This window comes from Pseudomonas sp. GW822-FHT05A08, assembly GCF_058800485.1.
Genome location: NZ_CM179511.1, coordinates 4,832,623 through 4,889,112, shown reverse-complemented (window position 1 = coordinate 4,889,112; position 56,490 = coordinate 4,832,623). Strand labels below are relative to the sequence as shown.

Here is a 56,490-nt window from a genome sequence, read left to right as displayed (position 1 = left end):
CATCTTTGCCTGGATGGTCGCCCATACCGACCTGCCGCGCGCGGAGCTGGACCGGGCGGTGACGCTGTTCAAGGCCGAGTTCGACAGTGCGCTGGTGAACACGGTGTTCAACGACCTGCGTCGTCTGTTTGCCGCCTATAGCTACCGACCGCTGCGGGTCAGCCCGCATCTGTGGTGGTCCGCGGACTACAGCGAGGCCCGGGTCATGCGGCTGGAGGAGGCCATCAGTGCCCTGGCGGGAGGTCAGCGTCCAGGCAGTTCGTTCAGGGTCGAGTCTTGCCATGAAGACATGATCGGGTCGCCTGCCTTGCTCGACAGCCTCAGGGAGCGCTTTCTGGCTCAGCGTTAAGTGCCACGCCAAAGGCCCGGATCAGCGATGATCCGGGCCTTTTTCATTGCGTTCTGCTGAGTTTGCGGCCGCCCCGCGGGTGCAGATGACTTCCGGCACCCGGGGTGGGCTCGGCGATAGGCGCACAGGCATTCGGCGGCCGCTGCAACAGCGGATGAGGTGTGGCTCGGTCGAGCGGGAAGGGGAGCGAGGCGGGGAGGGAAGCCCAGGATGAGCGCGGTCATCCTGGGGGGAGCCCTGGGTCAGCCGGTGGGCCGGGCAGGGCGGGCAGCGGGGTTCAAGCGGGGCTCAAAGCGACCAGCGTACCGTCACCATGGCATTGCGCGGATCGCCATACTGGTTGATGCCATAGACCGTGTTGGTGCCGATGCTCTGATAGTACTTCTTGTCGAAAACGTTATTGATGTTCAGGCGGATATCGACATGCTCCGAGGCTTTGTAGCTGGTCATCAGGTCGACCAGGGTGTAGGCCTCTTGTTCGATGCGGAATTTGCTCGTCGTGTCATAGAAGTTGGTGCCCTGGTTGTAGATGGTGTTCTGCCGATACACGCCGCCCCCGATGGTCCAGCGATTGAGATCGCCGGGCAGCTGGTAGGTGGTGAAGGCCTTGAACACATGGCGCGGGATATCGGTGTCGTACAGGCGACCCTTGTTGTCCGGGTTGGAGTCCTTGGTGTATTTGACGGAGGCGTAGGTGTAGCCGGCCCCCAGTTCCCAGCCCGGGGCCAGGGATCCGTTGATTTCCAGCTCGATACCTTGGCTGCGGACTTCGCCCGCGGCTTCATAGCAGGTGGTGCCTGCCGGGGTGCACTGGTTGGGGCTCACTTCCTTGGCGCGGTTTTCCTGGTCGATGCGGAAGATCGCCGCGCTGGCATTCAGGCTGCCGTCGAAGTACTCGCCCTTGATACCCAGTTCGTAGTTCTTGCCTTCGATGGGCTTGAGGGCGTTGTTGGAGGTGTCGAGTTCGGTCTGCGGCTTGAAGATGTCGGTGTAGCTGACATAGACCGAGTGATGTTCGTCCAGGTCATAGATCGCCCCGGCGTAGCGGGTCAGGTGCCGCGTTACCTTGTTGGGCAGGCTGGAGGCATACGGCCTGCCGTTCCAGGCGGTGGTGACGTCGTATTTGTACCAGTCCAGGCGGCCGCCGAGGATCAGCTTGAGGTCATCGGTGAGGTTCAGGCGCGTGGTGACATAGGTGCCTTCCAGCTCGCTGGTGCGGTGCTGCGTCCAGGGGTTGGCGCTCATGTCCGGCTTGGGAATGCCGCTGGGGTTGTTCAGGTCGGTATGGGTCTCCAGGTCGATGGGCAAGCCCTTGCCGTTGAACGTCAGTTCGCGCTTGCTGGCGCCCACCACCAGTTCATGGGTACGGCCGAACAGCGAGAACGGCCCGGTGACATAACCGTCGTAGCTGCTTTGCTTGTCCTTGTAGTCGTACCGGCCGATGTTCTGGCCGAACTCATTGTAGTCGGAGCCCATGCGCTCCGGGATGGAGCCGAGCATGCTCAGGTCGGACCAGCTCCTGCTGGCGGCCAGGAGCATTTTCCAGTTGTTGGCGAAGCGGTACTCCAGGCGGGTGAACGCGGTGGTGTTGTCCTGGTCCCAGTACTCCCAGTCGCTGCCCAGGTAAGTGGAGCGCTTGAGGTGCAGGTCGCTGCCGTCCTTGGCCACGGGCAGGCCGCCCCAGGCAGTATTGTTATTGGCGTTCTGGTTGGAGATGCCGAAGGTGAAGGTGGTGTCTTCGTTCAGGTCGGCCTCGGTGATGCCATAGAACACCGAGCGCTCGGAGCTGGTGAAATCCTGGAAGCTGTCCTTGGTCTGGTAGGCGGTGACTATCCGGCCACGCAGGGTGCCACTGTCGTTCAAGGCATTGGAGGCGTCGAATTCGGTGCGGTAGTTGTCCCAGCTGCCGGCGCTGCCGGTGACGGTGACCCGCGGGGTGGCGGTCGGGCGCTTGCGCACCATGTTGACCGCCGCCGAAGGGCTGCCGGCCCCCTGCATCATGCCGGTGGCGCCACGCACCACTTCCACCCGGTCGAAGATCGCCATGTCGGGGGTGGAGTTCATATCCCGGCTGAGGTAGTGGGTCAGGTCATTGGGCAGGCCATCGGTCATCAGGTTTTCGATGGTAAAGCCGCGGGAGTAGAAGGTCGGCCGCTGCGGACCGTCCTTGGTCACGGAAATCCCCGGGGTGCTCTTGAGCACGTCCTCCAGGGTTTTCATGTTCTGGTCATCCATGCGCTGGCGGGTGATGACCGTGACCGATTGCGGCGTTTCCCGGGCCGTCAGGGCCAGCTTGCTGGCGGTCTGCATGGCCCCGGTGGTGTAGGAGCCGGTGTCCTCGGTGGTCATGCCCAGGCCCTGGGCGGTGATGGTGCTGGCCCCCAGTTCCAGCGAGCCTGTGGAAGCACGGTTGAGAATGGTCACCGAGTTGCCCTTGAGGGAATAGGCGACCCCCGTGCCATTGAGCAGCACCGCGATGGCCCGCTCCGCCGAATAGCTGCCGGTGAGCGCGTTGCTGCGCTTGCCTTGCACATCGTCAGGGCTGTACAGCACTTGCAGGTTGGCCTGGCGCCCGAACTCCTGCAGGGCCGACGCCATGGATTGCGAAGCGATGTTGAAATGGACTTCCTGGGCCTGGACCTGCGCCATCAAGGGCAGGGTCAGGGCCAGGCCCAGGGTGCGCGAAGCCATTCTCGGCGAGAACGCCTGGCAAAGGAGGGCTTTGGCCAGAGGAGTCAGTCGATGTTGTGCGGGCATGCTCATGTGCTCTTAGAAGTCCGGCAGATGTAATGATTGTTAATGCTAGTAATTCTCAGTTCTGTCTGTATGACGCACCAGTGGCCATAAACCGGAAACAATCACGCCGGTTGCAGATCAGTCATCACTTTGCCGGCCTTCATGCGCACCAGCTGGTCGGCGATATCGAAGTAACGATCGTCGTGACTGATGACGATGATGGTCTTGCCCAGGCGCTTGAGGTCCGGCAGCAGCTCGGTGTAGAAAATCCGCCGGAAGGCCGGGTCCTGGTCCGCCGCCCATTCGTCGAACACCAGCACCGGGCGCCCTTCGAGCCAGGCATTGACCAGGGCCAGGCGCTTGCGCTGGCCGGTGGAGAGGTCGGTGGTGGTGAAGGCGCCATCCTTGACGCTGACCTTGTGCGCGATTTCCAGGCGGTCCAGGTATTGGCTGGCGCTGTCCAGTGACTGCTGGCCGCCGCCCTGGACCAGGTCGTCGAACAGGTAGTAGTCGGCGAACACGGTGGTGAACAGCTGGCGGTAGTCGTCCCGGGTCGGGTCGGTCACGGCCTCGCCGTTCAGGCGTATTTCCCCGGCCTGGGGTGGGTAGAGTCCCAGCAGCAGCTTGATCAGGGTGGTCTTGCCACAGCCGTTCTCGCCGACGATGAACACGATGTCGCCCTGCTTGATGTCCAGGTTGATCGGCCCCAGGTGGAACGGCTCGCTGCCTTCCACCGCGGGCGGGCTGTAGCTCACGCCACGCAGTTCGAGGCTGTGCACCACGGGTTTCGGCGCTTCGGTAGCGTCCAGCAGCAGGTGGGGTTCGGGGGAAGAGAAGCGCTGGGACAGCTCGCTGATGCGGCCGAAGGCGATCTTCGCCTTGCCCACCACCGGCAGGTAGGACACCAGGTTTTCCAGCGGGCCTTTCATGTACAGCAGCACCAGCACGAAGCCGGTGATCACGGTCGGGTCCGGGTTCGGGTTGTAGGCCTGCATGGCCAGGGCCAGGCCGATGACCACGAAGAACAGCATCGAGCCGAAGGTCTTGGCCAGGATGTAGATGTTCACCGAACGCACCTGGATCGAGGCGATGCGGTCCGCGGTTTCCCGGATCCGGTGGGTGTTCATCCGGTAGCGGCGCGGGCGGTGCATGCGCAGTTCCTTGGCGCCCGAGGCAATGGCGTTGTAGTAGCGCTGCAGTTCGTCTTCCTGGTCGCGGGCCAGGTCGAAGCCGCGGATCCCCTTGCCGCCGGCCACGTACTGCACGCTGATGCCGATGATGATGGCGACCACCATCATCAGGAACATCGGCACCGACAGGTACGCCAGGTAGCCCAGGCAACCCAGGGTGACGGTGGCGGCGATGGCCAGCGGGGTGAAGGCGAAGGAGAAGTCGCTGATGGTGTCGACGTCGTGGGTCAGCACCGGGATCAGGCGGTGGGAGCGGTAGCGCTCGATCTGGGTGATGGGCGCCGAGAGCACTTTTTCCCCCAGGTCCTTGCGCAGAGCGGCGATGATCCGCTGGCCCACGTAGTTGGTGCCGATATCCGAGACGATCGAGCTGGTCAGGGCCAGCAGGCACAGGGCGGCGAAGGTCAGCACCACGCCCTGGGTCATGCCGGTCGCCGAGTGCAGGGCGTTATTGATGGTGGCCAGCAGCAGGGTGATGGCCAGGCCGCCTACCATGCCCAGGGCCACGGAAATCACCACAGTGGTACGAAAGGGTCTGAGCAGGGCGAGCAGTCCGTGAAAGGCTCCGCGCTTGGGGTCGGTCATAAGGGGTTCCCGGCAGTGAATGAAGGGTCGAGGCACAAAGACCCGTACTCATGACAGACGAACCGTTGGCGGGAGTATTTAGCGCGGCCGCGGGCGTGGATAAATTGCCTGGCGCCTGATTCGTTCTTGTTTTGCAGGTGCACGCGTAACGACGTCGTGCCTGGCCCATTCAGCGAGAGCGAGCAAATGACGAAAAAGAATCTGGTGTATGTCTGGTCCCTGAGGAACGCGGCGGCCGACAAGGCCGGGCAGCCGGTGGCCTACAAGGATCACGAGCGCTACATGAAGTCGGTGCTGGAGTTCCTGGTGGAGACGCTGAACCAGACGCCCCTGGGCGACGCTTATAACCTGGTCGGGGTGGTGTATGACGACGACGAGCAGTCGCCACGGGACCGGCAACTGGTGAGCGACTACGGCTTCGCCTATCAGCCCGGCCGGCAATGGCTGTACCCGGCGGACCTGCGCGTGCAGGGGCGCCTGGTCAATGAGCTGCTGCTCAGCGTGCCGTCCACCTATCGCCGCCATCCGCGCGGCTCGGCCGAGCACATCGCCGGCAAGCAGGATTTCGAGCGTCGCCTGCACGACACCTTGGTGGAACTGAAAGCCGACATCGTGGTGCTCGACGGCCTGCTGGTGATCCTCGACGAGTTGGTGCGTCCGGGCGCGCCTTTCGCGCGGCGGATCATGAACATCCATCCGGGCATCACCCGCCTCGAGTCGCCCTACGAGCGCCGCGGTGCCTATGCCACCTGGAATGCGCTGTACGGCGCCCGTGGGCAGAAGGTGGTGGACTGGACCACCCGGGAAACCGAGCCGGTCGAGCCGCTGTACATGACCGGTGCCTCGTTCCACTACGTGGACAACGGCATCGATTCCGGCGAGGTGTTCCACGACGTGCTCAACACCGAGATCGCGCCCGAGGACACCATCCTCGAACTGCGCTGGAACAACTTCAACAACAGCCTGTTCCCGGCCTTGCATGAGGGCCTGGCGCTGCTGGCCGAGACGCTGCGCGAGCAGCCGGTTGGCGAGTCCCGCGCCGGCGCCTGAGGCTCGCGGCGGTCAAGCGCGGCATCGCGCTTGACCGCCGTCGATCGGCCTCTTATTTGTGGCCGGTGCCAGGCTGTTCCAGCTCACGGGCTACGCGAAAGCCCAGGAAGTCGCCGCGAACCTCGCGCTTGCGGCTGTTGCGGTTGCCCGAGCGGGAGAACACCGGGGCCTCGCCCCAGTCGTTGCCGCGAATCTGCGCGTCGAGACACACGCCGCCCGAGTCTTCCATCCAGGCGCTGCCATCGGTGGGCGCGCCGACATAGTCGGGGTGCCAGCAGTCGGCGACCCACTCATAGACATTGCCGTGCATGTCATACATGCCGAAGGCGTTGGGCGGATAGCTGCCCACCGGGGAGCTGTAGCTGTAGCCGTCCTTGGGGCCGTAGGTGTTGGCGTGCTTGCTGATCTGGTACTGGCCTTCTTCATCGAACGGGAAGGGGAAGGAGCCGGTGCTGCCGGCGCGCGCGGCGTACTCGCGCTCGGCCTCGCTGATCATCCGGTAGTGCTGGCCGGTCTTCTTCGACAACCACTGGGCATAGGCCTGGACCTCGGCATAGTCGACGCAGACCGCGGGCTGGCGCGGGCCTTGTTGATAACGCGGCTTGCTGGCCTGGCACAGGCGGCCGGGCCGGTCGTCGCCGTCCTTGATCACCGTGCCGGTCTCGCGGATGTAGGCATCCAGCTCGCCGGCGGTCACGTGGAAACGGCTGATGGCGAAGGGCTTGCTGAAGGTCACCTTGTGCTGCGGGCCTTCGTCGGGTTCCCTGCCGACCTCGCCTTCGGGGGAGCCCATGACGAAGCTGCCGGCGGGCAGCACCACCATTTCCGGGCAGTTCTTGCAGTCCTTGAACACGCTGCCGGGCTTGGCGGGTTCGGCGGCCTGGGCAGTGAGGCTGACCAGGCAGCCGAGCAGTGCGGCGAGTGAGGAGCAGGCGATAGGTTTCATCATCAATAACCTTGTGCGATGTAGAGAAAAGAGGTGGACGAGGGCTCAGGCGGTCTTGCCGCCACGCAGTCGCTTGCCCAGCAGGTCCATGGCGCGGTCGATATCCGCCTCGCTGTTGAGCAGGCCAGGCGCCATGCGCACTACGGGTCCCGCGTCGCGGTCCACTGCATCCACCAGGACGCGGTTCTCGATCAGCCAGGCGGAGGTGGCGTCGGTGTCCAGGTTCGGGCCACGGAAGAAGGTGAAGCCGGCGGACAGCTGCGGGCTCAGGGGCGTCACCAGCTCGATGCCTGGCAGTTCCTGCAGGCGCTGCTTGAGGTAGCTGTTGAGTTGGTGGATGCGCGCCTGGACGTTGGCCTTGCCCAGTTGCATGTGCAGTTCGAACGCCTGGTCCACGGCCCAGCGGTGTTCGAAGCTGTGGTAGCCGCCAGGGGTCATGGTGGTGGCGAAGTCCTGGTTCTCGGAGAAGGTCGCCACCATCGGCGTCAGGTGCTCGAGCTTTGCCGAACGCGAGCAGAAGATCCCGGTGCCCCGCGGGCCGAACATCCATTTGTGGGTGCCGGCGACGAAGAAGTCGCAATTGAGGTCGGCAAAGGTGACGTCCTCCACCCCCAGGCCGTGGACGCCGTCGACGCAGTAGAGAATCCGCTCGCCCTCGTCGCGATTGCGGTTGTGCTGGTCCACCAGCTTGCCGATCTCGCCGATCGGCAGCTTCACGCTGCTGCCCGATTGCACCCAGGTCATCCCCAGGACGCGGGTGTTGGGGCGGATGCTGCGGTCGATATTGCCCAGCACTTCGTCGATGGAGACCTGGTGGGGCGACTTGAACAGCTCGATGGTGCGCACCTGGGTGCCGTCGCGCTGGGAGCGGTACTTGAGTGCGTTGCGGGTCGAGTAGTGTTCATGCACCGTGGTCAGTATTTCCTGCCCGGGGCGCACGTGGATGCCGCCATACATCATGGCCAGGCCTTCGGTGGTGCTGCCGGTCAGGGCCACCTGGGCGGGCTTGATCTGCAGGTAGCGGCCGACGCTCTCGCGCACCTGGGCCTCGTGCTTCCAGGTGTACTGGGTGTCGTAGTCCATGGCCATGGCCGGGTTGCGATCCAGCACCGCGCGGTACTGTTCGATGGCCTCGCGCACGGGCCTGGGGTGCGAGGTGATAAGGAAGTTGGCCAGGTGCACATAGTCCGGGTCGAGGTCGAACAGCTGGCGCAATTGGGCCCATTGCTGGGGGCTGGTGGCGGGCGTGGCGGCGGCCCGGGCCTGGCCGATGGCGAAGCTGCCCAGGGGCAGGGCGGCGGCCAGCAGGCCCGCGTGCTTGAGGAAGGTCCGGCGATTGGTCACGGGAGGGTTCTCGTTCAGGGTTCGGTCGGTCATGGTTCAGTCGGCGACGACGGCGTGTTCGGTTAAGGCATGCTCGACGGCACGATCGACGGCATGTGCGACAGGTTGCGCGGTGGGTTGCGCCGGTTTGGCGAGTTTGCGCACCTGTTCCCAGACGCGCAGGTAGTTCTCGCCCCAGAGCTTGGCGATCTCGATGTCGGTGTAGCCGCGCTGGATCAGCTCGGCGGTGACGTTGCGGTTGTCCGCCACGCTCATCCAGCCGTTGACGCCGCCGCCCTCGTTGAAGTCCGAGCTGATGCCGACGTGATCGATGCCGATCTTTTTCACCGTGTAGTCGATGGCGTCGACATAGTCCTTGAGGCTGGCTTTGGGCTCTTCTTCAAGGATGCCGTACAGGGCGCTGGCGTACTCGCCGAAGCGCTGTTCCGGCCAGATGGTGATGACCGAGTCGCCCGGCATCAGGGCGTTTTCCAGGCCTGGCAGCGGGGCCAGGTCGAAGCGCTTGCGCAGGGCGTTGAGCTTGTCCAGGGTCGGCTGGCTGAGGGGGCGCAGGTAGGTGGAGAAACCCACGACCTGGACCACCCCGCCGGTGGCCTTGATGACCTGCAGCTCCTTGTCGCTGAGGTTGCGCGGGATGTCCACCAGGGCCCGGGGCGCGGAGTGCGAGGCCACCAGCGGCGCGCGGGTCAGGGCCGCGACATCGTCCAGGGCCTTGCTGGACATCTGCGAGACGTCGATCACCACCCCCAGGTCATTGAGCCGGTGCACGGCCTGCTTGCCGATCGGCGAGAGGCCGCCGAGGGCGTCCCGGGTGTCGTTGAAGAACGGCAGCGGGCGCGAGGAGTCGGCCCAGTCGTTGTTGCCCACATAGCTGAAGCCGAACAGGCGCATGCCGCGGGCGGCCCACTTGTCCAACTGGTCGAGGTCGTCGCCCATGGCATAGGCATTGAGCAGGCTGACCACCACCGCCAGCTTGCCTTCGGAGGCGATGCGGCGCAGGTCGGCGGGGGTATAGGCGATGGCTACCTGGTTGGGGAAGTCGCGCACCAGGCCCTGGATGATCCGGTAGCGGGTCTCGCGCTGGTGCCGGGCTTCTTCGACGAAGCCGGCGGTGGGGCGGTGCGGGGCGTTGGGGCCGTTCCACATTTCCGGCCAGGCGAGAATGCTCAGGGCCACGCCGGACATCCTGCCGCGACCGGCCTTGACCAGGTCGAACTGACGATGGGTGTCCTTGTCCGCCTCGGTGCCTTCGGTGCCGAAGTCCAGGGGCACGGTGACATGGCTGTCGAAGGAGATGATGCGCTCCTGCAGGTCGTTGGCGCGCTTGACGATGTCGCTGGGGTAAGACACCCGGCCTTTCCAGTAGTAGTGCCAGGCGGCTCCGGTACCGACACCGAGTACGGCGACAATAAGTACCAGCAGGCTCAGGTAGAGGGTTTTCTTACCAGGTAATTTGATCATTGCTATCCCAGTCGCAGGCGGGCTGATGACGGGGTCGGGGCTGCAAGCGCAGGGCTTCCAGGTCCGACCTTTTGTGTACATCTATCCGCGATAAACGAGCTGGCCGGCGGCAAATTTAGCGGCCCGGGAGTGGCTCGCCGGTAAATTTCCGTGCAAATCCAACGTTCTAGCTAGATGCGTGACGCGCCACTGGATATAGGTAGAGCGATGAGGTTTTCGAGACGAGGATTTTTGACCGGTCTGGCGGTGACGGGGGCGGCTATTCCTGTGGCGCTCTACACCCGCAAGGAGTTGCAGCGCCAGGACGTGCGCCGTCAGGAAGAGCTGGAAATCACCCCGGGGGAAGCCAAGCTGGAAGTCGCCCTCGATCCGGGCGTGCGTCTCGCCGATCACCTGCGGGGCATCTGGGATATCGAGTTTTTGGACGCCCAGGCACCGCTACCGCGTCGCGGCTGTGAGCTGGTGCTCGATGTCGGTCCGACCGGGCGCGGCCTGCGCGGCTTTCTGGGGCATCCGCAAAGCCTGCGCGGTGACGGTCCGGTGGAGTTTCGGGTGCAGGGCGAGCTGGCGGCGGTGGACGCCGCGAAGTTGTGCTGGCGGCTGTTCGCCGCAGGCCAGATCGGCGGCGCGCCCAGCCATGAGTGCCAGGTGGCGCTCGACGAGGTCTGGGCGAGCTGGGGCAATGCCGGCAGCGGCACCCTCAGCGGCAGCCTGCAGTCGTTGCAGGTCTCGCCCCTGGCGCCGGTGTCCGCGGTGCGCTTCGTGGCGCGCAAGCGGGCCTTTCCCGCGGCCCGGGAGCAGAACGGCCTGAGCCCTGAGTTGCTGGCCTGGCTGGTGTCGCCGCAGCATCGCCTGTTCCACCAGCTCTGGCATGCCTCCCGGGATCGCTGGCATTCCTTGCCCAAGGACAAGCAAAACAGCCTGCGGGGGCTTGGCTGGCAGCCGGGACCGCTCAAGCACGAGCGCGATGCCCGTGGACGACGCAAGCATCGCAACGCCTCGGGAGTCGACTTCCTCTTCATGCACCGGCACATGCTGTTGCAGGCCCGTTCGCTACAGCCGGACCTGGTGTCCTGGCAGCATCTGCCCTTGCCGTCGCCGCGCCTGGAGCAGGATCGCCAGGGCTTTATCCGCTACTACGAAAACCACGACGGCTGCTCGGTGCCGCCGGCCTGGATCGCCGACGACGATGAAGAGTTCACCCGATGGCTGCATGGCTTGAAGAGCGACGCGGCCTTCTATGGCAATTTCCAGGTCTGGGAGTCGCAGTACCAGGACCCCGAATACCTCAGCCGTCTGACCCTGGGGCAGTTCGGTTCGGAGGTCGAGCTGGGCCTGCATGACTGGTTGCACATGCGCTGGGCCGATGTCGCCCGGGACCCTGCCAACGGCATGCCGGTCATGGAGGCCCGGGTTTCCTCGGACTTCGCCGGACGCTGGTACCTGGTGCAGAACGACTTTCTCGGCGACCCGTTCTCGTCCCATGTGCATCCGATGTTCTGGAAGTTCCATGGCTGGATCGACGACCGCATCGACGATTGGTTCCGCGCCCATGAGCGCTTCCATCCCGGCGAAGTGCTGCGCCGCGAGGTCAACGGTGTGCCGTGGTTCGCGCCCGGGCGCTGGGTCGAGATCGACGACCCCTGGCTGGGGGCCTCGACCCATGGCTGCGGCCCTTTGGGCAACGCGCCTGGCGAGATGTCGCTGGAGATGGACCAGGAGGTCATGAAGCTGGCCCTGCGTATCGCCCTGAGCCGTGACGAGGAGGTGCCACAGCTGCTCAAGCGGGCACCGCGGCGTCCCTGGTACGCCCAGCACCTGAAGTTGTGAGCCGGTAAGGCCGCGGCGCGGGTCCTGTCGCAGGGCCCGCGCCGTTGTGTTTTCTGGAGCGCTTTATTGGGAGACTCTGTTATTGAGAGGCTCTTTATTTACAGGCTCTGGGTTCAGAGACTCTTGGTTTCGAGCGTCTTCCAGCCACCGCCCAGGGCTTTGTACAGGGCAATGCTCGACTGCACCCGGGACAGTCGCAGTTGCACGTTCTGGTCCTGGGCGGCGTACAGGGTGCGCTGGGTTTCCAGCACGGTGAGCAGGTCTTCGGCGCCAGCCTGGTAACGGCTCTGGGCGATTTCGAAGGCCCGCTGCGCCTGATTCAGTTCTTCGCCTTGCCATTGCCGCTGCTGGTCCAGGCCGCGAATGCTGTTGAGGGCCTTTTCCACATCGGCGAAGCCATTGATGATCGCCCCGCGGTAGCTTTCCAGCAGTTCCTGCTGGCGTGCCGTGGCCCTGTCGCGCTCGGCGCCCAGGCGGCCGTTGTTGAAGATCGGTGCCACCAGCGCGGCGGTCAGGTTGTAGAAGGGGCTGCGTAGCACGTCATCGAATGTGTTGGCGCCGGAGCCGAGGTTGGCGGTCAGGGTCACGTTGGGCAGCATCGCCGCCCGTGCCACCCTGACATCCGCCCTGGCCGCCGCCAGCCGGGCTTCGGCGCTGGCGATATCAGGGCGGCGGGCCAGCAGGTCGCTGGGCACTCCGGCATCGATGTCCGGCCAGTTCAGTTGGGCGAAAGGCTGGTCGCTCAGGGTCAGGCTCTGCACTGGCCGGCCGAGGAGGGCGGCGAGGGCGATCAGGGCTTCTTCGGCCTGTTGCCGGACCTGCGGCACCTGGCGCTGCTGGGCCGCCACCAGGCTTTTCTGCTGGGCCAGCTCGAGGGCGGTGGCCGAGCCCGCGTCGTAGCGGGTCTGCACCAGCCTGAGCACGCTCTGCGCATTGGCCAGGTTGAGCTCGGCAATCCGGCCCTGTTCCCGCAGCGACAGTACCTGGGCGTAACTGTTGGCCACGCCGCTGAGCAGGGTCAGTTCCACGGTGGCCCGGTCGAACTCGCTGGCCTGCAGGCCCAGCAGGGCGCTGTCCCGGGCGGCGCGTTTGCCGCCCCAGAAATCGATTTCATAGGTGGCGCTCAGGCCGGCATTGAAATAGTCCACGGCCTTGTTGTTGCTGTTGGTATCCAGCTGGCTGTAGCCGCTGCCCCGCAGGAGCTTCTGCCGGTTGGCGTTGAAGGTGCCGTTGACGGCGGGCAGCAAGGGCGCGCCGGCAATGACGGCGCTGGCCTGGGCTTGCTGGACCCGGGCCATGGCTGCCGCCAGGTCGTGGCTGCCGGCGCGGGCTTCGGTGATCAGGCGGTCGAGTTCCGGGCTGCCGAATTGCAGCCACCAGCGTGGATCTTGCTGGCGCGGCGCGAGGCTGGCGGCGGAGTGCCAGGCGGCGGGGGCTTGCAGGCCGCTGTCCGGGCGCGGCGCCGGGCTGCTGCAGGCGGCCAGCGCCAGGCTGGCGGCCAGGAGGGTCAGGTGCACTTTCATAGGTCGATCATTCACTGGTAAGGGCCTTGACCGGATCGAGCCGGGCAGCTTTACGGGCTGGCATGAAGCCGAAGGTGACGCCGGTGATCAGGGCGCAGCCGAAGGCCCCCAGTATCGCGGCCAGGGAGAAGGCCACGGCCACCTCGCTGAGGATCAGGATGCCGCCGATGATCAGCGCCACGCCGATGCCGGCCAGGCCGCCGACCACCGAGAGCATCACCGCCTCGGTGAGGAACTGGCGCAGGATGTCGCGCTGGCGGGCGCCGGTGGCCATGCGGATGCCGATCTCCCGGGTGCGTTCGCGCACGGTCATGAGCATGATGTTCATCACCCCGATGCCGCCCACCAGCAGCGAGATCGCGGCGATGGCGCCGAGCATCAGCGACAGGGTGTTCTGGGTCCGCGCCTCGGCCTGGATCATGGCGGCGTTGTTGGTCAGTTCGAAGTCGCGTTTGCCGCCGTGCATGCGCAGCATCAGTTCGTCGATTTCGCGTTCGGTCTGCTTGACCTGGCTGGCATCGGCGGCGGCAATCGCCACGTACTGCGGGTTGTGGTCGCCGAACAGACGGATGCTGGCGGCGGAGTAGGGCACGGCGATGCGGTCGTCGCTGTCGCTGTCGCCGGAACTGGCGCCCTTTTCCGAGAGCACGCCGACCACCTGGAACGGCACGTTCTCTATCAGGATGTATTGGCCGATGGGGTTGGCCACGTCCTTGAGGAGTTTTTCCCGGACCTTGTGGCCGATCACCGCCACCGCCGCCGCCGAGCGTTCGTCGGCGTCGCTGAAGTAGCTGCCCTGGGCCACGGGCCAGTTGAAGATCTCCGGGAAGTTGGTGTCGTTGCCACCCACATAGCTCATGTAGTCGGCGTTGCCGAAGCGGACCCCGGCCTGCGCGCCATTGACCGGCATGATGCGTTTTACCTGGGGCAGGTTGGCCAGGGCCGCGACGTCGTCCAGGGTGACGATGCCCTCGGGCGTGCGCGGGTTGGGCGAGTAGCCGCTCAAGTAGATGATGTTCGAGCCGAAGGCGCCCATCTGCGCCATGACCTGGCGTTTGCTGCCTTCGCCCACCGCCAGCATCACCACCACCGAGGCCACGCCGATGACGATTCCCAAGAGGGTCAGGGCGGTGCGGAAACGGTTGATCCACATCACCCGCCAGGCCGCCTGCACGGCATCCACCAGCTCGCCTTTCCAGGCGCCGTTGGGTTCGCTGCCGTCGGCCAGGCGCTGGCGCAGGTCCACTGCCTGCAGGGCGCCGCTGTTGGCGCTGACCTGGACCTCGGGGTGCTCGTCGGCGGTGTCGCTGATGATCTCGCCGTCGCGGATTTCAATGATGCGCTTGGCCCGCGCCGCGACTTCGCGGTCGTGGGTGATGAGGATCACCACGTGGCCCTGGCTGGCCAGTTCGTCGAGCAGGCTCATGACCTCGGCGCCGCTGTGGCTGTCGAGGGCGCCGGTGGGTTCGTCGGCGAGGATGATATGGCCGCCGTTCATCAGCGCGCGGGCGATCGACACCCGCTGCTGCTGGCCGCCGGACAACTGGTGCGGGCGGTTGCCGGTGCGGCTGGCCAGGCCCAGGCGGTCGAGCAGGGCGGCGGCGCGGGCGTGGCGCTCGGCCGCCGGGGTGCCGGCATAGATCGCCGGCATCTCGACGTTTTCCTGGGCCGAGCCAGAGGGAATCAGGTGGTAGCCCTGGAACACGAAGCCGAAGGCCTCGCGACGCAGCCAGGCCAGTTCGTCGCTGTCCAGTCGGGCGACGTTTTCCCCGGCGAACAGGTACTCGCCCGAGGTCGGGCGGTCGAGGCAGCCGAGGATGTTCATCAGCGTCGATTTGCCGGAGCCGGAGGCGCCGACGATGGCGACGAACTCGCCGGCGTGGATCGACAGGTCGATGCCACGCAGCACGTCCACTTGCGGCGTGTCGCCGCCGCCATAGGATTTGCGGATGCCCTTGAGGTCGATCAGCGGGGTTTGCATTCAGCCTCCGCTGCTTTGCGCGGGACCGATCAGCAAGTGATCGCCTTCGGCGAGGCCGTCCAGGACCTGGATGCGCAAGCGGTCGCTGATGCCGACCCGTACCTTGCGCTCCTCGATCGAGCCGTTTTTCGCCACCACCCGGGCCAGCTGGACGCCGCTCTCGGTGCTGCCCTGCAGGGCGGCGATCGGCGCGGTGAGAACGTCCTGCGCGCGCTCGGCGACAAAAAACACCTGGGTGGTCATCTCGGCCATCAGCGCGTTGTCGGCGTTATCCACATCCAGCAGCACGGTGTAGAGCACCACCCGGCCGCTGCCGCTCTTGCTCGAACTGTTGGGGCTGCCGCTGCCCTGGCTGCTTTCGTTCAGCGGCTTGGGCGGGATCGGCAGGATCTGCCGCACGGTGCTGGTCCAGCGCCGGGCGCCGCCGCTCAAGGTGGTGAAGTAGGCGGTCATGCCCGGCTTGACGTGGCCGATATCGGCTTCGGAGACCTCGGCCCAGACGGTCATCGGCGACAGCCGGGCGATGCGCAGGATCAACGGCGTCTGTTGCTGGGCGTTGAGGGTCTGGCCTTCGCGGGCGTCCACCGCGACCACGGTGCCGGACATCGGCGCGTAGATCCGCGTATAGCCCAGCTCGGCCTGGTCGCTGCGCAGGCTGGCCTGGGCCTGGCGGATCTGCGCCTGGATCATGTCGATCCGCGCCTGGGTGGCCTTGAGTTCGGCGCGGGCGGTCTGCACGTCTTCGTCGCGGGTCGCGCCGCCGGCGGCGAGGTTCTGCTGGCGCTGGTACTTCTGCCGGGCCAGTTCGTTCTGTGCCCGCTGCTCTTGCAATTGGGCCTGCAGGTTCTCGATGGAGAAACGGCTGGCATCGAGCTTGGCTTGCTGGGTGGCGGGGTCGATCTCCACCAGCAGCTGGCCTTCCTTGACCGGGTCGCCGGCCTCGACGTGGATCTTGCGGATCTGCCCGGACGCCTGGGCACCGACATCCACGTAACGCCGCGGTTGCAGGGTGCCCAGGGCGGTCACGCTGCTTTCGATGGTGCCGCGGCTGACTTGTACGGTGGCGAGCTGGTCGCGCCCCGGCGGCAGGAACTGCCAGGTGGCGAAGGCAACGACAGGAATCAGACACAGGGTGACAAGCAGGGCGCGTCGGGTATGACGGGGACGTTTCATGCAGGGTTCCGGCCAATGGAAGTCGGCCCGTCGTCCGGCCTGGCCCAGGGGGTGGGCAGGGCTGGAGGCTGCCGCCAGAGCGACAGATACGGGGAGCTGTCAGGTAGACGAGAAGCGCCGGAGGGAATTTAAGTCATGACACATGGCGTTACAGGTGCGGGGTTACAGGTTAGGCGACGAAAATAAAACCGGCGAATCGACACAGCACTTTAAATCTATATGAGAATTACTATAAATTACGCCACTTCTAAACTGCCATCATCGAATCGCCTGCCCAGGGGCGGAGTGCCAGTTGTGCTCAAGGACAAAAGCCGCGTATCGCGGTCGGGAGTCATGTTGGAAAACTACTATCGCGAGCTGGTGTGTTTCCTCAACGCCAAGCTGGGCAACCTGCAGGTGGCCGAAGATGTGGTGCATGACGCTTATGTGCGGGTGCTGGAGCGTTCCAGCGACACGCCGATCGAGCAACCGCGGGCCTTCCTCTACCGCACGGCGCTGAACCTGGTGATCGACGGCCATCGGCGCAATGCCTTGCGCCAGGTCGAATCCCTGGATGTGCTCGACAACGAAGAGCGCTTTTTCAGCCCCTCGCCACACACCTGCATCGACCATGGCCAGCGCCTGGACATGCTGCAACGGGCGCTGGCGGAGCTGCCGGCGCTGTGCCGGGAAAGTTTCCTGCTGCGCAAGCTCGAAGGCCTGTCCCACCCCGAGATCGCCGAGCGCCTGGGGATTTCCCGCAGCCTGGTGGAGAAGCACATCGTCAATGCGATGAAACATTGCCGGGTGCGGGTCCGGCAGTGGGACGCCCATTGATCCTTCTTTGTTAAATTTTTTTTCACTGTCCTCGTTCCTACTCAACAGACGACCTGCTGCCTCGCCATGGGCCGATCAGGTCACCGTCGATTTCTCCCCGCGTTGAGGGATTTATCCAGAGGACACTGGAAATGACACAGGCAATTGCATCGACCATCGTTCACGACCTGATCGGTATCGGTTTCGGCCCCTCGAACCTGGCGCTGGCTATCGCGCTGGAAGAACGTGGCCAGATTCAGGGTCCGCTGGACGCGCTGTTTCTCGACAAGCAGGCCGACTACCGCTGGCACGGCAACACGCTGGTGGCCCAGAGCGACCTGCAGATTTCCTTTCTCAAGGACCTGGTGACCCTGCGCAACCCGACCAGCCCGTACTCCTTCGTCAACTACCTCAAGCACCACGGCCGCCTGGTGGACTTCATCAACCTGGGCACCTTCTATCCGTGCCGCATGGAGTTCAACGATTACCTGCGCTGGGTCGCCGGGCACTTCCAGGAGCAGAGCCGCTACGGCGAAGAAGTGCTGGCCATCGAACCGGTGCTGCACAACCAGCAGGTCGAGGCACTGCGGGTGATTTCCCGCGACAGCCAGGGCCAGGAATTCGTCCGCACCAGCCGTTCGGTGGTGGTCAGCCCTGGCGGCACGCCACTGATCCCGGACACCTTCAAGGCGCTCAAGGACGACGGCCGGGTGTTCCACCACGCGCACTACCTGGAGCGCATGGCCAGCCAGCCGTGCGCCAGCGGCCAGCCGATGAACGTGGCGATCATCGGGGGCGGGCAGAGCGCCGCCGAGGCCTTTATCGACCTCAACGACAGCTTCCCTTCGGTGCAGGTGGACATGCTGGTCCGCGGTTCGGCACTGAAGCCGGCGGACGACAGCCCGTTCGTCAACGAAGTGTTCTCGCCGGCCTTCACCGACCTGGTGTTCCAGCAGCCGAGCGGCGAGCGCGAGCGCCTGGTCCACGAGTATCAGAACACCAACTACTCGGTGGTGGATGTCGACCTGATCGAACGCATCTACGGGATTCTCTACCGGCAGAAAGTCTCTGGCATCGCGCGCCATGCCTTCCGCACCCTGACCACCGTGGAGAAAGCCACCGCCACCGCCCAGGGCGTCGAACTGGTGCTGCGCAACACCTCCACCGGCGAGCTGAGCACCCGCCACTACGACGCGGTGATCCTGGCCACCGGCTACGAGCGCCAGACTCACCGTGCGTTGCTGGCGCCGCTGGAAGCCTACCTGGGCGACTTCGAAGTGGACCGCAACTACCGGCTCATCACCGACGAGCGCTGCAAGGCCGGCATCTACACCCAGGGCTTCAGCCAGGCCAGCCACGGCCTGAGCGACACCTTGCTGTCGGTGCTGCCGATCCGCGCCGAGGAAATCGCCGCCTCGCTGTACGAGCACGACAAAGGCCGCCACAGCCGTTCGGTGCGCGACCTGCTGCTGGCCACCGCCAGCTGACAGAGGTCGCCGGGCCCGATAGTTCAGTGTTGAACGTTCGGGCCTCATCGCGGGCAAGCCTCGCTCCTACACAAGCATGCACATTCTCTGTAGGAGCGAGCGGGCGGCGATCCGACTTGCCCGCGCTGGACGGCGCAGCCGTCCCCATTCCTGACCGCTCTACACCCCGCAAATTCCCGCTGTTATCTCCCCCGGTCGAGCGCCCGCCGACGACCCTTCCTGAACCATCGCTGAAGAACTTTTCGATTCCCCCGCCAGCGCCTTGCCGTCGATTTACTCTGCAAAAACCGCGGCGTAAGCTGCGCGCGTTTTCCATCAAGCGGAGACCCACAGTGGGTACTTGTTCGAGTGACAGTAGTCGGCCGGTTTCGCTAACCGGCACCTTCCCGGCAAGATAACGCGCCCGCCTTGTGTGCCGTTGTCTCGCCATGACAGCGAGCGGCGGCTTCCCGATCGTGGCCTTCAGGGCCCGTTCCCGATATCCTTCTCATCGACACTGCAACAGCGGGTGATGCCTGGCACATCGCCGCGCTACGGCTGCGCCTGTTTGCGCGGCCGGCGAACCAGACCTGGCTGTGAGTCTCCCGGCGCCGACCGTTAGGGGACACACCATGAACCTCACCCTGCTCAAAGAGTTTTTTGCCGGCTTCCTGCGGACCCGGCACTTCGCCCGGCACTTTCGCCGCCTGGCCTTGCTGGAGAGCTTCAGCGACGCCAGCGTCAGCCGCGACCTGCCGCCGAGCCTCGCGCACACCCTGGTGGCCGCGGCCAACGACGATGCCACGGACCTGCTGCAACGCCTCGGCAGCCACACCGATGGCCTGAGCGAGGCCGAGGCCCAGGCCCTGCGCGAGCAGCATGGCCTCAACGAGGTCGAGCACGAGCAGCCGCTGCCCTGGTGGACGCACCTATGGCATTGCTACAAGAACCCCTTCAACCTGCTGCTGACCCTGCTGGCGGTGATCTCCTGGCTGACCGAAGACATGAAGGCGGCCACGGTGATTTTTTCCATGGTGGTGCTCTCCACGCTGCTGCGCTTCTGGCAGGAGGCCAAGTCGAACAAGGCCGCCGATGCCCTCAAGGCAATGGTCAGCAACACCGCCACGGTGCTGCGGCGCAACGTGGTCGACGCCGCGCCGTCGGTGTTCGCCCGGCTGCATGGCGCGGCGGTGGCCAGCCAGGGCCAGCAACGCCTGGAACTGCCGATCCGGCAACTGGTGCCGGGCGATCTGATCCAGCTCTCGGCCGGCGACATGATCCCCGCCGATTGCCGGGTGCTCAGCGCCAAGGACCTGTTCGTCAGCCAGGCGGCGATGACCGGCGAATCGATGCCGGTGGAGAAATTCCCGCGCCAGCAGGACGCCGCCACCCTCAATCCGCTGGAGCTGGACAACATCCTGTTCATGGGCACCAACGTGGTGTCCGGTGCGGCCACCGCGCTGGTCCTGAGCACTGGCAACGCCACCTATTTCGGCGCCCTGGCGCAGCGGGTCGGGGCTACCGACCGGGCGCCGACTTCGTTCCAGAACGGGGTGAACAAGGTCAGCTGGCTGCTGATCCGCTTCATGTTCGTCATGGCGCCGCTGGTGCTGTTCATCAACGGCTTCACCAAGGGCGACTGGATGGAAGCGCTGCTGTTCGCGCTGTCGATCGCCGTGGGCCTGACCCCGGAAATGCTGCCGATGATCGTCACCTCGACCCTGGCCAAGGGCGCGGTGTTCCTGTCGCGCAAGAAAGTCATCGTCAAGCGCCTGGACGCGATCCAGAACTTCGGCGCCATGGACGTGCTGTGCACCGACAAGACCGGCACCCTGACCCAGGACAAGATCTTCCTCGCCCGGCATGTGGATGTCTGGGGCGAGGAGTCCGATGACGTGCTGGAAATGGCCTACCTGAACAGCTACTACCAGACCGGCCTGAAGAACCTGCTGGACGTGGCCGTGCTGGAGCACGTCGAAGTGCACCGCGAGCTGAGGGTCGGCACGGCGTTCCAGAAGGTCGACGAGATTCCCTTCGACTTCAACCGGCGGCGCATGTCGGTGGTGGTGGCCGAGAAGGCGCGTGCGCACCTGCTGATCTGCAAGGGCGCGGTGGAGGAGGTGCTGGCGGTGTGCACCCGGGTGCGCCATGGCGCCGCCGAGGAAATGCTCAGCGACGAGCTGTTGGCGCGGATCCGCCAGGTCACCGCCCAATTCAATGGCGAAGGCCTGCGGGTGGTGGCCGTGGCTGCCCGGCCGATGCCCCGGGGCCGCGACAGCTACAGCCTGGCGGATGAGCAGGGGCTGACCCTGATCGGTTACGTGGCCTTCCTCGACCCGCCCAAGGAAAGCACCGCGCCGGCCCTTGAGGCCCTGGCCGCCCATGGCGTGGCGGTGAAGGTGCTGACCGGCGACAACGAGCTGGTGACGGCGAAGATCTGCCGCGAAGTAGGCCTGGAACAACAGGGCCTGCTGCTGGGCAACGACATCGAGCGCATGAGCGACACGCAGCTGGCCAAGGCCGTGGAAACCACCAATGTCTTCGCCCGGCTCACGCCCTCGCACAAGGAACGCATCGTCCGCCTGCTCAAGGGCAACGGCCATGTGGTCGGCTTCATGGGCGACGGCATCAACGACGCGCCGGCGCTGCGCACCGCGGATATTGGCATCTCGGTGGACAGCGCCGTGGACATCGCCAAGGAGGCGGCGGACATCATCCTCCTGGAGAAAAGCCTGATGGTGCTGGAGGAGGGCGTGCTGGAAGGCCGGCGGACCTTCGCCAACATGCTCAAGTACATCAAGATGACCGCCAGCTCGAACTTCGGCAACGTGTTCTCGGTGCTGGTGGCCAGCGCGTTCATTCCGTTCCTGCCGATGCTGCCGATGCATCTGCTGGTGCAGAACCTGCTGTACGACATTTCCCAGATCGCCATTCCGTTCGACAACGTCGATGACGAAATGCTGGCCCGTCCGCAGCGCTGGCAGCCGGCGGACGTCGGGCGTTTCATGCTGTTTTTCGGGCCGATCAGTTCGATCTTCGACATCAGTACCTTTGCCCTGATGTGGTACGTGTTCGATGCCAATACCCCGGACCACCAGACCCTGTTCCAGTCCGGCTGGTTCGTGGTCGGGCTGCTGACCCAGACCCTGATCGTGCACATGATCCGCACGCCGAAGATCCCGTTCCTGCAAAGCCGCGCGGCCATGCCGCTGCTGGTGATGACCGGGTTGATCATGGCCATCGGCATCTTCCTGCCCATGGGCCCGCTGGCGCACTACTTCAAGCTGCAGGCGCTGCCGTCGCTGTACTTCGTGTTCCTGCCGGTGATCCTGCTGGCGTACATGGCGCTGACCCAGGCGGTGAAGGGCTTTTATATCCGTCGGTTCGGCTGGCAATAAGCTGCGGCTCGCGGCCGACGTTGCACAACATCCTGTAGCCGCTGCCGCAGGCTGCGATGGTCCGGGCCACGCTGTTCGCAGGGCTTTCAGCGATAGCACCGGCGTCGCGGCCGTGCCGGCCGATCGCAGCCTGCGGCAGCGGCTACATTGTCGAGCCATCCGGCTGCTGGTGCGGCGATCCGGGGCTGGGCGGGCCAACATCTCTTGGTAACAGCGGCGCCGCAAAATGGCCGGCAGCCCCGGCCCGGCCTGGTCGCGGGCAGTTGGAATGCCGACTGCTCGTTCGCTCCTGCCAAGTGCACCTATCCTTTAACAGCAGCCGACCGCCGCGTACTCAAGGACTCCCTTCATGCAAGCACTCCAGAACATCAACCTGACCTCCCTGGTGGACACCCTGGTCAGCCTCAGCGCGGCCTTTATCCTCGGTGGCCTGATCGGCTTCGAGCGCCAGTACCGGCAACGCACCGCCGGCCTGCGCACCAACGTGCTGGTGGCGGTGGGCGCGGCGATTTTCGTCGACATGGCCAACCGCCTCGGCGGCGCCGAGGGCGCGGTGCGGGTGGTGGCCTATGTGGTGTCCGGCATCGGTTTTCTCGGCGCCGGGGTGATCATGCGCGAGGAGGGCAATGTCCGTGGCCTGAACACCGCGGCCACCCTCTGGGCCTCGGCGGCGGTGGGCGCCTGCGCCGGCGCCGACCTGATTCTCGAAGCCTTTCTCGGCACTTTGTTCGTGCTGGCGGCCAACACCCTGCTGCGACCGATCGTCAACAACATCAACCGCCAGCCGCTGGATGTGATCTCCGCCGAGGTCACCAACATCGTCTATGTCATCGCCCATCGCTCCAAGCAGAAGGCCGTGTTCGCCCTGCTCGAAGCGGAACTGGAACGCAGCAACTACCCGGCCAGCGACATCGATGTCCATGCCTTCGGCAACGACGACGTGGAGATCGAAGCCACCCTGGCCACCACTTCGGTGGACGGCGACGAGCTCGACGCCCTGGTGGCGCGTCTGTCCACCTCGGCCCTGGTGGAGCAGGCGTTCTGGAGCCCCAGCACCACCGAATAAAGCGCCCGTGCAGGGGGCTTTCCTGGGAGAAATTTCTTGTGCGCGGTAATTTTTGGGAATTGTCTTAAAGAGTCGGCCTGGGGCCATCGGATAGTCTGTCGGGCCTCTGTGTTCAACCGATAGTTGCCACGCCGATGCCCAACAAACGCCTGAGAATACTGATTGCCGATGCGTCCCGGGAGCAGTGTGGGCGCATCCAGCGTTTGTTGAATGGGCTGGGGTATTTCCGCGTCGCGGCGGTGGAGTCTTTCCGCGAACTGGTGACCCTGACTCACTATTCCTGCGACCCCTTCGAGAACTTCGATCTGTTGCTGCTCAGCGGCGAGCTGGCGTTCGCCGCCGGGGTGGACGCCGGCGCGTTCTGCCAGGGCAACCCGCAGATCCGCCATGCGATGATCTATGGCGGTCGCACCGAACAGGCATTGCCGGTGGTCCTCGGTGCCTCTGCGCTACAGGAGATTCTCTGGGTGCAGGGCGCCACGCAAGAGATCCTCCAGCGCTTCATTGCCCATATCAATCCTCCCGCCTCCTCGGGCAAAGACCGAACCTTCTGAATGCTGAATAGCCCTCCGCAGTTGCTGGGAACAGGGCTTGCGTCGCGCTACTGGAGGTGGACCGCCACCTGGCCAGCGGATCTCCGATGGCCGCTACCGGGGCCGGGCGGGGTCTTTTGTCTCCATCCGGAGCGGGCAAAAAGCAGGATTCATGGCCGCCCATGGATAGCCGATGAGTGCCGCCGGTGTGGGCGGAAATACCAGGGAAACGAGCATTTCGGGCTCGAAAAGTAGGGGAAAGCCGCATTTTAGTAATTCGGAGTAGGGCTTTTCAGAAAACCCTTAGAGAAAACTATCGGCTGCTCCCCTAGCCTTTATTCATAGGCTTGGAGCCTGTCATCTCAGACTTTTTTCATGGTCGCGAACAAATGCCGAATAAAACGTTACGAATCCTGATCGCCGATGAACAGCATTTTCATCGAATGAAGATCGAGCGGGTGCTGAACCAGCTGGGCTATTACCGGATTGCACCGATGTATCGACTCGTCGAGGTGTTGAACGTCGTGGAATATGGCAGTGAGCCAATGGACCTGCTGATCATCAACGCTTCGCTGGGGTTGCAGGCCCGGCTCGATATCGTGGCGTTCTGCATGGATAACCCGCAGATCCGTCATGTGCTGGTCTATGACTCCGAGCTTCTCGGCGTGCCTTCGATTCCACTCGGTCCGCAGCGCAAGCTGTATATCAGCAGCCTGCCGCTGCCGGACCACGAGACCCTCAGCCGCTTGATGGCGGCCATCGACACCGGCCACCGGAGCAAGATCCCGGCGGCCGGAAAGTTTCCCAGCAGTTCCAATGAGGAAGAGATCGCCCCCGATGGCATTCGGTTGAATGCCGTGGTGCGTTAAGGCCTCAGTCCCACGCCGGTGCAATGCCGGCGGGGCTGGTCAGACGATGGCCGCGTTCCAGACTGGCAATGCGTTGCATGTCTGCCTCGCTCAGGGTCAGGGCACAGGCCTTGAGGTTGCTTTCCAGGTTCGCGCGCCGGGTCGAGGAGGGAATCACCGCATGACCCGATTGCATGGCCCAGGCCAGGGTCACTTGGGCCGGCGTTGCCCGATGCTGCTGGGCGATCTGCTGGATGACCGGGTCCTCGAGCACTTCACCGTAGGCCAGCGTCATGTACGAGGTGATGTGAATCCCCTGGTTTTGCGCGAACTCCACGACCTTGCGGTTCTGCAGGTAAGGATGCAGTTCGATCTGGTTAGTGGCGATGTGCTCGGCACCGACCGCGGCGATGGCCTGCCGCATCAGGTCGATGGTGAAGTTGGAAACACCGATCTGCCGGGTCAACCCCAGTTGCCTGGCCTCCAGCAGCGCCGCCATGAACTCTTCGACCGGTACCTGGTTGTCCGGTGACGGCCAGTGGATCAGGGTCAGGTCCAGGTAGTCGGTCCGCAGCTTGCGCAGGCTGTCCTTGAGGCTGGGGATCAGCTTGTCGCGGGCGAAATGGGCGACCCAGATCTTGCTGGTGACGAACAGCTCGTCGCGGGGGATGCCGCTGTCGGCGATGGCCTGGCCGACCTCGGCTTCGTTCTCGTAGATCTGTGCGGTGTCGATCGCCCGGTAGCCCAGCTCGAGCGCGGTGCTGACCGAGTCGATGACCACCTGGCCTTGCAGGCGAAAGGTGCCGAGGCCGAAAGCAGGTACAGACATGGATGACTCCAGATGGCAGTGGAAAGGCCACGAGTATCCCGGTCCGCACCCTTGAGAAAAACCGCCGGACAGGCAAAGCAATCTTTACCGCGAATCACGAATGCGCGGGCAGGCACGATCCCTGGTAGGCGCGAGCTTGCTCGCGAGACCTCCTCCCGGCCACCGCTGAGCGCAAGCCGTAGTTTTTTTCGCGAACGAGCTCGCTTCTAAAGACGCAGAGGCGGTTTCAGCCACGCGCTTGAAGAATCATGCAGGTGGTGGAGCCGGTGGCGTACAGGCGGCCATCGACGTCGTAGATCCGCCCTTCGGCCAGGGCGGTGGAGCGGCCCAGGTGGACGATCTTGCCTTCGGCGCGGATCGGCCCGCTGCTGCCGGTCAGGGCCCGCACATAGCTGATGCGCAGGTCCAGGGTGGTGTAGCCCTGGCCCTTGTTCAGGCGGGTGTGGATCGCGCAACCCATGCAGGAGTCCAGCAGGGTTGCGGCATAACCGCCGTGCACGCTGCCCAGCGGGTTGTAATGGCGGGCATCCGGGGTGCCCTGGAACACGAAGTGCCCGGCGGACCATTCGATGGGGATGAAATCCAGCAACGTGCCGATGGGCGGCGAGGGCAATTCGCCGTTGCCGATGCCGTCGAAGAACTCGGCGGGCGAGAGGGCGCTGACCTCGGCCAGGGACAGGCTGCCCGGACCGGCCAGGCGCGCGCGCATGGCCTGTTCCTGGGCAATCCACTGGGCCAGGGTGGCCTCGCGGGATGGGCTTTGCATGGGCGTTTCCTCGCTGGGTGGAACAAGATGACGAGAAAAATATTATGTTCGAAATATTATTTCGGCCAGTGTCAAAAACGCCACAGGTCGGAAGATTCGGCCAGGCTTCACCTTGCGCGCATCCTCAGGTGATATCGCTGCGGCTGAACTCCTCGCCGAGAAAGTCGATCAGGGTGCGTACCGACGGCAGCAGGCCACGGCGCGACGGGAAGATCGCATGGACGATCCCGCACTTGGGCGCCCAGTCCGGTACCAGCTGCACCAGGCGTCCGGCGGCCACATCGTCACGCACCACCACGCTGGGCAGGTGGACGATGCCGATTCCCGCCAGCGCCGCCTGGCGCAGGGCAATCAGGTCGTCGGTGACCATCCGCGGCTTGTGGCGAATCTGCGCGAGCGCCTCGTCCGGGCCGAACAGCTCCCACTGGTATTCGCGTTGCGCCGCGCCCCAATGCAGGCTCGGCAGGCCGCTGAGGTCGGCGGGCGAGGCGGGGCTCGACAGGCGCGCAAGAAAGTCCGGGTGGCCGACCAGGCACTGGGTGCTGTTGCCCAGCACCTTCATCACCAGGTCGCTGCTTTCCAATGGCGGGAAGCGCACCCGCAGGGCGATGTCGAAACCTTCGTGGATCAGGTCGACCCGGCGGTTGGTGCTCTCGATGAACAGCTCCACCAGCGGGTACTTGAGCATGTAGCGGGTCAGCATCGGCCCGACCCAGGAGTTGAGCAGCGCGGTCGGGCAACTGATGCGCACCAGGCCCTGGGGCTCGGAACGGTTGCGCTCGATGACTTCCGCGGCGCTTTCCGCTTCCACGCGCATGGCCAGGCACCGCTGGTAGTACTCATGGCCGATCTCGGTGAGCGAGCAGTGGCGGCTGGTGCGGTGAATCAGGCGCACGCCGAGGCGTTCCTCGAGCTGGGCAATGCGCCGGCTGAGCTTGGACTTGGGCATGTCCAGGGCGCGTCCGGCAGCGGCGAAACCACGGTGTTCGACGACCTGGGTGAAGTAATAGAGGGTATTGAGGTCTTCCACCATCGTTCTCCAGATAGAACGCTAAGAGTGATTTTTGCAGTCTAGTGCATCAAAGGTATGGGTTTTAAGGTGTATCCAACGAAATAACTCACCCATTTCGGAGGCACCCCCATGAAAAACATCATCGGTATCTACACCAGCCCACGGGCCCATTGGGTGGGCGACGGCTTCCCGGTGCGCACGCTGTTTTCCTACGACAACCTGGGCAAGCACATCAGCCCGTTCCTGCTGCTCGACCACGCCGGCCCGGCTGAATTCACCCCGACCCAGGGGCGGCGCGGCGTGGGCCAGCACCCCCACCGCGGCTTCGAAACCGTGACCATCGTCTACAAGGGCGAGGTGGAGCACCGCGACTCCACCGGCAGCGGCGGCAAGATCGGCCCTGGCGACGTGCAATGGATGACGGCGGCCTCGGGGATTCTCCATGAGGAGTTTCACTCCGCAGCGTTCGCCCGGTCCGGCGGCACCCTGGACATGGTCCAGCTGTGGGTCAACCTGCCGGCGCGGGACAAGATGGCCGCGCCCGGTTACCAGACGATTCTCGATGGCGACATCCCGGCCATCGCCCTGAAGGACAAGGCCGGCACCCTGCGGTTGATCGCTGGCGAGTACGACGGCGTCAAGGGCCCGGCCCGCACCTTCACGCCCATCGACGTCTGGGACATCCGCCTGAATGCCGGCAAGCCCCTGACCCTCGACCTGCACGAGGGGCGCAACACCGCCCTGGTGCTGCTGCGCGGCACGCTCCAGGTCAATGGCCAGGAAGTAGTGCGTGAAGGCCAACTGGTGCTGTTCGAGCGCGACGGCGACCAGCTCAGCCTGGAGGCCAACAACGACGCGGTGGTGCTGCTGCTCAGCGGCGAACCGATCGACGAGCCCATCGTCGGTCATGGTCCGTTCGTGATGAACAGCGAGGCCGAGATCCACCAGGCTTTCGTCGACTTCCAGTCCGGTCGTTTCGGCCAGATGCCGGGCTGACCCCCGCTTACCGACTTGCACAGGACGTGTCGGCCGGTTCAGGGCCAGGGATGGCTGTTGCCTTCAATAAATGCCCTAAATGAAAGAGGAACTGCACATGAACAACTTCAATGCTGCCAACTTCAATGGCGCCAAGCCGACCATCGACCCCAACGACGCGGCGATGCTGCTGATCGACCACCAGAGCGGGCTGTTCCAGATTGTCAAGGACATGGACGTGCCGCAACTGCGGGCCAATGCCATCGCCCTGGCGAAAGCTGCGACCTTGCTGAAGATGCCGGTGATCACCACCGCCTCGGTGCCCCAGGGGCCCAACGGCCCGCTGATCCCGGAAATCCACCAGGAGGCGCCCCATGCCCAGTACGTGGCCCGCAAAGGCGAAATCAACGCCTGGGACAATCCCGAGTTCCGGGCGGCGGTAGAAGCCACCGGCAAGAAAACCCTGGTGATCGCCGGCACCCTGACCAGCGTTTGCCTGGCGTTTCCGTCGATCGCCGCGGTGCATGAAGGCTACAAGGTGTTCGCGGTGGTCGATGCCTCGGGCAACCATTCGCGGCTGGCCACTGACCTGACCATCGCCCGCCTGGCCCAGGCCGGGGTGGTGCCGATCGACATCATGGCGACGCTTTCCGAGCTGCAGGGTTCGTGGAACCGCCCGGACGCCGAGCAGTGGGCCGCGGTTTACGCCCAGGCCATGCCGCATTACCAGTTGCTGATCGAGAGCTACCTCAAGGCCCAGCAAGTGGCGAACGAGCACGAAGTGCTGGACTCCCAGCGCTGAAGCTGCACCCCCACGCCGACCTCCAGTCGGTATCGACAAGAAGCGAGGACTACCCCATGACTACTGCCTACAAGCGTCTCGACAAAGACAACGCCGCCGTGCTGCTGGTGGATCACCAGGCCGGCCTGCTGTCCCTGGTGCGCGACATCGATCCGGACAAGTTCAAGAACAACGTGCTGGCCCTGGCCGACCTGGCCAAGTACTTCAAGCTGCCGACCATCCTCACCACCAGCTTCGAAACCGGCCCCAACGGCCCGCTGGTGCCCGAGCTCAAGGCGCTGTTCCCGGACGCGCCGTATATCGCCCGGCCAGGGCAGATCAACGCCTGGGACAACGAGGACTTCGTCAAGGCGATCAAGGCCACCGGCAAGAAGCAACTGATCATTGCCGGCGTGGTGACCGAGGTTTGCGTGGCCTTCCCGGCGCTGTCGGCCCTGGAAGAAGGCTTCGAGGTGTTCGTGGTCACCGACGCCTCCGGCACCTTCAATGCCCTGACTCGCGATTCTGCATGGAACCGCATGTCCACCGCCGGCGCCCAGTTGATGACCTGGTTCGGCCTGGCCTGCGAGCTGCACCGCGACTGGCGCAACGACATCGAGGGCCTGGGCACCTTGTTCTCCAACCACATCCCGGACTACCGCAACCTGATCACCAGCTACACCACCCTGACCCAGGGCAAGTGACCTGCCAGCGGCGGCTACACAAGGCAGCGAGCACGACCGGGCTATCGGAGGTGTCGCCATTCCCGGTAGCCGCTGCCGCAGGCTGCGACAGGACCGAAGGTCCTCCAGCGGTTTCAAGACCCTGCGCCTGCTGCGCAGTCGATCGCAGCCTCGCAAGCTCGGCAGCGGCTACAGGGTTAGCGCCGATCGGTAGGTCACAACCCCTGTAGCCGCTGCCGCAGGCTGCGATAGGGCCGAAGGCCCTTAAGCGATCTCAAGGTCCTGCGCCCCCTGCGGGGGCGCTCGCAGCCTCGCGGGCTCGGCAGCGGCTACAGAGTGAGCGACATCGTTGCAGGCAGGGGCCTCCCATGAGGCCCCTGTTTTTGTTTCTGCGGCTATACCTGCAAGGTCGCTTGTGTGAGATTGTCGCGCCTCTGACCGTGCTGGAGTTGCTTGATGCCGAACCTGTTCGCCGACCACCCGCTGTTCGCCGCGCTGGTCCTGATCCTGCTGGACATGCTGCTGTGGCGCCTGATCGGCGCGCGGGGCGGTTACTGGAAGCTGCTGGTGCGGGTGCTGATCTTCACCCTGTACAGCGTGCTGCTGTTCAACCAGGGCCTGAACCCGATGCAGGCGGCGCCCTGGCCGGAGGACGTGCCGCTGCACCTGGCCGCCACCGGGTTGCAGATCGGTTGGTGGCTGTTCGGCGCGCGGACCCTGACGGTGTTGCTCGGCACCCTGATGATGCAGCGGGTCGGGCATACCGGGCGGCTGTTGCAGGACTTGATGGGGGCGGTGATTTTCCTGATCGCCATCATCGCCGCCATGGCCTATGTGCTGGAGCTGCCGGTCAAGGGCGTGCTGGCCACCTCCGGCGCGGTGGCGATCATTGTCGGCCTGGCGCTGCAAAGCACCCTCAGCGACGTGTTCTCCGGCATCGTGCTGAACACCACCAAGCCGTATCAGCTCGATGACTGGATCTCCATCGACGGCACCGAAGGCCGGGTCACCGACATCGACTGGCGCGCCACCCGGCTGCAGACCTCCCAGGGCAGCATGGCGGTGATCCCCAATTCCCTGGCGGCCAAGGCCAAGATCATCAACTTCAGCCGTCCCGCCGATATGCACGGGCTTTCCATCAGCCTCCAGGTCAGCCCCCATGCGCGGCCGCAAACGGTGATCGAAGCGCTGGAACGGGCCATGCTCGGTTGCCGTTTCCTGCTCCCCAAGCCGGCCCCCAGCGTGGCCCTGAAAAGCTCGGGCAACGCCGGGGTGGAGTACGAGATCAGCGGTTTCGTGGCCTCCATGGGCCAGAAGCGCGAAGTGCGCAACCAGTTGTTCGACCTAGCCTTCCGGCACTTGCAGGCGTCCGGCGTCAATCTGTTGTCCAGCGGTGAAAGCAGCGTGGCGGCCCACCTGTCGCGCCCGCGGGCGCTGCTGGACAGCTCGAGCATCTTCTCCACCCTGCGCCAGGAAGAGAAGGAAACCTTCAGCCAGAACATGACCCTGCAGACCTTCCGCGCCGGCGAGACCATCCTGCCGGCGGGCGAGGTCAGCGATCACCTGCTGATCATCGAATCGGGGGTGGTCTCGGTCAGCCTGATCCGCGATGGCAAGCCCTTCGAGGCCGGGCGCATGGGGCCGGGCGAAGTGATAGGCGAGGCGGGGGTCGCCGATCAGGCGACCGCGGCGGACTTCTCGGCCAAGACCTTCTGCACCCTGTACCGCATCGAAAACGAATACCTCAAGCCGTGCCTGGATGCGCGGCGCGACATCAGCGACGCGATGAAAAACCTCCTGGATTTCCGCCAGCACATCGCCCAGACCCTGACCCAGGAAAGCCCGCGGCCGGCGGTGAAAAAAGGCTTTATGCAGTGGCTGCGCCGGCGCGCCTGAGCGTCCATGCACGCCCCCTGCAGGCGCGCAGCTTGCGCGCGATAGCGTCGTCGGTGAATGGCCGCTGCGCGGATCGCGCGCAAGCTGCGCTCCTACGCAAGAGGGGGGGACATTGGTCACCTGGTCTTAGCCGCAATTGGTTATTGGTCGGGACCGGGCCCGGGCTTAACGTAGCGCCACATTCATTTGATCTGGAGCCACACCATGCAACCGCGTATCGACTTCTACACCGCTTCGCCAGACGCCCTCAAAGCCATGATCGCGCTGGAAACCGCGGTATCGAAACTGCCCCTGGAAAAGTCGCTGATCGAGCTGGTGAAGCTGCGCGCCTCGCAGATCAACGGCTGTGCCTTCTGCGTCGACATGCACACCGCCGACGCGCGCAAGAGCGGGGAAACCGAGCGCCGCCTGTACGCGGTCTCGGTCTGGCGCGAAGCGCCGTTCTTCACCGACCGCGAACGGGCCGCCCTGGCCTGGACCGAGTCCCTGACCCGGGTCAGCGAAACCCACGCGCCGGATGCCGACTACGAGCTGCTGAGCAGCCAGTTCAGCCCCAGCGAACAGGTCGACCTGAGCCTGGCCATCGCCACCATCAACAGCTGGAACCGCCTGGCGGTAGGTTTCCGCAAAATGCCCCAGGCCTGATTCCCGGGCTCACTGGCCGTCGGCTGGCGGATGGAGTGGGCCGCCAGCGCGGCGTCTGGCGAGAAGGAATCAGGGCCCAAGCGGAAGCAGTTGGCGCAATGCGTGGCGAAGACTATTGTTGGCAATCTGAATAACTGCCCGAAGAGAGCGATGCCATGAACACCAGTGATTTGCTTGAACAGTTGCTGCGCGCCGGCCAGGCTTCGATGACGCAGCAGGGTGGCGGGGCTTCGGCACCGCAGGATGGCCTGGGAGGCCTGGGTGGCTTGCTCGGTGGTCTGCTGGGCGGTAGCAGCGGCGGCGGAGCGCCGGCCGGCGGGCTGGGTGGTCTGCTGGGCGGCTTGCTGGGCGGTTCCGGGTTGGGCGGCGCGGCTTCCGGTGGAGCCCCGCAGGGCCGTTCCGGCGGTGGCGCGAACTACGCGGCGCTGGCCTCCCTGGGGATGATGGCGTTCCAAGCTTATCAGGCCTGGCAGCGCCAGCAGCAATCGGCGGCGCCGCAACAGGCGTTGCGTACCGTCGACCAGCTGGCCGGCCCGGAAGTCGAAGAACACAGCCATGCGATCCTCCGTGCCCTGATCGCCGCGGCCAAGGCCGATGGCCGCATCGACGAGCAGGAAAAACAACTGATCAGCGCCGAGATCGGCCGTCACACCGATGACCCGCAATTGCAGCAATGGCTCGACGACGAAGTCGCACGTCCCCTGGACGCCGCCGACGTGGCCCAGTCGGCCGCGGGCGAGCCGGGCATGGCGGCGGAAATGTACCTGGCCAGCGTGATGCTGGTGGACGATCAGCAGGACGCCGAGCGCAGTTATCTGGACGAACTGGCGGCGGCGCTGCGGATCGACCCCGAGCTGCAACTGCACCTGGAGCAACAGGCCAAGGGCCAGGTGGCCTGAGCCACGAGGACCGGCTCCGCCAGGGGCCGGTCCATTTGTCCGCGTCGGGCATGCCATTCGACGCCCGGCATGCTCGATCCGCATCCCGCCCAATCTCTGCTTGGCTCCGACGGCACGCCCCGGTGGCCGAGGTGGATTGTCGCAGCGTGGATTTATTCGCCATCTCCGGGTGCGGGCAGGGTGATAATGCCGGCCTGTCCATCATGCGAGCGCACCGTCGCCATGTTCGAGATCCAGCCGCAGAACCCCGAGCTTTTTCGTCAGCAGACCCGCCGCAGTACCCTGTTCATTGCCCTGATTTTCCTGTCCCTGGCCATGCTGCTGTCCAGCGCCGCGGTGCTGCTGTTCGGCACGCCGGGCGGCGATAACTTCAAGCTCAATGTCGCCGGCGTGCTGGCCGGGCTGGTGCTGAGCATGGTGCTGATGCGCGTGCGCTTCTGGTCGCAGCCGTGGATGGCCGCAGCGGTCTACGGCTGGCAGCTCAAGCGCAGCCTGATGAGCGTGACCAACGTCATGCACCACGTCACCGCGGGTGTCGAGGCCCAGGACCCGACAGCGATAAAACTGCTGCGCTTCTACCACCTGGGCCTGACCCAGATGCACCAGCTGGATGCCAACTCCAGCGCGTTGAGCCAGGTGGTGCATGAGATCGACCGGCACAAGGAGCGGATGCAAGCCCTGGGCATGGACACCGAGCAGAAGCGCTTGAATCCGGACTGGATCGAAGCGGTGAAGCGGATTCCGCTAGCAAAATGACCTGCAAAGGGCGCGCGGTTTCGAAGGTTTTCCCCGGCCGTTTCCGAGCCAATCTCGGCATGTGATGGGTGCATGCAATCCGCGGGTTGTATGCGCTGAATACATGGCAAAAAGGCAAAGAGTTATAACGTTAGATTTTATTTATATAAATGGACATAAGCATTAGCGCTATGCTGCCGCCAGTTTTTTACCTGGCCGCGGTTGATGCGTAGGGCTTATTGATGGATGTGGGTAATTTTGGTTTTGTAATCGCGGGCCTGTTGGTGGGTTTCATCGTGGGGATGACGGGGGTGGGAGGCGGGTCGCTGATGACCCCGATCCTGTTGTGGTTTGGTATCAACCCGGCGACCGCTGTCGGCACCGACCTGCTGTACGCCGCCATCACCAAGTCCGGTGGTGTGCTGGTCCATCAGAAAAACCGCAACATCGACTGGAAGATCACCGGCTGGCTGACCCTGGGCAGTGTGCCCGCGGTGCTGGCCACCCTGTGGTTCCTCAAGAGCCTGCACACCGATCCGCAAGCGCTGAACAGCGTGATCAAGCAGGCCTTGGGATTTGTACTGCTGCTTACCGCTCTGGCGATCCTGTTCAAGAAAAAGCTCCTGGCATTTGCCCAGAAGCATGCCGGCGATCACTACCACCTGAAGGATTCCAGCCTCAACGGCCTGACGGTGGTCACCGGCGTGGTCCTGGGCACCATGGTCGCCCTGACCTCCATCGGCGCCGGTGCCCTGGGCACCGTGGCGCTGTTCATCCTTTATCCCTTCCTCGCCACCAAGCGCCTGGTCGGCACTGAAATCGCCCACGCCGTGCCGCTGACCCTGGTCGCCGGTCTGGGGCACGCGAGCATGGGCAACATGGACTGGCAACTGCTGGGCTTTCTGCTGATGGGCTCGCTGCCGGGGATCTGGCTCGGCAGCCACATGACCGGCCGCGTCTCGGACGAACTGCTGCGGCCGTTCCTGGCGCTCATGCTGTTTTCCATCGGCTACAAACTGGCGTTCTGACCCCGCGCTGGCGGGTCGAGCCAAGAGCCTCCTGCGGGAGGCTTTTGTGTTTTTGCGGTTTGAGTGCGCACACTTGGGGTGGGCCGTGATGGACCCACCCCCAGGCCTCTCTCAGCGTTGCGCCAACCAGTAATCGTGCAGCCCACGGGCGGCCTGTTCGACGCTGGCCACGGTCTGGCGATGCTGAGCCAGATCGAGGTCGGCCGGCAGTTCGAAGTTGTCCTGTTCGGCGCAGGTGATGATGGCTTGCAGCTGGGCGGCCTGGGCGGCGGGCAGCTCGGGCCAGTTGCTCACGGCCATGGCGCGGATGTAGCCGAAACACCATTCTTCCGCCAGCGTCAGCGGCTGGTCCTGATGCTCGGTCTGTTCGAAACGCGGCTGAAAACTCGCCGAGTCATTCGCCAGCGCCGTGGCGAGGGCGTTCAGATGGCGCACGCTCAGCTCGATGAAGCGCTTGCACTCCTCGGGGTCCTGCCAGTCCGGGTTCTGCCCGCCCCAGATGGCCGGGAACCATTCGGCGATGTCCACCTGGGCCGGGCCGGACACCAGGGCGGTGCAAAAACCGTCGAGCTCGGCCAGGTTGAGCACGGAGTGGTCGTCGCCATACTTGAGCAGGGTGTCTTCGATGAATTCGAACTCGGCGGGGCTGAGCGGCTGGTTGTGCATGGAGGGTTTCCTTGGAAAAACGTGCGCCCCAGGGGCTGCGCGGAAAAAAGACGCGGAGGATGGCGCGTTCCGCGGCTTTTATCCAGCGCCGATCATCGTCGTGGAGCGCGTTGTCATGGCTGCGACGCGCTCCTGGCCACTCCAGCGACCGGCCCGTTAACCGATCCGGTCGCTGTTGTTCTCAGGGTTGCGCGTCATCCAGTGCCTTGAGCAGGGCATGGGCGACCTTGACCCGTTCGGCGTTGGGGTAGTTCTTGTTCGCCAGCAGCACCAGGCCGATGTCCTTGCCGGGCACGAACAGCACATAGGCGCCGAAACCGCCGGTGGAACCGGTCTTGTTCAGCAGGGTATCGGCCCGCGGTGCCTGGGGCGGGGTGAACCAGCGGGTCGGGTGCGGTTCGAAGGCCATCTGTGACGAGTTGCCGGCCAGCAGGGCGTCCAGGCTGAGCGGGTAAGGATAGAGTTCCCAGCCCAGGCCCTGGGTCATGCCCTCGACCTGGTAATAGCCGGTGTGGGTGAGGGCGATGGCCTGCGGCCAGGGTTGCGCCAGCGACTCGGGCTTGAGGTTGGCCTGGACGAAACGCAGCAGGTCGGCGGCGCTGGTCTTGACCCCGTAGGCCTCGGCATCCAGGGCGCCGGGGCCGACCCGCACCGGCTTGCCGTCCTTGCCGTAGCCCTGGGCGTAATGGTCCATCTGTGACTTCGGTACCTGGATATAGCTGTGCTGCAGGCCCAGCTGCGGGAACAGCCGCTGCTCCATCAATTGCTCGAAGGGCTGCCCCAGGCTTTGCGCGGCCAGGTAGCCGAACAGACCGATGCTCGGGTTCGAGTACAGGCGCTGGGCGCCGGGGGCAAAGGCCGGTTTCCAGCCCTGGTAGTAGCCGAGCATCTTGTCCTGGCTGTCCCATTGTTCCGGGAACTGCAACGGCAGGCCGCCGGCGCTGTAGGTCCCCAGTTGCAACAGGCTGATGTGCTCGAAGGCGCTGCCTTTCAACGCCGGCAGGTAGCGGCTGGCCGGGTCGTTCAGGGACAGCTTGCCGCTGGCCTGGGCATAGGCCCCCAGGGTCGCGGTGAAGAGCTTGCTCACCGACCCGACCTCGAACAGCGTGTCGGCGTCGACGGCCTTTTTCCCTTCTTTGGAGGCCAGGCCGTAGTTAAAGTAATGGGGCTGGCCCTTGAGAGTGATGGCCACCGCCATCCCGGCGATGTCCTGTTGTTGCATCAACGGCCGGATCGCCGCGTCGACCAGGGGTTTGAGCGCGCTGTCCGGCTGGCTGGCGGCCAGGCAGGCGCTGGCGCCGGAGAGCAGCAGGGAAATGGTGAAAAATCCGGATAGGGCTAGGTTTTTGTTGTGCATGATGGGCTGGCATTCCATGATTTTGCAGGGTGATGGCCGCTACACTCCGAGCGGCTTTTGCCAGCGCCTGCCCTTGCAGTCAGGGAGCAGGGCGCTGCGAGCCGGCTCAATGTAGGCGGTCGGCGAAGGATCGGCAAACGACGATATTTCGCAGGAGCCATTAGAAAAACTAGGGAGTGGTCATGATCCGACCCCATCTGCCGCTGAATGCCCTGCGCGCCTTCGAGGCCTCGGCGCGGCATTTGAGTTTTACCCGCGCGGCCATCGAGCTGTGCGTGACCCAGGCGGCGGTCAGTCATCAGGTGAAAAGCCTTGAGGCCCAGCTCAACGTGACCCTGTTCAAGCGCCTGCCCCGCGGGCTGATGCTGACCAGCGAGGGCGAAACCCTGCTACCGGTGCTGTGCGAGTGTTTCGACCGCATCGCCGAAACACTCGGCCGCTTCGAAGGCGGGCACTACCGCGAAATGCTCAGCGTCGGCGCGGTCGGCACCTTTGCCGTCGGCTGGTTGTTGCCGCGCCTGGAGGACTTCCAGGCCCGCCACCCGTTTATCGACCTGCGCCTGTCGACCCACAACAACCGGGTCGACGTCGCCGCCGAAGGCCTGGACTACGCCATCCGCTTCGGCAACGGCGCCTGGCACGGCACCGATGCTGTCCAGCTATTGGAAGCACCGCTGTCGGTGCTCTGCGTGCCGGAACTGGCTCGGCAGCTGCGCAGCCCCGCCGACCTGCTCGGCCAGACCCTGCTGCGCTCCTACCGCACCGACGAATGGCCGGAATGGTTCAGCGCCGCCGGCTTGCCGGCCAGCACCCTGCCTGCGCGCAGCATCGTCTTCGACTCGTCCCTGGGCATGATGGAAGCCGCGCAGCAGGGTATAGGCGTGGCCCTGGCGCCGCCGCTGATGTTCTCCCGGCAGTTGCACGCCGGCAGCATCGTCCAGCCGTTCGCGCTGGGCATCACCACCGGCAGCTATTGGCTGACCCGCTTGCAGTCCAGGGCGCAAAGCCCGGCGATGCTGGCGTTCAAGGAATGGCTGTTGGGGACCGTGCAGGAGGGCTGAAGACGGTCTGAAGACCAGGTGTTTCCCTGGGCGCAGAGCGTGCGGACGGGGAGGGCGCCAATGCGGATCGCCAGAACCGCCTGGCGCCGTTCTGGTGATCGTTTTTCGCGCGACTCAGCCTTGCAGCGCGGTCATCAGTACCTGCACCAGTTGACCGCCTTGTGGCGTCGCCCAGCTTCCCGCGAGTTCGGCGATCAGCTGGTTGGTACTGGTCAGGGTCACGCCGCCCTTGTCCATCCGGCGCAGGGCGATGTCATCGGCCATGGCGCTGGGTGAACCGCCGGCGTCAGCCACCACCTGCACCTCATAGCCATCGCGCACCAGGCTCAGGGCCGGGTACACCGTGCAGACGTCATTGGTGACCCCGGCAATGATCAGTTTCTTGCGACCGGTGGCCTGGACCGCCTTGGCGAAGTTGTCATCGTCCATGGCGTTGACGATCCCCAGGCGCTTGACGCGGGCGGCGAACTCGCCGGGCAGGATCTGTTCCAGTTCGCTCAGCAGTGGCCCCTGGGCGTATTCCTCCATGCTCGAAGTCAGGACCACCGGCAGTTGCAGGATACTGGCGGCCTTGGCGAGCATCAGCGCGTTGCGTTTCATCTCTTCGAAGGGAATGGATTTCACCCAGCCCATGGTCCCCACTTGGTGGTCGATCAACAGTAGGGCGGCATTTTCGGCACTGAATTTTTCGTAGGACATGATGGTGCTCCTGGTAGGTGAGATTGGGCGCTTGCGCCCCGGGGTTGATCTAGGGCGATCAGCGCGCTTGCAGCGTGCCGAACGCGCCGCGCTGGTAGGCCTCGACGGCCGCGGCCAGCGCCTCTTGCGAGGCAAGGGCCAGCGGCCCCTGCCAATACACCGGTTGCCCCAGGGGGCGGCCGGAAAACAGCACCGCCTTCGCCGGCCCCTGGTCCGCCCGCAGGCTGAGCTGGCGTTCTTCGGGTTGTGGCAGGCTCACTGGCAGTCGGGCGTGCATTAGGTCGAAGGGCTGGCCATCGACCGACAGTTCACCGTCGATCGGCATCACGAAGGCGCCATGGCCGGCCGCGATCGGCACCGTCACCTGCGCGCCTGGCTCCAGGGAGATGTCCAGCAAGCTGACCTCGGTGGGCAGCGACAGCGGCGAATGGAGATCCGCGAAGCGGCCCAGTGGCACCCGGACTTTCACCCCCGGTAACTGCACCACCGGCACGTCCTCGGCTTCGAGGCTGAAGACGAACGGCGCGCCGCCCTGCAGGTGCAGTGGCAGGTTGATGAACACCTGCAGCATGTGCACGGTCTTGCCTGTCTCGGTGGGCACTTCTTCATGCACCACGCCCGTGCCCGCGGCGGTCCAGTGCAGGCCGCCGGGCTGGATCAGGTTGCGGTTGCCCAGGGAGTCGCGGTTGTCGATCCCGGTCTCGGAGTCGAGGAACAGGTAGGACACCGCGGAAAAACCGGCATGGGGGTGCGGCGGGAACGTCGGCCCGCTGGTCCAGGCGTGGTCGACCGCGAGGAAGGGGTCGATGGACGTGGCGGGCTGGCCACCGCGCAGGGTGAAGGCACGGAAGTGGCTGCCGTGGTTCATCCGTTGCAGGCGTGCGATATGGGTCATGGCGGTGTCCTCAGGCGCCCAGGTTCGGGTAGTCGGTATAGCCTTGCGCGCCCGGGCTGTAGAAGGTCTCCTTGTGCGGTGCATTCAGCTCGGCGCCCCGGCGGAAACGCTCGGGCAGGTCCGGGTTGGCGAGGAAGGCCGCGCCAAACACCACGGCGTCGGCCCGGCCATCGGCGAGCAGCGTTTCAGCGGCCTGCTGGTCGAGCCCGCCACCGATCAGGTAGCGGCCGTCGAACAGTGGGTGCAACAGGGCGTGGTAGTCGACGCTGGCGCCGAACAGGGCCACGTGCAGGTAGGCCAGGTCGAGTCCGCGCAACTGCTCCACCAGGTAGCGGTAGGTCTGTTGCGGGTTGGCATCGGTGATGTCGTTGAAGTTCATTTCCGGCGAGATCTTCAGGCCAACCCGGTCACCGCCGATTTCCGCTGTCACCGCCGCCAGTACCTCGAGGACAAAACGCGCGCGGTTCTCCACCGAGCCGCCGTAGGCATCGCTGCGCTGGTTGCTGCCGGACGAGAGGAACTGTTCCGGCAGATAACCCGAGGCGCCATGCAGCTCGACCCCGTCGAAACCCGCCTCGATGGCCAGGCGTGCGGCCTGCCGATAGCCCGCGACCACTGTGGCGATTTCTTCCACGCTCAGTGCATGGGGGGTGACGAAGTCCTGCAGGCCGGTCGCGGTCCAGGTCTGGCCCGCCGGCCTGATCGCTGAAGGGGCCAGGGGCAGGGCGCCTTCAGGCAGCAGCGAAGGGTGAGAGATGCGCCCGCAGTGCATCAGTTGCATGAAGATCTTCCCGCCGCGCGCGTGCACCGCCGTGCTGACCTGCTTCCAGGCCGCCACCTGTGCCGCGGTTTCGATCCCCGGGGTACGCACGTAGCCCTTGCCCAGGGCGGCGGGGAATACCCCCTCGGAAACGATCAGGCCGGCGCCGGCGCGCTGGGCGTAATAGGTCACCGCCAACTCGCTGGGCACCCCGGCATCATCGGCGCGGGAACGGGTCATGGGCGCCATGACCAGGCGGTTGGACAAGTGGTGGCGACCTACTTGGACGGGGGAAAAAAGCGAACTCATGGCAGTGCTCCTCAATGGGCGATGTGGTTATCATCGATCAATCCAAAGTCGGGATAAATCCGTCTAAATTGAAATGACTGATCCATTAGTGGAGCAATCGGCGTGGAGTTTCTGAACGATATGGCGCTGTTCGTCGAGGTGGTGAAGGCGCGCAGTTTCCGCCGCGCGGCGCAAGCGATGGAGATGCCGAACTCGACCTTGTCGCGGCGCATCAGCGGCCTGGAGAAGGCCATCGGCCTGCGGCTGCTGCACCGCACCACTCGCAAGATCGAACTGACCGAGGCGGGGCAACTGTACTTCGAGCGCTGCAAGCGCATCGTCGAGGAGGCCCGGCTCGCCCACGAGCAACTGGGGGAAATGCTGGCGCGGCCCAGCGGCCTGTTGCGCGCCTCGCTGCCGGTGGATTTCGCCACCATCTACCTGGCGCCGCTGATCGCCGAGTTCGCCGGCCGTTACCCGGGCATCAGCTTCGATTTCGACCTGACGCCGCGCCAGGTCGATTTGATCAGCGAGCCGGTCGATGTGGTCATTCGCATGGGCGAGCCACCGAGCTCGAACCTGATCGCGCGCAAGCTCGCCAGCCTGCCGCGCTTTTTGTACGCCTCACCGGCTTATCTCGAACGGTTCGGCGAGCCGGCTCATCCGCAAGATCTGGCGGGGCATGAATGCCTGCGCCTGCGCTCGCCCAAAGCCGACAACTGGACGCTGTCCCGTCCAGGCGAAACGCTGGAGATCGAGGTGGGCGGGCGCTTCCAGCTCAACAGCGTGGGCCTGATCCGCCGCCTGGCGACGCTCGACCTGGGCATCGCCGTGCTGGCGCAAGGCATAGTCGCCGAGGAGCTGGCCAACGGCAGCCTGTGCAGGGTAATGCCGCAGTGGCAAGCCAGCCCCATCCCTGTCTACGCGCTCACCGAAACCCGCCTGCTGCCGGCGAAGACCCAGCGCTTTATCGAGTTCCTGCGGGAGCGGCTGGAGGAGGGCTGATCGATTCGGGTCGTGCCTGGGCCCTTCAGGAGCGAATCACTGCTGAGTGGACGACACGTCTGTCAGGTAGCCCATGTACCCCTGGGAGAAGTCCAGGTACGCCCGCACGATGGCCGAGGGGTGACGGTGGGACGGGTAGAGCAGATTGATTTGCTGCTCGGGCAAGGGATAGTCGGGCAGCAGCGCCAGCAGCCGGCCTTCGCGGATGGCACGCGCCGCGAGGAAGGGCGGCAGTTCCGTCACCAGGTCACCGGCCAGCGCCCGGCTGCGCAGGTGCGCATAGTCGTTGGTGGCGAGCATGGCCCTGGGCTTGAAGGCCACCTCTCCCAACTGCCAGGTCCCCGGGCTGCCCTGGCTCCAGACTCCGCAGGGGTAAGCATTCAGCGCCTCGACGCTGCGGGGCGGGCCCAGCCGCTCAAGCAACGCCGGGCTGGCTACCAGCAGGTGGCGATAGCTCAGCAGGCGGCGGGCGACCATGGTCTCATGGGTAATCGCGCCGACCCGTAACGCCACATCCACGCCGTCTTCGATGAGGTCGATGCGTCGCTCCGTGGTATGGACGCTGACCTCGACCTGCGGGTAGCGGCGCTGGAACGCCGACAGCACATCCCACCAGGGTTCGAACGAGGGCGGCAACGACAGCCGCAAGCGGCCTTTCAACAGGGCCTGATCGCTGATCACCGCCTGTTCCCCTTCGATCAGCGCCTCGATACCGCGGCTGGCGTGTTCGTACAGGCGCGCCCCCGAGTCGGTGAGCTTGGTGCCCCGTACCGAGCGTTCGAGCAGTTGCACTTTCAGCTGCTGTTCGAGCTCGCGAATGCGTCGGCTCAAGGTGGGCAGGGGAATCTCCAGGCGCTCGGCGGCGGCGGAAAGGCTGCCGGCCTGCGCCACGCTGACAAACATCCGGACGGCGTTGAAGTCCATGGCTGATCCTCTCGTTTATGAGAGGAAGCCTATCTGTTGTGTGGATTATCTTCCAGTTTCGCTTGAAGGATAGTGACGCCACTGCCTTGACGGCAATCGCTCCGACCCACAGCGTACTTGAGGAATTCCAGCATGAAAGCTTATGTGATCGAACAGACCGGTGGCCCGCAAGTCCTGCAATTGCGGGATATCCCGTCCCCCGAGCCGACGGCCGACGAAGTTCAGATCCGCGTCCGCGCCTTTGGTCTCAACCGCGCCGAAACCTATCTGCGCGCTGGCAAGATGGGCGCCATCAGCGCACCTCGGGTGCCGGGCATCGAGGCGGTAGGTGAAGTCATCCAGGACCCCTCGGGTCTGTTGCGCACGGGCCAGCGGGTGGTCACGGCCATGGGCGGCATGCAGTTCACCCGCAATGGCAGCTACGCCGAGCAGGTGACGGTGCTACGCAGCAACGTGATTGCGCTGGATGACACTTCTTTGTCCTGGGAACAACTGGCTACGCTGCCGGAGGCCTACCTCACGGTATGGGGTGCGCTGGACAAGAGCCTGGGCATCCAGAAGGGCCAGACCTTGCTGGTTCGCGGAGGCACCTCATCGGTTGGCCTGGCCGCCATCACCTATGCCAAGGCTCGTGGATTAAAAGTCATCGCCACCACCCGCAACCCGGAAAACAGCCAGCGCCTTTACCAGGCAGGGGCCGACGTGGTGGTGGTCGACAACGGCGATATCGCCCCGCGCATCCGCGAAATCGCGTCTGCTGGGGTCGATGCGGCCCTGGAAGTCGTTGGCGCGCCCACACTGCGAGATACCCTCAAGACCCTGCGCCCCTTCGGTGCGGTGAGCGTGATCGGGCTGTTCGGCGGCGCGCCGATTCTGGAGCAGTTCCACCTGATGCAGGACCTGCCCGCGGGCGTGCGTCTGAACTTCTTCCCGAGCGGCTTGTTCGGTACGCCGGCCCTACCCCTGCAGGACACTCCGCTGCCGTGGCTGGCCAAGGAACTCGCCGCCCAGCGCATACCGTCCATCCATACCCGAACCTTTGCCTTTGACGAAGTCCGCGAGGCGCATCGCCTGATAGAAAGCGATCGCGCACTGGGCAAGCTCGTCGTCGTGCTTTGATCTCAAGGAGAACATCATGGGTATTCGATTGATCACATTGGTGCTTGCCAGCCTGTTGCTGCCCCTGGCTGCCCAGGCTGCCCAGCCAGCCGCCGAGACAGGCGTGACGGCGGCGGTCACCCAACAGCTCAAGCGCTATGAAACGGCGTTGAACGCATCCGACCTTGACCACGTCATGACCCTGTATGCCGGCGACGCGGTGTTTATGCCGCAGAACAGCCCGCCGGCCGTGGGAAGTGACGCGATACGCGCGGCGTATCGGCAGATCTTCGACCTGCTCAGGCTCGACGTGCGTTTCACCATCGATGAAATCCAACCGCTGTCACGGGACTGGGCGTTCGCCCGGACCCGTTCCAACGGTACGGTGAAGTTGCTGAAGGGGGATCAGCCTGCCAGCAGTGAAGGCAATCAGGAGGTTTTCCTGTTGCATCGAGAAAGCGATGGCCAATGGCGTTTTGCACGCTATATCTTCTCGACCACCCAGCCACGCAAGTAGCTGAAGGAAGCAGAGGCGCGGCGCTGCCTTGGAACAGGCCACGGATGGGGCTCGGTGTTCAAGCGCGCTGTTAGCGGGTGGGATTGGAGCTGGTCATGCTCCATCCCGCCCTTGCTTGTTTACCCGCCGATTATTCGCCTGCCAGCAACGCCGGAGTGCGCGGCGGGATCAGGCGTTTGCTGCCGGTGGACTCGTAGGCCGCCGCCAGGCGCAGCAGGTTCGAATCGTCGTAGGCGCGGCCGGCGAAGGTCAGCCCGACAGGCATGCCGATGTCCGGCATGACGCCCATCGGCACGGTGACCGTGGGCACGCCCAGGTGGCGGATGGCGAGGTTGCCGTTGGCCACCCAGACGCCATTGCTCCAGGCAATGTCCGCGGACGCCGGGTCGACATCGGCATTGGCCGGGCCGACGTCGGCCACGGTGGGGAAGATCACCGCATCAAGGCCGAGACGGTCCATCCAGTCCTCGAGGTCGAGCTTGCGGGTTTTCTCCAGGCCGCGCAGGCCGTCGGGCACGCTGGGGATCTGGTCCCAGGGGGTGATGCCGCGCTCGGCCATCTTCACGTACTCGTCCATGCCGGCGGCGAGGTCGCCTTCGCGATTGGGCAGGGTGCCCGGGTCGTGAGGGAAAATCAGCGGGCCGTCGACGTTCACCAGGCGATTGAGCTGCGGGTCGCCGTTGGCTTGCAGGAAGTCATCGAAGGCCCAGGCGGTCAGGTCCCACAACTCATGGTGCAGGAACTCCTTGGACACCAGGCCGCGGTTGAACACCGTCGGCGCGCCGGGGCGATCGCCCTCGCAATTGGACACCAGGGGGAAATCCACTTCGAGCACCTCGGCGCCGGCGGCTTCGAGCGCCTGGCGCGCCTGCTGCCAGAGGCCGATCACCGAAGGGCGGGTGTCGATGCGTTGCCCGGTCGGGCCACCGATCCCCGGCGCCTCGCTGGTGCCCGCCTCGGGGTCGGCGTTGATGTACATGCGCGGCACGCCGAAGCGCTTGCCGGCCAGGGCGCTGCTGCTGGCGGCCAGTTCCTGATAGGACGCCGGGCGCACCGAGGCCACGCTGGGAATCGGCACCCAGGGTTGCAGGCGCCACAGATCGCCACGGGTGTCCGGGTCCTCGGCGACCACCACGTCGAGCACTTCGAGCAGGTCGGCCATGGTCCGGGCATAGGGCACCACCACGTCCATGGTCGGGGTCAGCGGCCAGTTGCCGCGCACCGAGATCACCCCGCGCGACGGGGTATAGGCACACAAGCCGTTGTTCGAGGCAGGTCCCCGGCCGCTGGACCAGGTTTCCTCTGCCAGGCCAAAGGCGGCGAAGCTGGCGGCGGTGGCGGTACCCGCGCCGTTCGACGAGCCCGAGGCGAACGGTGCGGTGAGGTAGGCGGCGTTGTACGGGCTTTCCGCGCGGCCATAGACTCCGCGCTGCATGCCGCCGTTGGCCATGGGCGGCATATTGGTCTTGCCCAGGCAGATCGCCCCGGCGGCGCGCAGCCGTTCGATGGTGAACGCGTCGCGATAGGCGATCAGCCTGGCGAAGGCGGGGCTGCCGGAAGCCGCGGTGAGGCCCTTGACCAGATAGCTGTCCTTGGCGGTGTAGGGTATTCCATCGAGCGGACCCAGGGTTTCACCCTTGGCCCGGCGGGCGTCGGAGGTCTGGGCTTCCTTGAGCGCGTCGGGGTTGCGTACCACTACCGCATTGAGGGCGGTAGGCGTATCGGGGCCGTCGTAGGCATCGATCCTGGCGAGATAGGCCTGGACCAGTTCGACCGCCGTGGTCTGGCCAGCTTCGAGCGCGGCGCGCAGTTGGGCAATGGAAACCTCGGTGACTTCGATCATGCTGTTACCGCCGGCTGCTGAGGGGTGATGTAGTGAAAGTTGCCATCACACTGGCGCTGGGGTTGGGGCGGCTTGGGCACATCGCTTATCTCACAATGGGTGTTCATATTGGTTCTCGTTGCGCGGCACGACGCGACTGGGGCTGGGCTACAACCTGAGCGGGGTATTTTGCACCAAGTTGCCGGCGGGGAATCGTTAAAGGTTTCGCCGTCGTTGTTGGCGGCTGATCGGCGACTGGCGCCCGCCGTATAGCGGTTGCCGGGCATCGGCGGTTTTTACCTCACTCAGGCCCCAAAAAGTAAGTAGCTGTTTTAAAAACAAATTTATGCATCTTTGACTTCACAGACGACGAAAAAGTTGATAAATTTCCGCGCGTTCTTGCAGAGGCCCCCACGGGGCTTGCAGTGAAAGCAAGCAACAGCAGAGATAGGGGCGTCGCCAAGCGGTAAGGCAGCAGGTTTTGATCCTGCCATGCGTTGGTTCGAATCCAGCCGCCCCTGCCATCTCTCATCCCTCCCTCTATTTATCAAACGCTCCCCCCAAGGCACGGCCTCGGCTCCATCCGGATGCTCAAGCGGCCCGCTTTTGTGTGCCCGGAATATTCCCATCACCTCAGCTCTGGTTCGGCGGCTAGCGAAAGCGCGGCGCAATGGCCTCGGCAAACGGGTAGTGGACAAAGTAGGGACGGGCTTCGTCGATGACCCGCTGGAACGAGGGGCGCTGTATCAGCCGCTCGAAATAGGCGCGCAAATGGCGATGGTCATCGGCAAAGGCCACCAGCGTGCTGGCATAGAACAAGGCCGGGGCGGCGGCGCAATCGGCCAGGCTGAAGTCCGGGCTGGCCACCCAGGTCCTCGAGGCCAGGCGCCGTTCGAGCATGGTGTATGCGCTCAGCAGGGCTGCGCGTTCCCGGCTCAGGTCCCCATTGGTGCCATACAGGCGATCGGCGACTATCCGCTGCATCGGCCCCTGGACATGGCAATCGAAAAAACGGTCCCACAGCCGGACCTCCAGCGCGCTGTCCCAATCATCCGGAATCAATGGCTGCCGGCCCCGATAAAACCGATCCAGGTACTCGATGATCACACTCGATTCCGGCACATCGCGCTGCCGGGCGTGATCGCGGATGACCGGGAACTTGCCCAGCGGCCACAGGCTTTGCAGCTCGGCCCGGTCGGCGTCGTTGGCCAGGTCGATGATGCGTTTTTCAAAGGCGATGCCGTGTTCGTACAGGGCGATCAGCACCTTGTGGCAGAACGACGACAGGGGATGGAAATACAGGGTCAGCGGCATGTTCCGGTTCCTCGGTGAAGGGTGGGGCGCACGACGTGCCAGCAGGGAAACCCACACAGTATCGGCCTGCCTGGATGGCCACGCGTCGGCAGGCGACGAACCGGGCTACAGCCCCCCTGAATATTTCACCGCCGCCGCGGCCCGTGATGGCACATTGAGGATGCGCAGCAGCGACGACACATGGATGCGCACGGTGAAGGGCGAGATCTCCAGTTCGCGGGCGATTTCCTTGTTGGTCTTGCCCTGGGCGATCAGGCGCAGCACCTCGTGCTGGCGCGCGGTCAGGGTGGCGCCGGTGCCCAGCGGCAGCAGGCCGGAAGGGGCGAACTTGACCAGTACTTCGCCTTGGCGAATGGCCAGGACCGCCTGGCCGATCTCGTCGGGGGCGATGTTCTTGCCGATAAAGCCGTCGACGCCGGCGGCCATGACCTCGCCGATCAGCGTCTGGTCATCGACCATCGACACCACGATCAGGGTGGTGCGCGGCAATTGCTTGCGCAGTTCGGCCAGCTGGCTGACGCAGGTCAGGCCTGGAAAACGCAGGTCGAGGATCAGCGTGTCCAGTTCGTCACCGGCCCGGGTCAGGGCGAGTACCCTGTCCAGGTCGCCGGCCTGTTCGATCAGCGCATCCGGCAGCAGGCGCTGGACCGTGCGCAACATGCCCTCGCGAAACAGCGGGTGATCGTCGGCTATGATAATCCGGCATGCCATGGGGTGACTCTCCTTGGGTCGAGCTTTCCTTGAGGCAGCTACTTTAGCAGCGGGCCAGGCAACTGCCTGTGGTTCGTGTCGAGTACGACGACTGGCGCACAAGGATGTTCCCCATGAAATTCGAGAAAAACACCGAGCTCGACCAGGCCAACCTGCGCATTATTGTCGGTTCCTGTGCCGTGGCCTATATCGGCGTGCTGGGTTTCCTGCCCGGGCAGCGGGTCGATACCTACCTGCCGATCGTGATCTATATCGTCCTGTTCCTGCTGCTGTCGATCGTCCTGCGCCAGGCCATCGTGCACTGGCCCGGGCATTATCCGGCGCGACGGATCCTGAGCATGGTCCACGACTACACCGGCACCTCGTTCGGCCTGGTGGTCGGCGGGGAGGCGGCGTTGCCGCTGTACGCGGTGATGGTCTGGGTCAACCTGGGCAATGGCATGCGCTATGGCTCGCGCTACCTGGCGATTGCCACGGCCCTGGCGCTAATGGCGCTGCTGGTGGTCTATCGCCTGACGCCGCTGTGGCAGGCGCAACCCTTCATGGTGCTGATGCTGATGATCACCAGCACGGTGATCCCGGTCTACGCCCATATCTTGCTGGAGCGCACGCGCAAGGCCTCGGAGGAGGCGATTGCCGCCAACCTGGAAAAGTCGCGTTTTCTCGCCCAGGCCAGCCACGACCTGCGCCAGCCGATCCACTCCATCGGCCTGTTCACCGCCTGCCTGCGCGAGGCGCGCCTGGGCGACGAAGAGCGGCGCCTGGTGGACAACATCGACCGCTCGCTGCTCAACGTCTCGCAATTGTTCCGCTCGATTCTCGACCTCTACACCCTCGACAACGGGCGGGTGCAACCCCGTTTCCAGACCCTGCACTTGGGCGAATTCCTCGCTGACCAGATGCGGCAGAACGCCGAAGCCGCACGCTGGGCTGGGGTCGAGCTGCGCCTGCGCCCCTGTTCGCACTGGGTCCGGGCGGACCCGGCGCTGCTCACCACCATGGTCCAGAACGTGCTATCCAACTGCTTCAAGTACGCGGCGCGGCGACCGGTGCTGATTGGCGTGCGCCAGCGGGGGGCGGGGCTGGCCATCGTCATCTATGACCAGGGCCGGGGGATTGCCGAAGAACACCTGCCGAACCTGTTCGAGGAGTTCTATCGGGTGCGCGAGCTACGGGACAAGGACGTCGAAGGCGTGGGCCTGGGCCTGTCCATCGTCAAGCGCCTGGGGCAGTTGATGGGGCTCGAGGTGGCGATCCGTTCGCGGCTGGGCCACGGCACGGCGGTGAGCCTGTACGGGTTGCCCCTGGCGCCACCGCAGTTGCAAGCCGCCAGCCTCGACGAGGCGCGGCAGGCGGGGCTGCTGACCGGCTTGAAAGTGTGCCTGGTGGAGGATGATCGCAACGTGCTGCTGGCCACCTCGGCCTTGCTCGAGCGCTGGGGCTGCGTGGTCCAGGCCGAGCTTTGCGGTAAGGACCTGGTCAGCGACTGCGACGTCATCGTCGCCGACTATGACCTGGGCAACCACGCCACGGGCATCGAGTGCATCGACAGCCTGCGCCGGCAGCGCGGCTGGGCGGTGCCGGCGCTGATCCTCACCGGGCATGAGGTGGAGAAGATCCAGGCCGCGTTGCACGACCGCAATATCGCCATCCTGTCCAAGCCGGTGCGCCCGGCCGAACTGCGCGGCAGCTTGCGGGCGCTGCGCCAGCATTCTGCGCCGGCGGTCATGCCCGAGGCGTGACAGGGCGGTTCGGCGAGCCCTGGCCGCTTCCTTCGCGCCGCACAACCGTGGTGCTGGGGGAGGGGGGTCGATTAGCGCAAATGTGCCAGGGCGGTGATTCGCGAACCACTGTGAAAGGCACCGCGAATCAGGGCTCGGCTCCGTGCCGGGCTTTGCGTGTCTCAGGTGCATTGCTGAACATGAAGATTTCTACTCGAGACGGGTCGCTGTACCCGACCTCAAGTGCCACCTGCTCAGTGATTCGCAGGTATTCAAGGTATTGAGAGGGCGTTGGAACGTATCGGTAAGTGGCCATTTTCGCTGTCAGGGACGCATATTCCTGCGGCCTTGTCCGAGTGAGGTACTTATGTATTCTCGAGTCGTATATCTGTGCCCTATGGCCTTCGCTGGTCGTGATACCGCCAAAGTGCAGCAACTTGGTGGTGATGCCGTTCTTGACGTTGGGCAGTGAGTTGACCTGCTCGTATAGCTCGTCGTTCAAGGTGGCGCCTGGGCCAATCTGCTCGAGAATGAACGGGAGAGCGTTCAGTGCGTGTTGAAGCGTTCTGCCGCCCGGCAGCCCGCCACGCGGGAAGCCCCAGGCGATAGCGCTCAGAGCCCCCAGATGGGGATCCTGCTGGAATGCACTGAACACATCCGCTCTGCTCAGGGTGATTGCCTTGGCACCATCGAATACCGGTTGGAAGGCCGCGCCATAACGTTCGAAGCTCGACCACTTCATGCCGATGGACTGTCGCAGGGGGTCGATAGTCCGGGTGCCGCGGAGCAAGTCGACCAGGCTGACAGGAGTGGCAGCCGTCGTGGCTATTTTCTTGTTCACAAGAGTCATTCCAGTGGTAGTGAAATCGTTGAAGCGCTTTTTACCGCGATCCTTCCTGCACGCCCATGGTGAGCATGGCGCAAAGCGCCCGATGACGGCCTTGGATCATCCGTCCCCGTGTTTTTTACCTCACTTTCCACACACCTCCCGCACGCACTCGCGCAACCAGCGATGCGCCGGGTCGCTGTTCATGCGTGGATGCCAGAGCATGGACACGGTGATTTCCGGCGTGGCCAGCGGCAGGGCGAAGCTGTGCAGGCCGCTGCGCAGGTTGTGGGTGTGGCGCTCGGGGACGGCGGCGATCAGGTCCGAGGCGCGGACCAGGGCCAGGGCGGCGGAGAAACCGCCAACGACAGTGGCGATATCGCGCGTCAGGCCCGCCGCCTGCAACGCATCGTCCACCAGCCCGCGACCTGGGCCCAGGCGCGATACCAGCACATGCTCGCCAGCGGCATAACGGGCGGCGCTGATCGGCCCGCGGCTCAGCGGATGACCGTTGCGCACCACGCCGATAAAACGATCGCGGAACAGCGCGCGGGTATGGATTTCCGGGCTGGCGTTGGCGTCCACCACGCCGGTGTCGAGGTCGACCGTGCCGTCGCGCAGGGGCGTGCTGTCCTTGCTGGTTTTCTGCATGAAATGCAGGCGCACCCCTGGGGCTTCGGCGCGCAGGCGGGCGACCAGGGCCGGGCCGAAGTTCTCGACGAAACCGTCGCTGCTGCGCAGGGTGAAGGTGCGCACCAGGCGCTGCAGGTCGAGCCGTTCGACGGGGCGCAACATGGCTTCGGCGTCCTGCACCAGATGGCCGACCCGCTCGCGCAGTTCCAGGGCGCGCGGGGTCGGCACCAGGCCGCGGCCGGCGCGCACCAGCAGCGGATCGCCGGTGGTTTCGCGCAGGCGCGCCAGGGCCCGGCTCATCGCCGACGGGCTTAGCCGCAGGCGCTGGGCGGCGCGCGCCACACTGCCTTCGGCGAGCAGCACGTCGAGGGTGATCAGCAGATTGAGATCGGGTGTGGACATGGCGGCGGTCCTGTCTGGCACAAAAGTGAGATGGCGTCAGGCGCACGAATAACCTGCAAAGGCTGCGTCTTCCGCCATGTTAGACCGCGGGCTAGATTGGCGACAGCGCCATTTCGCGCGGGTCAGAGCGGGAGTGCAGAGTGAAGCCAGTCAGTAGCGGAACAGAACCGGACGTTGTGTCAGTCGGCTGGGCGCTGGCCAGCCTGTCGTTGTCGATGTTGCTGGCGTCGCTGGGCACCAGCATCGCCAATGTGGGCTTGCCGACCCTGGTGCAGGCGTTCGGGGCGAGCTTCCAGCAGGTGCAGTGGGTGGTCCTTGCCTACCTGCTGGCGATGACCGCGCTGATCGTCAGTGTCGGCCGGCTCGGCGATTTGCTGGGACGGCGGCGCCTGCTGCTGGTGGGGATCCTGCTGTTCACCCTGGCCTCGATGCTCTGCGCCGCCGCCCCGACGCTGGGGATGCTGATCGGCGCCCGGGCGCTGCAGGGCGTCGGCGCGGCGATCATGATGGCGTTGACCCTGGCCCTGGTTGGCGAGACGGTCAGCAAGGCCCGCACCGGCAGCGCCATGGGCCTGCTGGGCACGATGTCGGCGATCGGCACCGCCCTCGGCCCGTCCCTGGGCGGGGGATTGATCGCCGGGTTCGGCTGGCAGGCGTTGTTCCTGGCCTGCGTGCCGTTGGGCGGGCTGACCTGGGTGCTGGCTTATCGGTATCTGCCGGCTGCTGGTCAGGCGCGGGCCCTTGAACGAGGCGCGTTCGACCCGCTGGGCACCTTGCTGCTGGCCCTCACGCTGCTGGCCTACGGGATGGCCATGACCCTGGGCCGCGGCCATTTCGGCCTGCTCAACGCCGGGCTGCTGTTGGCGGCGCTGATGGCGGCCGGCCTGTTTGTCTGGGTGGAAGCGCGGGTGGCCGCGCCGCTGATACGCCTGGCGCTGTTTCGCGATGCGGCCTTGAGCGGCAGCCTGGCCATGAGTGCGCTGGTCTCGACGGTGATGATGGCAACGCTGGTGGTCGGGCCTTTTTACCTGGCCCACGGGCTCGGGCTGGAAACCTTTACGGTGGGCCTGGCGATGTCGCTCGGCCCCTGTGTCACCGCGCTGAGCGGCGTGCCGGCCGGGCGCATCGCCGATCGTTTGGGCGTGCGGCCGATGATCCTCGCCGGTCTCGGCGCCATGGTCCTCGGTTGCCTGATGCTGGCGTTGCTGCCGGCGAGCCTGGGCATTGGCGGCTACCTGGCGCCCATCGTTGTCATCACCCTGGGCTATGCAACGTTTCAGACCGCCAACAACACCGCGGTGATGAGCGAGGTGGGCGCCGAACAGCGCGGAGTGATCTCCGGCCTGCTCAACCTGTCGCGCAACCTCGGGCTGATCACCGGCGCCTCGCTGATGGGCGCGGTGTTCGCCGCGGTGACAGGGGACCTGAGCACGGCGAGCGCCGAGGCCGTCGGCAGTGGTATGGGCTTCACCTTCGCCCTGGCCGCGGGGCTGGTGGTCATGGCGTTGTCTGTTGCGCTGGCCAGCCAGCTGCGTGGGCGGCAGGCAGTGGATTCGACGGTTTAGCCCGCAGGCAGCGTCAGCAAAAACCTGACCACCGCAAACATCTTCTGTAGGAGCGAGGCTTGCCCGCGATGACGGACCCTGGTTCGACGCGAGAAGTGGGTTGCATGTAATGGCCCCATCGCGGGCAAGCCTCGCTCCTGCAGATGCGAGGCTGGCGCGGGGCAATTGGAGGTGTTTGGCTGTCGATTTATTGGGGGCTCTCCAGGATCACCGCATCGTTGTTGGTGGCTTTTCTGCGTAGGCCATTGGTTTTCGGACAGTTGGGTTCATAGGTGCCGACAATGCTGTAGTTGCGCGCTAGGTCGGCCTTCAGGCAGCGATCGCGCCTGGCGTAGCCGAGGTTGATCGGGTCATAGCGAGATTCGGGTTTTGGTTCGCGCTGAGGATGAGGTGCTTTCAAATCGCGTTTATCCATTCTCAGGAACACGCTGGCATGGACCTTGTCTCGTTCCACCGGTTTGCGACGAATCAGCCCGGCTTTCTTGTAGGCGACATGGGTCAAACCTGTGGCATCGTGGAATTCATCGTGCAGCGGCCCGCCGATGCACTCGGTTGGCCAACTGCTGCTATTGGCAAAGATGCCGGCGTCACTGACGTTGGCCAACATCCAGCGCAGCGGGATGGTTTCCAGCCCCTGGCCGCCTTTGGCATACGGGCTTTCACCGCACTTGGCAGCATCCGGATCATTGAGGTAACCGCCTCCTATATCTGCATGAACGCCGGCAAACCATACCTCTTCCAATACCTGTGATTTCGTTTGCGGCAGGCCGAAACGCAGCAGGCGGAACGACGCCCGTTGTTCATCCAGGGACATGGCGTGGTAACCGCGCTCGGCGTACAACTCCAGGCGATGTTCGTCGGGCTCTTCCTTCAGGTTGGCGCCCACCGCCGGTACGGTATCGAAGACACCGATGACTTTGACCACGATCTGCTTTTCGTTTTGATCCTTGGGCTCCTCTCCGTAGACCAGGATGTTGTGGCGCTTTCGATAGTCTTTCACCTGACCTCGTAGATCGTCATCGAAACCAGGCACACCTTTGTTTCTCGACTTATAGATGTCGTACATGTCCTCGACCACATCGTGCATATGGCCGGTCCATCCCCATAGGGTACTGTCGTCGCGAGCATCGGCTTTCAGGTTCTTGGGCAGTCCGGCGATTTCGATAAAGCCATTCAAGGAGCGTGCGGTAAAGGCACCACGGCTGAAACCGAAGATATAGATCTCGTCACCTGGTCGGTACGCTTCGATCAGAAAACGGTAGGCTTGGCGGATGTTCAGGCTGACCCCGCTGCCGAACACCGCGCCGAAGGGGGTGGTGATCTTAGTGGCCACACCCTTGTCGTAATAGGGAATGACCCTGGTCCCGTTCTTGGCCTGCTCGAGCGCCTGGTTGTACATGCGCCAGATATTGGTGTTGTCCTCCTTGGTGTTTTCCGTGCCGTCGAGCAGTACCACCAGTTTTCTGGGGCCTTGGTCGCTGTACAGGCAGTTGTTGAGCAGTTGCCAGCGTTTACGGATTTTGAAGTAACCGTCTTCGACGTCGTTGATGTTGAAACCTTCTTTACAGGCGGGTATCTGCGCGAGTTTTAGCGTTGTCCGGGCTTTTGCCAGCAATTGATAGTCAATGTTCCGTGTGGTTTGCAGTTTCAGCACGCTATTGTTGGTTATGGAGCAAGCGGAGAGGAGTACAAAACTCAACAGAAGGGCGATGCGCATATCGAAGGTCTCCGTGACCAGATACAGACGATGGCGTGGTGATGCAGGCAACCGGGGCAGAAGGGCAGGCTCCCGTGGTTGCTTCAGTGACACTAGTCGAGGGTGTTCAAAATGCCATCATTAGGGCCGGATTTGACAGGGCGAAGCCAGGGCAGGTGAGGTATCACCCCGCGTTTTCCCCTGCCAGCAACGCGCTGTAAGCCCGCAACCGCCGCACGAACTCACTCACCGAACCCTGGGGAACATAGGCCTGCTTGAGGAAGAACGCGGCGTACTCGGCCATCCCTGGTTCGGCCGCCGTCAGCAGTTGCGCATGCTCCTCCAGGGTGGTCGGCCAGCCGCGTTCCTGTTCGCCGCGCAGCAGGTTGGCCGAGCGCAGCGCCTTGCGCGCCGCAGCCCGTTGCAGGCGTTGTTGCTGCAACGGTTCGCGGCTTTGTTCCAGCTGCTGAGCGTAGCCTTCCAGCACTTGGGAGAAGTCGCCATTCAGTGCCAGGGCGATGGTCCGGCTCGGGCGGAAAGTCTCGAAGCGCAGCCCCAGGTCATTGCCCCAGATGCAGCGGCACTGATGCTTGAGCCAGAAACCCCAGCGGTAGCGATTGTCGGGCGCCAGCACCTCGTTGAGTACGCCGATGTCGAAATCGATCTTCGACACCTCCGGGTGCCGCGCTTCCAGCGCTTGCCGAGTCTGCTCCAGCCGCTGGTGCTCCGCGGGGCTCGGTGCCCAGGCCAGGACCAGGGTCACATCCAGGTCGGAGGTGCCCGGCCGCGCGTCGCCACGGGCCACGCTGCCGTACAGGTACAGGCCATCGAGCAGCGCCGGAAAACGCCGCGAGAGCATCGCGCACAGCTCATCCACCAGAGGGCTGAATGCCGGTTGCAACGGCTGGTCGGGCAGGGACTGGATAAAACCTTCGGCGTCGACGCCTGGGTACTGCGACATGGTGATCTCGGTGGGGCAATGGCGATGAAAACCACCCGGGCCAGGCGGGCGATTGGCAGACAGTCTGGCTGACTTCACGGATCGCGCAAGCCGGCGCGGTTCAACGCCACGCCGTCACGGGTCGAGGCTCGCCAGATCGTTACCGAGGGGCGTCGGCGACTCGCCGTTGATCGCGCACAACAGCGCCGTGATGGCTTCCCCCTCGACCATGCCGCGCTCTTGCAGCAGGTCCGCCACCGCGCCGACCGCCGGCCAGTAGCGATGCACCAGGCAACTGGCGCGGGCCAGGGCCCGGGATTCGGCGTCGAGCAGCTTGCGCGGTGGCAGCAGGCTGATCAGCTCATGAGCGCGGCTCAGGTCGCCGCGGCCGCTGCCTCTTATCAGCCTGTCGGATCGGCCATGGCGGTAGATCGCTTCGGCCACCGGGCCGGCAAAGCAATGCAGCAGGTCGCGCTCGATGGCCTCGATCATCGATGGCAGGTATTCGGCGATCCCCGGGGCGTCGAAGGCGGGGCGCGGGACCAGGTAATCGGCTTCCACCAACCCCTCTACATAGCGCGGGTTGCCCCGCCGATCGAGCATCGGACCCGCGTCGGCTTCGGCCCTGGTGCGCACGGTAATGCGGGCGATCGGTTGACCGTTCCACCAGAAAGCCAGGGCGTGGCCGGCTTCGTGGATGGCCGTGCAACGCGGGCGCTGGTTCATGGTCTTCTCCCGTGCTCTGTACGCGTCGGGCGGACGAAAAAGGCGGGGCATCAGTCGAAAAAACCGCCAGAGGCCCCCGCGGGCGCTGTCCCTATCATTGGCTTCGGCCGTGGGCCCCGGGTAAAAGCTTGTCCCTATCAACAACCAATAGTCCGGCTATTAGCGATCCGCCACAGAGGGTCTAGCCTTAATTCAGCGCTGGCGCGAGCCGGCCGGATGAGACCTGATCGAGAGATAACGAAGAACGAGTCAGAAGCGTACTGGGCTTACCGTGGGCCACCGTCCTGGCAACTCGCTTGCCGCTCTGCAGCATGCCCTGTGGCCACACCCATCAGTTGAGC

The 56,490-nt window shown here is 64.7% G+C and carries 48 protein-coding genes and 1 tRNA gene (1 of these 49 only partly in view); 24 read left to right on the top strand and 25 right to left on the bottom strand.

All coding sequences use genetic code 11. From position 1 onward, the window contains the following. Positions 1–349, top strand: partial view of a non-ribosomal peptide synthetase gene (locus tag AC3RCP_RS21900; protein ID WP_493149218.1) — the final stretch only. The gene continues 12,833 nt to the left of window position 1, outside the view; 349 of the gene's 13,182 nt are visible here — the last part of the coding sequence; its start codon lies beyond the left edge, outside the window; it ends in the stop codon at positions 347–349. A 288-nt stretch (positions 350–637) separates the two neighbouring features. Here the strand turns inward: AC3RCP_RS21900 and AC3RCP_RS21895 are convergent, their stop codons facing one another. Then, positions 638–3,112: a TonB-dependent siderophore receptor gene (locus tag AC3RCP_RS21895; protein WP_492570871.1), complete on the bottom strand. Its 2,475-nt coding sequence runs from the start codon at positions 3,110–3,112 to the stop codon at positions 638–640. Between the two features lie 95 nt (positions 3,113–3,207). After that, entirely contained in the window at positions 3,208–4,860 is a 1,653-nt protein-coding gene (locus tag AC3RCP_RS21890; RefSeq protein WP_492570872.1) for a cyclic peptide export ABC transporter, read from the bottom strand. A gap of 186 nt (positions 4,861–5,046) precedes the next feature. Between AC3RCP_RS21890 and AC3RCP_RS21885 the strand changes: the two genes are divergently transcribed. Next, positions 5,047–5,910, top strand: coding sequence for a formyltransferase family protein (locus AC3RCP_RS21885; protein ID WP_114762320.1), 864 nt, complete (start codon positions 5,047–5,049; stop codon positions 5,908–5,910). A 52-nt stretch (positions 5,911–5,962) separates the two neighbouring features. Here the strand turns inward: AC3RCP_RS21885 and pvdO are convergent, their stop codons facing one another. Genes pvdO through pvdM form a run of 3 tightly spaced genes read right to left on the bottom strand, consistent with a single transcriptional unit; the run spans position 5,963 to position 9,661 of the window. After that, positions 5,963–6,856: a dihydropyoverdine dehydrogenase gene (gene pvdO / locus AC3RCP_RS21880; RefSeq protein WP_492570873.1), complete on the bottom strand. Its 894-nt coding sequence runs from the start codon at positions 6,854–6,856 to the stop codon at positions 5,963–5,965. Positions 6,857–6,901: 45 nt separating this feature from the next. Continuing rightward, entirely contained in the window at positions 6,902–8,200 is a 1,299-nt protein-coding gene (gene pvdN / locus AC3RCP_RS21875; protein ID WP_492571085.1) for a pyoverdine-tailoring periplasmic protein PvdN, read from the bottom strand. A 36-nt stretch (positions 8,201–8,236) separates the two neighbouring features. Then, positions 8,237–9,661 (bottom strand): pyoverdine-tailoring dipeptidase-like protein PvdM, encoded by a 1,425-nt coding sequence (pvdM, locus tag AC3RCP_RS21870; RefSeq protein WP_087091756.1) that lies wholly within the window; start codon positions 9,659–9,661, stop codon positions 8,237–8,239. A gap of 207 nt (positions 9,662–9,868) precedes the next feature. Between pvdM and pvdP the strand changes: the two genes are divergently transcribed. Then, entirely contained in the window at positions 9,869–11,491 is a 1,623-nt protein-coding gene (gene pvdP, locus AC3RCP_RS21865; RefSeq protein WP_492570874.1) for a pyoverdine maturation tyrosinase PvdP, read from the top strand. A 113-nt stretch (positions 11,492–11,604) separates the two neighbouring features. Here the strand turns inward: pvdP and AC3RCP_RS21860 are convergent, their stop codons facing one another. From AC3RCP_RS21860 to AC3RCP_RS21850, 3 genes are read right to left on the bottom strand one after another with little or no spacing between them, the layout of a single operon-like run. Next, on the bottom strand, positions 11,605–13,014 hold the full coding sequence (locus AC3RCP_RS21860) for an efflux transporter outer membrane subunit (protein WP_492570875.1): 1,410 nt from the start codon (positions 13,012–13,014) through the stop codon (positions 11,605–11,607). Positions 13,015–13,021: 7 nt separating this feature from the next. Further along, positions 13,022–14,995: a MacB family efflux pump subunit gene (locus AC3RCP_RS21855; RefSeq protein WP_492570876.1), complete on the bottom strand. Its 1,974-nt coding sequence runs from the start codon at positions 14,993–14,995 to the stop codon at positions 13,022–13,024. Beyond that, a complete protein-coding gene (locus AC3RCP_RS21850) occupies positions 14,996–16,168 on the bottom strand; it encodes an efflux RND transporter periplasmic adaptor subunit (protein ID WP_007930104.1) in 1,173 nt (390 codons plus the stop codon). Positions 16,169–16,501: 333 nt separating this feature from the next. Here AC3RCP_RS21850 and AC3RCP_RS21845 point away from each other — a divergent pair, with 333 nt between their 5' ends. From AC3RCP_RS21845 to AC3RCP_RS21820, 6 genes are all read left to right on the top strand, one after another. Continuing rightward, positions 16,502–16,984, top strand: a complete 483-nt coding sequence (locus AC3RCP_RS21845; RefSeq protein ID WP_037035587.1) for a sigma-70 family RNA polymerase sigma factor — start codon at positions 16,502–16,504, stop codon at positions 16,982–16,984. A gap of 131 nt (positions 16,985–17,115) precedes the next feature. After that, positions 17,116–18,450 carry a lysine N(6)-hydroxylase/L-ornithine N(5)-oxygenase family protein gene (locus tag AC3RCP_RS21840; RefSeq protein ID WP_087091751.1) on the top strand — a complete coding sequence of 445 codons (1,335 nt, stop codon included), beginning with the start codon at positions 17,116–17,118 and terminating at the stop codon, positions 18,448–18,450. A 611-nt stretch (positions 18,451–19,061) separates the two neighbouring features. Further along, positions 19,062–21,827, top strand: a complete 2,766-nt coding sequence (mgtA, locus tag AC3RCP_RS21835) for a magnesium-translocating P-type ATPase (protein ID WP_492570877.1) — start codon at positions 19,062–19,064, stop codon at positions 21,825–21,827. A 349-nt stretch (positions 21,828–22,176) separates the two neighbouring features. Beyond that, the gene (locus tag AC3RCP_RS21830; protein ID WP_007927856.1) at positions 22,177–22,893 is read left to right on the top strand and encodes an MgtC/SapB family protein; all 717 of its coding nucleotides are present in this window, start codon (positions 22,177–22,179) and stop codon (positions 22,891–22,893) included. A gap of 134 nt (positions 22,894–23,027) precedes the next feature. Then, on the top strand, positions 23,028–23,447 hold the full coding sequence (locus AC3RCP_RS21825) for a hypothetical protein (protein WP_101338596.1): 420 nt from the start codon (positions 23,028–23,030) through the stop codon (positions 23,445–23,447). Between the two features lie 368 nt (positions 23,448–23,815). Next, positions 23,816–24,295: a hypothetical protein gene (locus AC3RCP_RS21820; RefSeq protein ID WP_007927859.1), complete on the top strand. Its 480-nt coding sequence runs from the start codon at positions 23,816–23,818 to the stop codon at positions 24,293–24,295. Between the two features lie 4 nt (positions 24,296–24,299). Here AC3RCP_RS21820 and dkgB read toward each other — a convergent pair whose 3' ends face one another. From dkgB to AC3RCP_RS21805, 3 genes are all read right to left on the bottom strand, one after another. Next, complete coding sequence (gene dkgB / locus AC3RCP_RS21815) at positions 24,300–25,103, bottom strand: 2,5-didehydrogluconate reductase DkgB (protein WP_101338595.1); 804 nt, start codon at positions 25,101–25,103, stop codon at positions 24,300–24,302. A 226-nt stretch (positions 25,104–25,329) separates the two neighbouring features. Next, positions 25,330–25,869, bottom strand: coding sequence for a PaaI family thioesterase (locus tag AC3RCP_RS21810; protein WP_101338594.1), 540 nt, complete (start codon positions 25,867–25,869; stop codon positions 25,330–25,332). 124 nt (positions 25,870–25,993) lie between these two features. Beyond that, positions 25,994–26,902 (bottom strand): LysR family transcriptional regulator, encoded by a 909-nt coding sequence (locus AC3RCP_RS21805; RefSeq protein ID WP_492570878.1) that lies wholly within the window; start codon positions 26,900–26,902, stop codon positions 25,994–25,996. Positions 26,903–27,010: 108 nt separating this feature from the next. Here AC3RCP_RS21805 and AC3RCP_RS21800 point away from each other — a divergent pair, with 108 nt between their 5' ends. The 8 genes from AC3RCP_RS21800 to AC3RCP_RS21765 all read left to right on the top strand — a co-directional run bounded on the left by AC3RCP_RS21800 (position 27,011) and on the right by AC3RCP_RS21765 (position 34,523). Further along, positions 27,011–27,877: a pirin family protein gene (locus tag AC3RCP_RS21800; protein WP_007927867.1), complete on the top strand. Its 867-nt coding sequence runs from the start codon at positions 27,011–27,013 to the stop codon at positions 27,875–27,877. A 97-nt stretch (positions 27,878–27,974) separates the two neighbouring features. Next, on the top strand, positions 27,975–28,658 hold the full coding sequence (locus AC3RCP_RS21795) for an isochorismatase family protein (protein ID WP_062825194.1): 684 nt from the start codon (positions 27,975–27,977) through the stop codon (positions 28,656–28,658). A 56-nt stretch (positions 28,659–28,714) separates the two neighbouring features. Further along, entirely contained in the window at positions 28,715–29,341 is a 627-nt protein-coding gene (gene ycaC, locus AC3RCP_RS21790; protein WP_007927871.1) for an isochorismate family cysteine hydrolase YcaC, read from the top strand. A 435-nt stretch (positions 29,342–29,776) separates the two neighbouring features. Continuing rightward, positions 29,777–31,216 carry a mechanosensitive ion channel domain-containing protein gene (locus tag AC3RCP_RS21785; RefSeq protein WP_492570879.1) on the top strand — a complete coding sequence of 480 codons (1,440 nt, stop codon included), beginning with the start codon at positions 29,777–29,779 and terminating at the stop codon, positions 31,214–31,216. A 204-nt stretch (positions 31,217–31,420) separates the two neighbouring features. Further along, positions 31,421–31,861 carry a carboxymuconolactone decarboxylase family protein gene (locus AC3RCP_RS21780; protein ID WP_007927880.1) on the top strand — a complete coding sequence of 147 codons (441 nt, stop codon included), beginning with the start codon at positions 31,421–31,423 and terminating at the stop codon, positions 31,859–31,861. 155 nt (positions 31,862–32,016) lie between these two features. Further along, positions 32,017–32,760: a tellurite resistance TerB family protein gene (locus AC3RCP_RS21775; RefSeq protein WP_492570880.1), complete on the top strand. Its 744-nt coding sequence runs from the start codon at positions 32,017–32,019 to the stop codon at positions 32,758–32,760. Between the two features lie 222 nt (positions 32,761–32,982). Further along, the gene (locus AC3RCP_RS21770) at positions 32,983–33,516 is read left to right on the top strand and encodes a DUF3087 family protein (RefSeq protein WP_492571086.1); all 534 of its coding nucleotides are present in this window, start codon (positions 32,983–32,985) and stop codon (positions 33,514–33,516) included. A 221-nt stretch (positions 33,517–33,737) separates the two neighbouring features. After that, positions 33,738–34,523: a sulfite exporter TauE/SafE family protein gene (locus tag AC3RCP_RS21765; protein ID WP_037004885.1), complete on the top strand. Its 786-nt coding sequence runs from the start codon at positions 33,738–33,740 to the stop codon at positions 34,521–34,523. Between the two features lie 111 nt (positions 34,524–34,634). On the opposite strand, the gene AC3RCP_RS21760 is transcribed toward AC3RCP_RS21765, so the two are convergent. Continuing rightward, positions 34,635–35,189 carry a UPF0149 family protein gene (locus AC3RCP_RS21760; RefSeq protein WP_492570881.1) on the bottom strand — a complete coding sequence of 185 codons (555 nt, stop codon included), beginning with the start codon at positions 35,187–35,189 and terminating at the stop codon, positions 34,635–34,637. A 181-nt stretch (positions 35,190–35,370) separates the two neighbouring features. Then, entirely contained in the window at positions 35,371–36,546 is a 1,176-nt protein-coding gene (gene ampC, locus AC3RCP_RS21755) for a class C beta-lactamase (RefSeq protein WP_492570882.1), read from the bottom strand. 182 nt (positions 36,547–36,728) lie between these two features. On the opposite strand from ampC, the gene AC3RCP_RS21750 reads away from it, so the two are divergent. Then, a complete protein-coding gene (locus AC3RCP_RS21750; RefSeq protein WP_101338588.1) occupies positions 36,729–37,607 on the top strand; it encodes a LysR family transcriptional regulator in 879 nt (292 codons plus the stop codon). Between the two features lie 114 nt (positions 37,608–37,721). On the opposite strand, the gene AC3RCP_RS21745 is transcribed toward AC3RCP_RS21750, so the two are convergent. Genes AC3RCP_RS21745 through AC3RCP_RS21735 form a run of 3 tightly spaced genes read right to left on the bottom strand, consistent with a single transcriptional unit; the run spans position 37,722 to position 40,270 of the window. Further along, entirely contained in the window at positions 37,722–38,306 is a 585-nt protein-coding gene (locus AC3RCP_RS21745; RefSeq protein WP_101338587.1) for an isochorismatase family protein, read from the bottom strand. Between the two features lie 58 nt (positions 38,307–38,364). Then, positions 38,365–39,201, bottom strand: a complete 837-nt coding sequence (locus AC3RCP_RS21740) for a pirin family protein (RefSeq protein ID WP_101338586.1) — start codon at positions 39,199–39,201, stop codon at positions 38,365–38,367. A gap of 10 nt (positions 39,202–39,211) precedes the next feature. After that, a complete protein-coding gene (locus AC3RCP_RS21735; RefSeq protein WP_102680647.1) occupies positions 39,212–40,270 on the bottom strand; it encodes an alkene reductase in 1,059 nt (352 codons plus the stop codon). Positions 40,271–40,372: 102 nt separating this feature from the next. Between AC3RCP_RS21735 and AC3RCP_RS21730 the strand changes: the two genes are divergently transcribed. After that, entirely contained in the window at positions 40,373–41,254 is an 882-nt protein-coding gene (locus tag AC3RCP_RS21730) for a LysR family transcriptional regulator (protein ID WP_053261993.1), read from the top strand. A gap of 36 nt (positions 41,255–41,290) precedes the next feature. Here the strand turns inward: AC3RCP_RS21730 and AC3RCP_RS21725 are convergent, their stop codons facing one another. After that, a complete protein-coding gene (locus tag AC3RCP_RS21725) occupies positions 41,291–42,178 on the bottom strand; it encodes a LysR family transcriptional regulator (protein ID WP_101338584.1) in 888 nt (295 codons plus the stop codon). 132 nt (positions 42,179–42,310) lie between these two features. Between AC3RCP_RS21725 and AC3RCP_RS21720 the strand changes: the two genes are divergently transcribed. Together AC3RCP_RS21720 and AC3RCP_RS21715 are read left to right on the top strand one after the other, a co-directional pair. Further along, on the top strand, positions 42,311–43,297 hold the full coding sequence (locus AC3RCP_RS21720) for a zinc-binding dehydrogenase (protein ID WP_492570884.1): 987 nt from the start codon (positions 42,311–42,313) through the stop codon (positions 43,295–43,297). A 16-nt stretch (positions 43,298–43,313) separates the two neighbouring features. Next, positions 43,314–43,793 (top strand): YybH family protein, encoded by a 480-nt coding sequence (locus AC3RCP_RS21715; protein WP_101338583.1) that lies wholly within the window; start codon positions 43,314–43,316, stop codon positions 43,791–43,793. 130 nt (positions 43,794–43,923) lie between these two features. On the opposite strand, the gene AC3RCP_RS21710 is transcribed toward AC3RCP_RS21715, so the two are convergent. After that, positions 43,924–45,636 carry an amidase gene (locus AC3RCP_RS21710; RefSeq protein WP_492570885.1) on the bottom strand — a complete coding sequence of 571 codons (1,713 nt, stop codon included), beginning with the start codon at positions 45,634–45,636 and terminating at the stop codon, positions 43,924–43,926. Positions 45,637–46,064: 428 nt separating this feature from the next. On the opposite strand from AC3RCP_RS21710, the gene AC3RCP_RS21705 reads away from it, so the two are divergent. After that, a tRNA-Gln gene (locus AC3RCP_RS21705) sits at positions 46,065–46,139 on the top strand. A 127-nt stretch (positions 46,140–46,266) separates the two neighbouring features. Here AC3RCP_RS21705 and AC3RCP_RS21700 read toward each other — a convergent pair. Both AC3RCP_RS21700 and AC3RCP_RS21695 read right to left on the bottom strand, forming a co-directional pair. After that, positions 46,267–46,929 (bottom strand): glutathione S-transferase family protein, encoded by a 663-nt coding sequence (locus tag AC3RCP_RS21700; RefSeq protein ID WP_101338581.1) that lies wholly within the window; start codon positions 46,927–46,929, stop codon positions 46,267–46,269. Positions 46,930–47,034: 105 nt separating this feature from the next. After that, positions 47,035–47,640 (bottom strand): LuxR C-terminal-related transcriptional regulator, encoded by a 606-nt coding sequence (locus AC3RCP_RS21695; protein WP_007927901.1) that lies wholly within the window; start codon positions 47,638–47,640, stop codon positions 47,035–47,037. Between the two features lie 113 nt (positions 47,641–47,753). On the opposite strand from AC3RCP_RS21695, the gene AC3RCP_RS21690 reads away from it, so the two are divergent. Next, positions 47,754–49,382 carry a hybrid sensor histidine kinase/response regulator gene (locus AC3RCP_RS21690; RefSeq protein ID WP_101338580.1) on the top strand — a complete coding sequence of 543 codons (1,629 nt, stop codon included), beginning with the start codon at positions 47,754–47,756 and terminating at the stop codon, positions 49,380–49,382. 127 nt (positions 49,383–49,509) lie between these two features. Here AC3RCP_RS21690 and AC3RCP_RS21685 read toward each other — a convergent pair whose 3' ends face one another. Continuing rightward, positions 49,510–50,211 (bottom strand): 8-oxoguanine DNA glycosylase OGG fold protein, encoded by a 702-nt coding sequence (locus tag AC3RCP_RS21685; protein WP_007927903.1) that lies wholly within the window; start codon positions 50,209–50,211, stop codon positions 49,510–49,512. A 120-nt stretch (positions 50,212–50,331) separates the two neighbouring features. Next, complete coding sequence (locus AC3RCP_RS21680; protein ID WP_101338579.1) at positions 50,332–51,222, bottom strand: LysR family transcriptional regulator; 891 nt, start codon at positions 51,220–51,222, stop codon at positions 50,332–50,334. Between the two features lie 140 nt (positions 51,223–51,362). Here AC3RCP_RS21680 and AC3RCP_RS21675 point away from each other — a divergent pair, with 140 nt between their 5' ends. Further along, positions 51,363–52,787 (top strand): MFS transporter, encoded by a 1,425-nt coding sequence (locus tag AC3RCP_RS21675; protein WP_492570886.1) that lies wholly within the window; start codon positions 51,363–51,365, stop codon positions 52,785–52,787. A gap of 187 nt (positions 52,788–52,974) precedes the next feature. Here AC3RCP_RS21675 and AC3RCP_RS21670 read toward each other — a convergent pair whose 3' ends face one another. From AC3RCP_RS21670 to AC3RCP_RS21660, 3 genes are all read right to left on the bottom strand, one after another. Continuing rightward, entirely contained in the window at positions 52,975–54,504 is a 1,530-nt protein-coding gene (locus tag AC3RCP_RS21670; RefSeq protein ID WP_101338577.1) for a phospholipase effector Tle1 domain-containing protein, read from the bottom strand. 163 nt (positions 54,505–54,667) lie between these two features. Next, positions 54,668–55,444 (bottom strand): nucleotidyltransferase domain-containing protein, encoded by a 777-nt coding sequence (locus AC3RCP_RS21665; protein WP_492570887.1) that lies wholly within the window; start codon positions 55,442–55,444, stop codon positions 54,668–54,670. 114 nt (positions 55,445–55,558) lie between these two features. Continuing rightward, entirely contained in the window at positions 55,559–56,149 is a 591-nt protein-coding gene (locus AC3RCP_RS21660; protein ID WP_492570888.1) for a hypothetical protein, read from the bottom strand. Between the last annotated feature and the right edge of the window lie 341 nt (positions 56,150–56,490).

What these genes read in the sequence shown, in the direction of transcription:
- AC3RCP_RS21780 (WP_007927880.1), top strand. Translation starts at nt 31,421, where the DNA reads ATGCAACCGCGTATCGACTTCTACACCGCTTCGCCAGACGCCCTCAAA.
- AC3RCP_RS21860 (WP_492570875.1), bottom strand. Translation starts at nt 13,014, where the DNA reads ATGAAAGTGCACCTGACCCTCCTGGCCGCCAGCCTGGCGCTGGCCGCC.
- AC3RCP_RS21725 (WP_101338584.1), bottom strand. Translation starts at nt 42,178, where the DNA reads ATGGACTTCAACGCCGTCCGGATGTTTGTCAGCGTGGCGCAGGCCGGC.
- AC3RCP_RS21885 (WP_114762320.1), top strand. Translation starts at nt 5,047, where the DNA reads ATGACGAAAAAGAATCTGGTGTATGTCTGGTCCCTGAGGAACGCGGCG.
- pvdP (WP_492570874.1), top strand. Translation starts at nt 9,869, where the DNA reads ATGAGGTTTTCGAGACGAGGATTTTTGACCGGTCTGGCGGTGACGGGG.
- AC3RCP_RS21700 (WP_101338581.1), bottom strand. Translation starts at nt 46,929, where the DNA reads ATGCCGCTGACCCTGTATTTCCATCCCCTGTCGTCGTTCTGCCACAAG.
- pvdO (WP_492570873.1), bottom strand. Translation starts at nt 6,856, where the DNA reads ATGAAACCTATCGCCTGCTCCTCACTCGCCGCACTGCTCGGCTGCCTG.
- AC3RCP_RS21690 (WP_101338580.1), top strand. Translation starts at nt 47,754, where the DNA reads ATGAAATTCGAGAAAAACACCGAGCTCGACCAGGCCAACCTGCGCATT.
- AC3RCP_RS21715 (WP_101338583.1), top strand. Translation starts at nt 43,314, where the DNA reads ATGGGTATTCGATTGATCACATTGGTGCTTGCCAGCCTGTTGCTGCCC.
- AC3RCP_RS21660 (WP_492570888.1), bottom strand. Translation starts at nt 56,149, where the DNA reads ATGAACCAGCGCCCGCGTTGCACGGCCATCCACGAAGCCGGCCACGCC.
- AC3RCP_RS21775 (WP_492570880.1), top strand. Translation starts at nt 32,017, where the DNA reads ATGAACACCAGTGATTTGCTTGAACAGTTGCTGCGCGCCGGCCAGGCT.
- AC3RCP_RS21795 (WP_062825194.1), top strand. Translation starts at nt 27,975, where the DNA reads ATGAACAACTTCAATGCTGCCAACTTCAATGGCGCCAAGCCGACCATC.
- AC3RCP_RS21745 (WP_101338587.1), bottom strand. Translation starts at nt 38,306, where the DNA reads ATGTCCTACGAAAAATTCAGTGCCGAAAATGCCGCCCTACTGTTGATC.
- AC3RCP_RS21670 (WP_101338577.1), bottom strand. Translation starts at nt 54,504, where the DNA reads ATGCGCATCGCCCTTCTGTTGAGTTTTGTACTCCTCTCCGCTTGCTCC.
- AC3RCP_RS21695 (WP_007927901.1), bottom strand. Translation starts at nt 47,640, where the DNA reads ATGGCATGCCGGATTATCATAGCCGACGATCACCCGCTGTTTCGCGAG.
- AC3RCP_RS21840 (WP_087091751.1), top strand. Translation starts at nt 17,116, where the DNA reads ATGACACAGGCAATTGCATCGACCATCGTTCACGACCTGATCGGTATC.
- AC3RCP_RS21895 (WP_492570871.1), bottom strand. Translation starts at nt 3,112, where the DNA reads ATGAGCATGCCCGCACAACATCGACTGACTCCTCTGGCCAAAGCCCTC.
- AC3RCP_RS21770 (WP_492571086.1), top strand. Translation starts at nt 32,983, where the DNA reads ATGTTCGAGATCCAGCCGCAGAACCCCGAGCTTTTTCGTCAGCAGACC.
- AC3RCP_RS21750 (WP_101338588.1), top strand. Translation starts at nt 36,729, where the DNA reads ATGATCCGACCCCATCTGCCGCTGAATGCCCTGCGCGCCTTCGAGGCC.
- AC3RCP_RS21685 (WP_007927903.1), bottom strand. Translation starts at nt 50,211, where the DNA reads ATGACTCTTGTGAACAAGAAAATAGCCACGACGGCTGCCACTCCTGTC.
- AC3RCP_RS21665 (WP_492570887.1), bottom strand. Translation starts at nt 55,444, where the DNA reads ATGTCGCAGTACCCAGGCGTCGACGCCGAAGGTTTTATCCAGTCCCTG.
- mgtA (WP_492570877.1), top strand. Translation starts at nt 19,062, where the DNA reads ATGAACCTCACCCTGCTCAAAGAGTTTTTTGCCGGCTTCCTGCGGACC.
- AC3RCP_RS21855 (WP_492570876.1), bottom strand. Translation starts at nt 14,995, where the DNA reads ATGCAAACCCCGCTGATCGACCTCAAGGGCATCCGCAAATCCTATGGC.
- AC3RCP_RS21680 (WP_101338579.1), bottom strand. Translation starts at nt 51,222, where the DNA reads ATGTCCACACCCGATCTCAATCTGCTGATCACCCTCGACGTGCTGCTC.
- AC3RCP_RS21740 (WP_101338586.1), bottom strand. Translation starts at nt 39,201, where the DNA reads ATGACCCATATCGCACGCCTGCAACGGATGAACCACGGCAGCCACTTC.
- dkgB (WP_101338595.1), bottom strand. Translation starts at nt 25,103, where the DNA reads ATGTCTGTACCTGCTTTCGGCCTCGGCACCTTTCGCCTGCAAGGCCAG.
- AC3RCP_RS21785 (WP_492570879.1), top strand. Translation starts at nt 29,777, where the DNA reads ATGCCGAACCTGTTCGCCGACCACCCGCTGTTCGCCGCGCTGGTCCTG.
- AC3RCP_RS21850 (WP_007930104.1), bottom strand. Translation starts at nt 16,168, where the DNA reads ATGAAACGTCCCCGTCATACCCGACGCGCCCTGCTTGTCACCCTGTGT.
- AC3RCP_RS21765 (WP_037004885.1), top strand. Translation starts at nt 33,738, where the DNA reads ATGGATGTGGGTAATTTTGGTTTTGTAATCGCGGGCCTGTTGGTGGGT.
- AC3RCP_RS21800 (WP_007927867.1), top strand. Translation starts at nt 27,011, where the DNA reads ATGAAAAACATCATCGGTATCTACACCAGCCCACGGGCCCATTGGGTG.
- AC3RCP_RS21820 (WP_007927859.1), top strand. Translation starts at nt 23,816, where the DNA reads ATGCCGAATAAAACGTTACGAATCCTGATCGCCGATGAACAGCATTTT.
- AC3RCP_RS21720 (WP_492570884.1), top strand. Translation starts at nt 42,311, where the DNA reads ATGAAAGCTTATGTGATCGAACAGACCGGTGGCCCGCAAGTCCTGCAA.
- AC3RCP_RS21710 (WP_492570885.1), bottom strand. Translation starts at nt 45,636, where the DNA reads ATGATCGAAGTCACCGAGGTTTCCATTGCCCAACTGCGCGCCGCGCTC.
- AC3RCP_RS21810 (WP_101338594.1), bottom strand. Translation starts at nt 25,869, where the DNA reads ATGCAAAGCCCATCCCGCGAGGCCACCCTGGCCCAGTGGATTGCCCAG.
- AC3RCP_RS21825 (WP_101338596.1), top strand. Translation starts at nt 23,028, where the DNA reads ATGCCCAACAAACGCCTGAGAATACTGATTGCCGATGCGTCCCGGGAG.
- AC3RCP_RS21830 (WP_007927856.1), top strand. Translation starts at nt 22,177, where the DNA reads ATGCAAGCACTCCAGAACATCAACCTGACCTCCCTGGTGGACACCCTG.
- ampC (WP_492570882.1), bottom strand. Translation starts at nt 36,546, where the DNA reads ATGCACAACAAAAACCTAGCCCTATCCGGATTTTTCACCATTTCCCTG.
- AC3RCP_RS21890 (WP_492570872.1), bottom strand. Translation starts at nt 4,860, where the DNA reads ATGACCGACCCCAAGCGCGGAGCCTTTCACGGACTGCTCGCCCTGCTC.
- AC3RCP_RS21735 (WP_102680647.1), bottom strand. Translation starts at nt 40,270, where the DNA reads ATGAGTTCGCTTTTTTCCCCCGTCCAAGTAGGTCGCCACCACTTGTCC.
- ycaC (WP_007927871.1), top strand. Translation starts at nt 28,715, where the DNA reads ATGACTACTGCCTACAAGCGTCTCGACAAAGACAACGCCGCCGTGCTG.
- AC3RCP_RS21845 (WP_037035587.1), top strand. Translation starts at nt 16,502, where the DNA reads ATGTTGGAAAACTACTATCGCGAGCTGGTGTGTTTCCTCAACGCCAAG.
- pvdM (WP_087091756.1), bottom strand. Translation starts at nt 9,661, where the DNA reads ATGATCAAATTACCTGGTAAGAAAACCCTCTACCTGAGCCTGCTGGTA.
- AC3RCP_RS21760 (WP_492570881.1), bottom strand. Translation starts at nt 35,189, where the DNA reads ATGCACAACCAGCCGCTCAGCCCCGCCGAGTTCGAATTCATCGAAGAC.
- AC3RCP_RS21805 (WP_492570878.1), bottom strand. Translation starts at nt 26,902, where the DNA reads ATGGTGGAAGACCTCAATACCCTCTATTACTTCACCCAGGTCGTCGAA.